Here is a 57,671-nt window from a genome sequence, read left to right on the forward strand (position 1 = left end):
GCATTTCTTTGATCAACCTTTCTCTTTCTGATTCAAGCTTATGCTTTTCTCCACCAAGACCCCATTGATTCATAATCTTTGCAGCACTACTTACATTACTTTTTTTATTTTGATAGTGAAGTTCTAATCGATTTGCCTGAGCAAACTTATCTAAATGACCGAGAATCGCCGCACGAAATGTTTGATAAACTTTAACTTCAAATGCAGGAGACAACCAGGCAGCATATCTTAATGCAATCAATTCATGAGCCCATGTTCCCTTCTCATTTCCACCATTAAATACAGTAAGTATTTGATTTTGTTCCAGAGTGTTTTTTAGCACTCTGGTCACTTCTTCAACAAATTCCTTAATTCCATCAGATTGTAAGAATTGACTCGGTACTTGCCATTTTTTGGCTAAACCACCTGCAATAGCTGCTTTGTGCAAATCATTAAGGTTATAAGTCCCATGCTCATTGCTGCGAACATGAATATTTTCGATATCAATAACCGAGTATTTCATATGATGCTAACCTTTCAAAAAAGAGACCTCAGCTCACACAGAACGCACAGACCCCGAACGCATCATGATTGACTGACGTTCTCTGAGGTCTATTTTGTGAATTGTCTCGGGTTTATTTAACCTGAGTTCGGGATAAGCATTATCAATTATACTTGAAGATACGTACCTGCAACAGGTATCTTTGGTTTAGATGGCATTAAACAATATGCAACCAGTCCGCCTAATAAATTCACTACAAAGTTAGCCGGAGAGCGATGTCGCGTATGCTCTATTTGACAAAGATTTTTTAACTCATCAAATACCGTTTCAATGACAGAACGATGACGCAAGATGGCTTTGTCGAAACAAGTCTGTTTAATAGGCTTCATTTTCTTCTTGATATTCGTTATAAGGCTAATTCCCATCGTTTTGAGTTGCTGTTTCAGTGAAGCCGATAAATACCCTTTATCTGCGTACAAACAACCAGAAAGATCCTTTGTCAGCTCAGGCAATGGTTTCCGATCATCGGTGTTTCCTGGTGTGAGTCGAAAACTGAGTATTTCCCCCAAATGATTGATAATTACATGAAGCTTGAAACCAAAGAACCAACCTGTTGAATTTTTTCCCCGTTCAGCTATCCCATTGAAGACTTTATGTCTGCGGATCCGTAAGTTATCACACACCGCTATCGGAGTAGAATCGGCAACCGATAGCCCCGTGCATTTTCCCTTAATTGACTCAAACAGTGCCGTTAACGCTAAGGCACTACGCGGAAGTAACTCTACACAGCGTGAATAGGATGGCAAGTTAGGAAATTCCTTCCGGAGATATAAGCGGACATAATAGAGATAAAATACCTTGAATTGCCTGAATCGGAGTTGATGAAACAACACAACCAGTGTCATCATTTCCGCCAACGAAAGCTGAGTAGACCGTCTACGACGCTTAGTACCGTTAGTCAGCAAATATTCATGCATTTTTGGCTCGAAGTCTTTGCAAAAATCATCCATCAGGCAATAAAGTTCAGTAAGATTTTCCATAATTGTTTAACAATGCTCTACTCTTTAACCAGACTGTTAGAGTATTTTAACAAAACAGGCTCATTCAACTATTTGAATATCAAGACTTTCTCTTTATTTCTTATCCCGAACTCAGGTTATTTAGATGCGCGGTGAGGGCGCGTTGAAATAAGAGGACGCCTTGTCGCTAAGGAGTCCCTAATAATTTAAAAAATTTGTTCAAGTATTAATCGCGGGACAAAATTGTCCTGCGGTGGTTGTCAATAATGCTGGATGTTCCCATGGTGTATGGGGCTAGAACTTGTTGCTATTCGTTAAGTCAGTTAACAAGCTATACAACAGAAATAAAAGTGAGCTTAGTCCTGAAATGACCCAGGTGGTCAGTTTGACCTCTTGTAATAAAAACAATGAGTTAAATGGTTTTATTGACACTGTATTTTGATGTATTGCTGTAAATACTCCGTCTGCTTTTCGTTCTCAACAATCATCGCTCTGAGACGGAAATAATCTTCTCGAGCTGATGCGCTAAGTTGTGAGGTGGCTTCATCATATCGGCTCTTGGGGGTAGTGGTTTTGGGTATTGGACACACGACGTTGACGCGCAACCACTTAGTGCCAGCACGCACAGCATCATTAAGCTTATCCAGTTCAGCTTTGGCATTATTTAATTTCTCAGTCTGTTGAATATCGAGCTGGTGCAAAGTATCGATCTTTTGCTGTTGCAATTTCACCGCTTCAATTTGCGCTTGATACTGTTGCTTTAACGTTTGGTAGTTTTGTTTGACGGTTTGATAACGGGAGCTGATAAAAACGAGCGATAATATCAATGCAGCAATCATCACTACGATAAATGTGACAGGTCGCCATAGCATATTATGCTCTCTATTTCCCTGCGAGTCATTAACCCTTTCTGTTTTATACCCTCATCGTATACCCAGCGTTTCATCTCATCACACGCCCCTTGTCTGTCACCTGCGTTGAGTTTTTTGAGCAACGTTGACCGCTTGAAATTACCAATGCCAACGTTATAGACAAACGAGTAAAGGGCGGCCTGTGTGAGCGTATTGATATTAACCTTAATCAGTGGGTCAACATAGCGCTTGACGGCTTTGAGGTCATCATTAAGCCACTTATCACATTCCACTTTGGTATACGTCCGATTACGCGCAATATCGTTACCGGTATGACCGTAGCAAACAGAAAGAATACCGCCCCCATCGAAATAGGGTTTAAATTTCAATCCCTCAAAATGCGTTATCATCGCTGAGGCTAAGAACAACGCACTACCGCCCGTTACCATCAGTATTTTTTTCGGTATCTTCATAGTGACGCTCTTTTAACTTGAGTTCCTTCCATTTGTAGTACCAGTTGACTAAGCAGGTCGCAACCGTACAGGTTATCCCTATCAGCGCCACCCATTGGTCAATACTAAAACCCATCAAAGTCGTTAGAATACCTGACAAATAAGCATTGAGGGTTGAGTGTTTTTCAAACATACGCATATACCCTCCCGCTGAGGGTTCCATTGCTTTGAATTAAAAAGGGAGACAGTCGCCTTACTCGTTTATGTTGCTGAATTTGTGAGTGCTGCGGTACGTAAACGAAAAAAGCCAGTGAAGTGACTGACAACACATCCCTTATTTGATATCGTTAAATCGCCATAATTAACAAACAAATAGAAGGAAAAAGCATGTCAGAATCAACATATATCGATCCATCATTATTACCTGCGCTTTCGATGGCTCTGCCTATTTTAGTTTCCTGTCTGGATGACGAAACAAAAAATAAGATTAGCGCCCACGTTGATAAACAGGAGCTCGATTTACTGGCGGCAACAGAGGATAATCAGCCTTTAAAAAAACAAATTGAGACACTAAGACGTTTACTGGGATGCCAAAAACGGTAACCTGGTTATCATTGATTAATGAGCCGTTGAATGTAATTAACGGCTCATGTAGTCCTTTACAATTAAATCAAGTCTTTTATGGGCAAGAAGATTTTCAGCCGGTGATAGACTTTTTGACGATTCCTTCGTACAAAATAGCTCAATCAGATGAATAAAGTCCTTACAGGCTACAAGTTCGTTGCCGTCTTTATCTTTAAAGCCATAACCATGAAAAAAAGATAATAAATCAACCGCTGATTTAGCTGAAAAATCATTCGGTGATTCAATAAAACCATTCATTTTCATTTTACAAACCTCATTTCAACAAAAAACCCCGCAAAAAGCGAAGTTCATAAATTAGCTGACGTTGCTGTCATCCTTATCACAATATCAGGATTTTTACGATCGTAAAGTATTTTTATGCTATTTTTGCACATCAGGATCCATCTCCAGTTTTATATTCAGCATCATCAACATACCTTCAATCACCCCTTCTGCTTTTTGTAATTTTTTTCCTATGTGTGTATCTGAGCAATGGTGTGCATAGGCTAATTGAATAAACGTTTTACCAAATACATAGTATTCAAAGAGTAAATCGTGAATATCACTATTTTTCTGATTTAGTTTAGCCATACAATTTGAAATAATCATGGCATCATCTTCGCAACACTGAGGTCTTGATTTTATTTTGAGCGGAATGAGCCCTTTAAATCCCGCTGCTACCGATGACCAATACACATCTTCTCTATTATCAGCTACCCATGCTCCCCAACGAGCCAATACCTGCTGAATATCGCGCATTAATTCCTCTCCGGCAATAAAAATGGGGGCATGGATGTTAACCATGATGCCCTGTGTTGAATGTTTATTGGTGGTTTAGTGTGTGTGCGCTATCTCTTCGCACATTCGAAAGGTAATGTCTGCCTGATACCAATCCGGTAAGAAAAACTCAATACGTCCTGTAAATCCATCAAGTCGCATGGCTTTCATTCGTTTTAGCTCACTTTTCATTTGACAGTAGATTTCGTCCATTTCACCCACCTTCAGCCTTACGGGGGTGTTCGCCAGCCTCGCTATTTCAGCAATAGTCATCTCGCCATAGGTAATTTCTGCATGCGCGGTAAATTCGTATGGGTCTTCACCTAACTTACGATGACAGCCTACGCAGTGCGAAAAACTATTTAAGGGGTGATAACGGGTGGCTTTGTGTCGTCTTGATTTGAAGTGTGAGCAGTGCAGCTTGGCGCGTTCATGCTGAAAATGTCGTCCGCAATAATCACATATCCAGTTTGTTCTTGCGCGGACTAATTCAGAGAACACGGCATCGTATTTATCTCTTTTTAGTGCCATTTAAGTTTCCTGCGCCTTTTTTAATTTCATATACTCCGAACTCTCCGGTATCGTCACATAACAACCGATGCCAATCGCCCAGCATTCCACTTTTTGCATAAATATATGCATTTCCCCCATATCAAGCTTTGATGTCCTCCTGAGCGTTTTGACGCGCTCTGGCTGCTGTGTGGTCACATTAATACGCTTTACAACTTCATAGCCGAGAAAAGTATGTTTCAACATTTCCTTCACTTGCTCTGCGGTATAGTTAGCGTTGTTAGCACACAGATATTTGCTTATCTCTCCTGTCCACAGGTGGAAAAGGGAATTTTGAGAAAGTGAACGGGTTTTACGGTAAGGTTTGATAATGAGTTGATGCGGTTGTTTTGTTGCAAGGACAGCTTTTAGTGTTTGCCAGACGGATTGTTTTGTTGATTCGTGGAAGAGTAGCTTGTCTTCCAAATGCGCCTCCTGTTATTTTTCATTTCAAGAATGCATGGTTAAACAAGACAAAAAATACATATACCATTGAGATAGCTAAAGATGTGACAGCCACCACGGCTAAAGACTTTAAAGAAATAATAAACCACGTACTGTTGTCGATTGTGATAGTTAACATTATCACCGACATCACAACACCTAAAAAGCAAAATAGATTCATGCTGATTCTGTAAATAAAGTTAATTATTTCATCCATCTTTAAAACTCCTCTGGCGGTGCTGGCAATGGCATCCAATATTTTATGATCCCATCATTTTCAATATAAATATTGCCAAAATACCAGCCGTCATATTCTTGTCGATAATATCCAACTAAAACATTACCTCTTTCAGTGCAGACAAGAACATCTTCTGTGTTTAAAGGCAACTCATCTTCACATTTAATCCAGTTCATCACCTAATCTCTCTCATCTCCACGCCTTTAGCGGTATAACCGGTTACCTGTTTCCCCGCTATCCGTTGACGCTTTTTCGTCAAAAAATGGATATGGTCTTCGTAAACATAACAGTATTCACCATCGACGAGGATGTGTTTAAAAGCTTTTACTGGTTGTTTTGCATACTGCACAAACGGATAATTATCTCTATATATCAAAGCATTAAGTGGGCATAACGATTGCCTAGCTATAACAGTTTGTTTTTTGTACTGCACAAATGGAGTTAACTTATTATTTTTAATGCTTTCTTTTGTGCGCAACTCTTTAAGTGCTTTTGGGTTTATTAATTGCATTTGTCGCCCCTAATCTGTTGGGATGGAGTCATTAAGGTTGCAAACATATCGATGCGCTTACTGACTTCTCGCACTGCTTGAGTAGGTGACATGCCTGATTCAATGGCTGACTGAAACGTTGCTTGCTCTATCTTCTGCATACAAAGAAGAATACCAAGCTTTTGGTCATTGGCTTTACTTCGCTCACCTGAACATAAACCCGCTAAACGGTTCTCAATGTTTGCCAGATTGATGTAGTGATGTTTCTCAGCACCTAAATCACGTAAAGCATCACGGGACTCATGGTAATGAGGTAAATACTCCCTTCTAATAGGTTCAGCAGCCCGTTTTTTAGCGAATGCTTTTGTGACATCCAGCTTAAATTGCGTCATTTTCTCGTAATCACGTCCACGGACAATGCGACACATAAAATCAAACTGGTTTTCATTGAGTAGAACATACTTATGTTCACGCGCACCCAGTTGAATAGTATTTAATCGCTCCGTTTGAAACGGAAGGATGCCAAACTCACGTAAGTTTTTTGAGTTCTTTCTAATTAATTCATAAAGATGTTTATGTTTAATACTTAGCCTTTTGGCAAACAGACGACTATCTATTCTGGGCTCCGTTCTATGTTGAATTAAAATACCGGAGTCCTCACTTTGGGCACAAAGAAGCCCTTCACGGTTATTCACCGTGTTTTGAATTTTCATATTTTTGCCTATTTAATATTTATTTGGTCGGGTTTAGCGGATTACAGGTGAAATTTTCTATTAACACTTTTGGCAATTTGCCACGCTTTCCAGCTTTGCCACTGCCAACAGTCCAGTAGTAACCTATCTCGCTAAATTGCATTTTGAACATGGACGGCTGGGATAACATTTTCAGGCAATCCTGTTCTGAGAGTTCCCTGTCACTATAGTGCCACCAATACACGGGTGCACCGCCATCCTTAACAATGGTTGCTTCGATTTGGTATTTCATTGAGGGTGTCCTGATTAGAATTTCTTATCGGAATAGCGCTTAGGTTCTTTTTGAGGTTGGCTTTTTGCTGCGGCTACATGCTGGTCAACAGGGAAAATACTTAGTCCTTTCTGGTCAACGTAAACCGTGCCTGTTTTACCATGTCGATTTAACCGTAATATGAGTTCTGTTAGCGTTTTATCTGCGTCAGGGTCATAAACCGATTCTCGATGAATCCCTAACCAATAATCGCAATCCTGCTCAATCTGACCCGTATCACGGCTGTCACTGGGCATAGGTCTTTTGTTGGTGCGCTGTTCTAAACTTCGGTTTAATTGTGTTAATAACACGACAACAGTATTAAGTTCTTTTGCCAAGACTTTTAACCCTTTGGTGATATTTCCGTAGGCTAAATCGTTTCTGTCAGCTTTCTCAGTCTGCATAAGCGTTAAATAATCAACACCAATAAACCCAATATCCCCTGTTTTACGTTTTATTTTTCGACATTCTGATTGTATGTGATGCAAAGTCATGGCGGGCGTATCATCAATCCAGATATTTGGGCACTGTTTGAGTCGGCCAATCGCATTACATAACTCATCCCATTCATGCTCTTCCAGCTTCCCATAAAACCGATTTGAATTAAGATTAGATTGTTGGCTTAATGTTCGCTCGGCTAACTGACAATCAGTCATTTCCATACTAAATAACAATACTGTTTTCCCTTGATTGGAAACGTTTTTCGCCATTTCAGTCAGCACTGTGGTTTTACCCATCTTTGGGCGTGCGCCAACCACGAACAACGAGCCATTAACGATTTGCTTAGGTTTCAGTAAGTCGTCAAAGTCCCTAAAGCCTGTTTTGAGTCCGCAGTGTTTCTCGGGGTTGTCTTGACGGTCACAAATATCTGTGAATACGCCATCCAGTATGTCATCAATCCGACGAAGTCCTGCCTTATTTCCAATCTTGCCAAACTTTGCAGCTTCATCAATTAGACGTTGCGCCATGTCGATTTTATCAGTAAATCCTAAAGCATTAGGCTGAATAAACAGTTTTTGTATCTCAATGGTTTTTTCAACAGTATAGCGCCCTGCCGCACACTCTTTGATGCTTTTTGCGTAACTGACGATGTTTGCGGCACTCGGGATATTTTTGGCTATCTCAGCAAGATAGGCAAACCCACCCGCTTTTTGCGCCATCCCTGATTTGGACAATGCTTCATCCACCGTGATAATATCGATTGCCTGACGTTTCACGCACATCGCGCGCATTTCTGCATAAATCAATCGGTGGTGAGTAGCATAAAAATCATCGGGGCTTAGCAGTGAAAAAACCCTCCAGGCATTATCGCTCATCGGGTCTATCAACAAACCACCAATAACACTTTGCTCAGCAGCGATGTTATTAGGTACTTGATTAATACTATATCTCATTGAGTCATTCCTTAAATCTAAAACTCGCCGTATCTCATTCTGAGCAGCGATAAAATTTTAGTGGTAAATAACGCCTTATAATGGATTACAGGGTGTTTAAAAGGGTGTCTGAATGGTAAATTGAGATTGAATTTTAAACCTGAAGAAAAATGCTAACTTTTAACTTCGGTCATTTGCTCTATCCTCCTTGACGAATACATAGCACTTGTCGGTGATTAAATAATCAATGTTTTTAGCTCTCCAGTAACCCCCTTTGCCATCCGGTCTATCTTCAGTCATCCAGCGACAATGATTGGCTATGTAGTTCAGATAACCTTTCCAGTTCTCAATCGTGAATGGTTCGTTATGGCTTTTCAGGTATTCACGATTACATCGTTGCCAAAATGTCCGCATCTTAGATTTACGACTATCTCGTAGAACTCCTACCCTCGACATTTCAGGTAAAATTTCGTGATAGGCATCAATCATCGCCTGGTAAGGAACCGCTTCTGATTTCTTCGATTGAGATTTATTGACTGAGGGTGATGGGTTGTTTTCGATAGGAAACTTACCAACTACATCTTTAGATGTAGTAATATTTTCTTTTTTCTTTAAGATATTTCTTTTGTGTGTCTCCAATCTAGAGACAACATCTGTCTCCAACTTAGAGACATTTTTTGTCTTCAAATTAGAGACAGTGTCTCTAGATTGATTAATCCAATCTGAAACCGTTTTATTTACGCCTATTTTATTGCCCTCAAGAATTAAATAGTGCATTGTAATCAATTCATTTTTTGCTTTATTCACATTCTGTCTTGATAAACAAGTGACTTCTGCAATTTGGGAATCAGAAATACGATCAACCTTTTTGCCAAAACCGTATGTTTTTCTTACAATTGCCAACATAACTTTTAGTTGTCTGGCTGTAAGATCTGAACTCGCCAAAGACTCCAGTAACTCATTCGCTACTCTGGTATACCCATTTTCAATCTCAGCCACGGTATTCTCCCTGACTTCGTTTTTAACTCTCACGAGTTTCGCACCAATAAAAAAACGCTCTATTTTTAAGTTTAATTCAGCATAATATGTAAATAGATAAAACCTTATAAATTAAATATAACTTATTGTAAATTAAGTAAATTTATGCATTTCAGTAACTTGCAGATTAATCATTACTTTTAAGCCATTTCTAGAATTTTATAGGCCTGTGCGAAACTCGTGTTTATGTTTTCCGATTTTATATCGTGGAGTTTTCTATTTATTTAGTAAATAGCATTATCAATTTCAGATTGATTCTTTGCATCATTATTCTGATGTCTGACGATGTGACGGAAGGAATTAAAAACAAGATGATGGAATATGAATATCATAATCACCAAGATAATCCATCAAATAATGAGAATCACAGCTATGACAAATCGACGTAGAAAATATTTTTCCATTATAATTAGTCTTGCCTCCCGTTGGTTGAAGTATCGATATTACTCTATTTTGGTAGCAGTGTGCACAAAGATAGTGAAGATTGACCTCATCATTAGCCGAAAGCTTAGACCGATATACTATCGACCCCGCCGGAGTTTTATGCATTTCATAATTAGCAGACTGGCTCGCAAACATCTCGATTTTAGCATTTTCATCTGTCAGCTTCATTGTGATTTGTTTCTCTGCATGATAAAGGCTTGCAAGTTCTGAGTTAAGCATCTGTAAATCCGTAATCTTTTCTCTGAGTTCTCCAACCGCTTGATTAATTATCACTGCATCACGATTGCCAATAATAACTTTCAAAAGGTCATAACACTGCTTGGTTAAAGTCACACCTGATAATATATCCATTTTATAATCTCTATCACTGTAGGGGTAAGATTATTTTAACCGATTTCTCTCTGTAGGGGTACAAGAGAAACCACCGAGCCTGATGTGGTAAAAAGACAGGCAATCAAATCAATTTAAGGATGTGTGAATGCGGCTATGCGCTCGTGGGACATTCAACACACTATAAATTATCTTTCAAAAATAGCTAAATATAGTTTGATTGCGTTTACCCGTCCGTGAAGACTGTAATCGGACACCGAGAGGCACTCGGCACACATCCTACCTTTTCAGTAAATGTTAACGAGGGATACACATCATGAGATTGGATAATCCACACATTGTAACGGCAAAACACCCAAATATGGGAAATCTGGTTGGGGTGACTAATGGTAGCCGTAATTTGAGCGATGCGAAATACTTAAGCAGCATTGATATATGGAATGACGACGACATGGAAACAAGAACTTTCAAAGAAATTATACAGTGCTTAACAAAAGAAAATAAGCGTCTTAAAAAAGAGAATGTAAGACTGATGAAGATACATCGTCAGATTGGAGGGCTGTGCAGGATTTGAAACTGCAACCGAGCAATTAGAAGAATTTAAGTATTGCCGTTGCAGCACTAATAGTCACAACGATTATACCACCAAGTTTTAAAAGTAGTCCAGTAGCAATAGTTTCAACGTCTTTACGAATCAAGGCTATCTGACCATCAGTTTTCTCGAAACGTAAATTCATCTCAGCAGATAAATCTTTGCGAACATCAGCAATCTCAGCAGATAAATCTTTGCGAACTTCTGCAATCTCAGCAGATAAATCTTTGCGAACTTCTGCAATATTGCGATTTACCTCAATAATATCAGCTTTAGTCGCAACATCCGCAACCTCATGCGATCTACGTACAACAAGTGAAATGGCTCTGGCTTGTTCTCTGGAAATGCCAGCATTTTCTAGTTCTTCTGATGCTTGTAATGTATCAAATGCAACCTGACCCATAGAGAATCCTCCTTTTGAGTAAGTATAACGGGTTTAGGGTTCGATCTGCAAAATCTTTCATCAATTAACTTTGAGGAATTTCTACATGCAAAATTTAATTAACATCGAAACAAAAAACATTAGTGGTCAATTAATACAAACGGTTAATGCTCGTGATTTACATGCGTTTTTGGAAATTGGTAAAGATTTTTCCAACTGGATAAAAGATAGAATTAAACAATATGGATTTGTAGAGGGCGATGATTTCATTATTGTTGAAAATTTGAGCTCGCCAAAACTGGCGAGTGCAAAATCTCGACAACAAATGCTTAAAGAATACGCAATCTCTCTCAATATGGCAAAAGAACTATCAATGGTTGAGCGTAACGAAAAAGGGAAACAGGCCAGACAGTATTTTATTGAATGTGAAAGACGGATTTTGCAACCTAAATTATCTAATGACCCAACAACTTTAGGCTTACCCAATTTCCTTGACCCTGCTGAATCCGCAATTGCATGGGCTGAGCAACATAAAAAAGTTCAACTGTTAGGTGTACAGGTTCAACAACTTGAAACCGAAATCGATAGCCTAAAAAACCTGTTCCAGGTTGGTATGACACCCGTCCAGTTTTGCAAACAACTTAATGGCGTAAACATGAACCAGGTCAACCTTTTTTTAGAATCGCGTCATTTTCTCTACGATGCAGAAAAGGATATCAGCAAGGCTCATGTCTGGCGTGTTCATTCTTATGCAAGAGATAAATATTTAACCGAATCACCCTTCATCATGACAAACGATTATGGGCAACGTCAGTGTTACAAAATCATTCTGCTAAAAAAGGGGGCTACATGGCTATATAACCAATACCTCAAAAGTAAGCTACCGATGAAGAAAGACTGGAACGGTGAATTTACTCACGATAAATATAGTCAGGTGGCCTAAGATGACGATGAATCAGGACGTTATTATCGCTCGTATCATTGCCGCATCCAAAGATATTTTTGCTTGCGAAAAAGCCATCGTAACGCTGAAAGATATTTATCATTCTGCCATACGCCAATATTTGCTCAAAAATGGTGACCCAAGAGCGCATTGTGGTTTACTTAGTCCAGAAAAACCAGAATACGAAGGGGTCATCGAGCATACAAAGCCCCACTATAGGGCGTTAATGAAGAAAAAGCGTGAACTCTATAACGCACGTCGTCGACACCGCAAAGCAACACAGGCGCTACTCAAATATCAATCAAAGAAAACGGACGAATAAAGACCGGATTCTACCAATCAATCACACCTGAATATCAATTGAGAGTTAACAATATGAACCAGCTTAAACAGCAGGAGCTACGCTACGTCTTAAATAGTGACAGCTTCGCCAGAAAAGACGCCATAAAAATTATCCCCACCGTGTTAATCATCGCGTTGGCAAGCCTCGTTTTACTGTTAGCAAGATAGGAGGTCACATGAGTCCTTACGCCATGCAAGATTACTGGTACGAACAACAGCAAGAAATTGCTTATTGGGAGGACAGGCTGGACGACGAAATCAGCGAACTAGTCCAGCCTGTTTATGACTGCCTACCTTCCTCAGTGATGAAAAAACTCAGTAATGAGGATTTTGACGATATCTGGAAGGCGCTGTTTGACCATTTCAAAAATGAGAATATCCATCAGTACAAAGCACTTCGAGCGCCCAAGAGGAAATATCTATGAGCGACATACAACATACTGAAAAAGAAAAAAGTTTTCAACAACAGGTTTGGGAAACGCTGTCGGCGATTAATGTTAACGATAAAGTTGAAAAGAAAAGCGGCCTTTCTTATCTCTCATGGGCGTGGGCATGGGGCGTATTAATGGCACATTACCCAGAATCCTACTATGTCATTGATGCCGTTAGCTATAACAATGATGGCAGTGCGATGGTGTCATTAACCCTCACCGTCAAACAGGGTAATAACGAATGTCCCCGCAAAATGTGGTTACCCGTTATGGATTACCGGAATCAGGCTATTTCCACTCCTAACGCCGTTGATATCAACAAAGCGCTGATGCGCTGCCTCACTAAAGCCATTTCGATGTTTGGATTAGGATTTTATATCTATGCGGGTGAAGATTTACCTGAGCAGGAAAAAGTTGTGATGCAGAAAGAAGAAGCGCAACAAAAGGCTCGTTACAATCAATTAATCAAGGAATTAGAAATAGCAGCAAAAGGCGGTGTTGAATCAATGAAATCCCATTGGCTGCAATTAAAACCAGAAGAGACGGATATCATTGGCGAAGAAAATAAAATGGCTATTTATCGCAACATTGCAATGAAAAATGAGGCTAATCATGAAGCAGAAAACGGACGAGTGGTTTCAGGCAAGGCTTGGGAAAGTCACCGCCAGCAATTTACACAAGGTGTTATCCAAAGGCAAGGGAACAACACAACGAAACTACCTCATGCAGTTAGTCTGTGAAACCCTTACCGGACGACGAGAAGAAATTAAAACTAATCAGGCTATTGAACGGGGGAATGCCCTTGAACCTAAAGCCAGAGCAGGATATTGCCTCAATGAGTTTGATGTCACGGTCACCGAAGTGGGCTTTATTCCCCACCCGACTATTGCGCTATTTGGCGCTAGTCCTGACGGCCTGGTTAATGATGATGGACTTATCGAAATAAAATGTCCTAACACTACTACTCACATTGAAACCATTGTCACAGGGAAACCCAAGTACGAATACCTGTTACAAATGCACGGCCAAATGATGTGCACAGGCAGAAACTGGTGCGATTTTGTCAGCTATGATGACAGACTTCCCCCTAACCTGGCCTACTACAAAATCCGAATTATCAAGGATGATGATTTAGTTAACGAAATTGAACAAGCCGTTCAAGCATTTATTGAAAAACTGAAAGCAGAACTCAGCAAAATTAATCAATATGTGGAGGCTCCATGGCAAACCAGAACCAGTGTCACTTTACCGGACGCATCGGCAAATTAGAAATCCGCTACACCCAGGATAAAAATCCCATATCCGTATTTTCTCTCGCTATCAGCAAATCAAGAAAAGACAACAGCGGTCAATGGATTGATGACACAACATGGATAAACTGCAAGGCATTTAAGCAAATAGCGGAATATATCAATAATTATGCACAAAAAGGTACTTTTGTTCGTATTACTGCTGCCTATCAGGAAAATAAATGGACAGACAAATCCGGTCAGCAAAGGATATCCCCCGAATTTTTAGTCAATGACGTTGAAATATTGGGCAACCGGAAAGAGAAGAAACCGCAGGAAAGCCAAGGTAGAACGGGTATACCAACCACTAACCCTATTCATCAAGCTGATTTTGAAGATGAAGATATACCTTTCTAGACGCTAATTATACCGGAGGTTAAGTTATGAAACTTAACATCATTAAATTATTAATCACGACATTATTGTTTATCAGCGCGGCATTTGCTTTCGAATTGATAGTTGGTCACATTGCGCACGCCGATGCCGTCATTGACCCACAAATCAGGTTTAAGCATGGTGAATTAGGCAATATTCATTTAGGCGGACAAGAGCTACTGGTTATTGGCATTATGATAGTCCCTGCACTCTTGATTTATATAGGAATATTCATCGATACCTTGAAGAAATAGTTACAAAGCAAGAAGTCATTACCCCACCTAACCTATTCCACTGAGTCAACATCTATATTCATTCATCAATTTTAACTATTGAGGAATTGCTATATGCAAAATTTAATTAACCTGAGTTCGGGATAAGCATTATCAATTATACTTGAAGATACGTACCTGCAACAGGTATCTTTGGTTTAGATGGCATTAAACAATATGCAACCAGTCCGCCTAATAAATTCACTACAAAGTTAGCCGGAGAGCGATGTCGCGTATGCTCTATTTGACAAAGATTTTTTAACTCATCAAATACCGTTTCAATGACAGAACGATGACGCAAGATGGCTTTGTCGAAACAAGTCTGTTTAATAGGCTTCATTTTCTTCTTGATATTCGTTATAAGGCTAATTCCCATCGTTTTGAGTTGCTGTTTCAGTGAAGCCGATAAATACCCTTTATCTGCGTACAAACAACCAGAAAGATCCTTTGTCAGCTCAGGCAATGGTTTCCGATCATCGGTGTTTCCTGGTGTGAGTCGAAAACTGAGTATTTCCCCCAAATGATTGATAATTACATGAAGCTTGAAACCAAAGAACCAACCTGTTGAATTTTTTCCCCGTTCAGCTATCCCATTGAAGACTTTATGTCTGCGGATCCGTAAGTTATCACACACCGCTATCGGAGTAGAATCGGCAACCGATAGCCCCGTGCATTTTCCCTTAATTGACTCAAACAGTGCCGTTAACGCTAAGGCACTACGCGGAAGTAACTCTACACAGCGTGAATAGGATGGCAAGTTAGGAAATTCCTTCCGGAGATATAAGCGGACATAATAGAGATAAAATACCTTGAATTGCCTGAATCGGAGTTGATGAAACAACACAACCAGTGTCATCATTTCCGCCAACGAAAGCTGAGTAGACCGTCTACGACGCTTAGTACCGTTAGTCAGCAAATATTCATGCATTTTTGGCTCGAAGTCTTTGCAAAAATCATCCATCAGGCAATAAAGTTCAGTAAGATTTTCCATAATTGTTTAACAATGCTCTACTCTTTAACCAGACTGTTAGAGTATTTTAACAAAACAGGCTCATTCAACTATTTGAATATCAAGACTTTCTCTTTATTTCTTATCCCGAACTCAGGTTAATTACTATCGATTCTAATCAATTACCCATTATCGAGTGGAAAAATGTTCGGGTTGTCACTACTGAAACCCTTGCTAAGGGGTATGGTGCCAGCATGAAAAACATTCAGGATAATCTAGCCAATCATAAAGCTCGTTTTGTTGAAGGTATCCATTATTTCAAGCTGGAAGGTAATGAATTACAACAGTTTAAGAGGGTACCCGATAATATCGGGTTGGTTAGTAAATATACAAGTCAGCAGATTTTATGGACAGAAAAAGGTGCAGCTCGTATGTCAAAAATTGTTGATACTGATGAAGCATGGTCTTTCTTTGAAAAAATGGAAAACGCCTATTTTCGTCCCGCTCCATCTCCAAAAGCATTACCTGGAAATTATATTCAAGCATTGGAAGCGCTAGTTGAATCAGAAACACGAGTTTCGCACAGGCATATAAAATTCTAGAAATGGCTTAAAATCAATGATCAATCTGCAAGTTACTAAAACACATGAATTTTCTTAAATTACAATAAGTTGTATTTGATTTATAAGGTTTTATCTATTTATATATTATGCTGAATTAAACTTAAAAATAGAGCGTTTTTTTATTGGTGCGAAACTCGTGAGAAAAAGAGAAACTGATTATTGCTGACGAACGTGATAAAGCTTTGCGTACAAAATCACAAATCAGCCGTACTCGTGAAGCTTCTGCAATGGGTAAACTTAGTGTGGCTACCCGTAAAAATAGGGAATTGACAGAGCGGTTGGGAGAAAGCGTGAAACATGCCACCATCACAGCAGTAAAGAATGCCACGGGAAAAGAGTATAAGTTTGCCCCTCTTCGCAAATGGTGTCGTGAGAATCAAGTGGAAGCAACCGAAGTACCTGATATTCGTTATGGTCAGGTTAAGTCATGGCCTGCTGAATCATGGCTACAGGTATACGGTATCAATCTCAAATCGTTATTTGCTAATAGCCAACGTATTCACTAGACACGAGTTTCGCACCAATAAAAAAACGCTCTATTTTTAAGTTTAATTCAGCATAATATATAAATAGATAAAAACTTATAAATTAAATTCAAGTTATTGTAATTTAATAAAATTTATGTGTTTTAGTAACTTGCAGATTAATCATTACTTTTAAGCCATTTCTAGAATTTTTATATGCCTGTGCGAAACTCGTGTAGAGATTGACCACTATTTGGTATTTCTGCATCACTCAAAAAAATGCCAGCTCAAGGCTGGCCAACACCAGGGAAAATGTTGCTGTTAACCAACACACAACGGCAACAATACTACCACAAACACTTCATAAATGACCATATTTAAATCAACATTTACATTCATTTAATAAATAAAATAAAGAGTTTTACACTATTTATTAAAAAATAACTAGAGGAACTGTATGAATAACACCCAGGAATACCGAACAACGTTACATCATGTAAAAGCAGGGGTGCAGGTTATTTATCATGGTGAAAGGATGAAAATAATTGGATTGAAGGAAAAAAAATTAACAAACAAAGGATTGATATATCAATTTGATACCGATGGAGAAAGCGGAATTTTAACCGGAAATGGCAGTAATAAAATCACTGTCTTAGAAAAAATAAACGACTTGCATAAAAGTAAAAGCTGGTATGTTTAGGAGATGAAGTGAAGTATGACCTGATACTCGCAGACCCACCCTGGCAATACCAAAACAAAGCATCAAAAGGCGCAGCAAATAACCCCTAATAATCTACCTGATTAAATCATATCCCTAACCTAACAAACACTGAATATAAACATTCGCACTTAGTCATTGGTTTCTGTGGGGCAATGAAGCGCCTGAAAATAGTGTGAGTTTGTATAATACAAGGAGATTAAAAAATGCTCATTAATAATAACAAATTAATGAAAGCTAGTTTATGGGGTTCTCGTGAATTTGAAGAAGGCTCAATACCTGATAATAGAACAATTAAACGATGGATTGAAGTAGGAAAACTCAAGGGTAAGATCGTTGATGGTTCTATATGGCACGAGTTTCGCACCAATAAAAAAACGCTCTATTTTTAAGTTTAATTCAGCATAATATGTAAATAGATAAAACCTTATAAATTAAATATAACTTATTGTAAATTAAGTGAATTTATGCATTTCAGTAACTTGCAGATTAATCATTACTTTTAAGCCATTTCTAGAATTTTATAGGCCTGTGCGAAACTCGTGTATGGGTTGTTTCATCTGAACGGTGGGGAACTGATTCTATTATCTCATCACATGTCAATGAATTAATACGAGATTCATAAAATGGCGGCTCGTCCAAGAAAGAGGGAGTATCGTAATCTCCCTGATTTTCTTTTCTTCGATAAATCAAAAAATATTTACAGATTGGTTTTAATAAATGGAAAAAAGAAAAATATCGGAAATGACAAAGCATTAGCTATTGCCATTGCTAGAGAATATAACAATATAATGCGCCCATTATTAGATATATCTATAAATTCTTTAATTCAAGAGTCTGGTGGTAAATTTGGCGAAGGACTAACATTTTCTGAACATGTTGAACATTTATTTAAGAGAATAGTAAAAGATGAAACCCCATCAATAACAACATTAGCTGATTGGAAGAATGATATAGAAAGAGTAAAAGAATTTTTTATTAATATTCTTTGCACAGAAATATCGCTTGAACATGTTAATGAATATATCAACAAATATCATGGGAACGCATCCGCTAACGTACAAAATAGAAAAGTTTCTTTTTTAAAAAAATTATTTAGCTACGCCATTGATGAATCTTTAATGCTAGATAATCCAGCAGAGCGAAAAAAACGCAGACGTACAGATAAAAAAGTTAGACACCGTTTATCTTTCGATGATTTCAAAAAAATTAGAAATGCCGCTGAACCATGGTTAAGAACTGCTATGGATCTTACGTTACAAACCACTCAAGCAAGGTTAGAAGTCTCTCGTATAAGATACAATATCAAATCACCACAAGAAGGTATTTGTGGATGTATATGGTATAAAGAACCTCAAAATAATATTTATGGAATGCTTTATATACATCGTCAAAAAGTTCAAGATAAAGAAGCATCACATATACACGAGTTTCGCACCAATAAAAAAACGCTCTATTTTTAAGTTTAATTCAGCATAATATATAAATAGATAAAACCTTATAAATCAAATACAACTTATTGTAATTTAAGAAAATTCATGTGTTTTAATAACTTGCAGATTGATCATTGCTTTTAAGCCATTTCTAGAATTTTATATGCCTGTGCGAAACTCGTGATATAGCTATACCTATTGGCGCTAAGCTAAAAGAAATAATTGATAATAGTCGTGACTCTATCGCAAGTCCGTATGTTGTCCATAGACTTCCAATAAAAAGACCAAGCAAAATAAGTAGTGAGATTCATCACCCTACTCAAATCGCGCCTGATTACTTGAGCAGAGCATTTTCTAACTTGAGAGATCAACTAGGGGTAACAGCACATTTAACACTAGCTGAAAGACCAACATTTCACGAAATTCGCGCATTAGCGGCACACTTGTTTAAAATTAATGGATTAGACCCTCAAGCAAGAATGGCACATAGTGACGCAAAGTCAACCAAAATATATACTCAGAACCATGTAGATTGGGTAGAAGTACCTCACGGAGAGATATCATTATGACGGGGAAAAACTCAACTTAAGTTATTGATGTATATAATGAATATATTGTAATTTATGCACTGTTTGTTTATACAGCTAAACTACTATTTATATATTAAATATCAATTAGTTACATGGTAATTAGTTGCCGTCATGGGGTGTCGGGGGTCGGAGGTTCAAATCCTCTCATGCCGACCAAGATTTACTAAGAAAACCAATCAGTTATGATTGGTTTTTTTGTGCCTGAAATTCACCGATGGTAAAATTGGAGTAAGATGATCGATAATTATTGGTGGTTTTCTGCTCTTTCATTGGTCTATCGCATCAAAGACTTCATATAAATCAATTTTCAAAATTTATAATTAAATAAAATAGCGTTTAAATTAATACTGCCTAATTTGAAAGTAAAATGAAAAAGATAACATTTTTCCTTATGGTAGCTTCTTTGTTTTCTTATTCAGCTAATCAAAAACTGATATAAGGGGAATTACCAAAGCTGACGGGACCACTAGTTATGTCCAAGTTACCTATTTTTCTTCAGTGCTCAATTAAATTGTTGATCCCTATTGTTCATTAGTAGTATCTGGCTTTCATTTATGGTAAACAATTTAGACACTGAACCTGAATAGCGGAAAGAACCGCTATCAATACAGCAAAGAAGAAAAGATTACATGCTATTACAACGGCTGAACCGAAAATTACTATAAAGAATTCTGTCTATAATATCTTCTCCCTTCATCGCTATTAATCCTTGCTTTTATTATCACTCTCTGAATTTTTTGATGTGGATAATTCATTTTGTTCTGTTGGCCTAACAACCATTGCAGGCATATACTTTTGCTCTGAAACACTTTCTGTCACAACTTTTTTATCAGTCATTGATAAATCTTTTTTATTTGGCGGTGGTAACTAAAAAACCACTTCAACTGATGTGGTTAAAAGCAGGCACTAATAACCGTGTGGAGTAATGCACAAAAATAAAGATGCTGTTTGTTAGTTAATTTTCTATGTCGTAGCACCCAGCGGTTATCTATTGTCACACTTGCCAAGGGCGTGATGATAATGCTGTTAGTTAACCGCTTTTTTATCTATAAAAAATAATTAAATAAAGTATCTTCGCCAACAAAATTTTAGTTGTCTTAGGACACAATTTTGGTGGAACTATTGCACAACGGCTAGCAGAAATAGAATCATCTCGTATAAAGCGTTTGATCTTCCATAATGCATTTGTTTTACGTGATGGAGAATTACTTTATGATATGTACCCACCTATTTTTCACGAAATATGGGAAAAAATAGCCATTGATAATAAAATAATGCTCCCTTTTGAGATTTTTAGAGAGTTATTTATTGGTGATGTTGAATTAGAAAAAGCAAAGGAAGTTTATGATAATTTTTGGTCCCCATGTTGTGCTGCAAGTCATTACGATAAAGTACCGCTAAAAACATTTGAATCACTATCAATTCCTCGTAGCATAATATATGCGTCAAGAGATAATGCTCTTCCTGTTGGTAAGTATGACTGGCACCCTAAATTTAGCAATCGTCTGAATATTTATCGTTTTACTGAATTACCAGGAAGCCATGAAGTATTATTCAGTAATCCTCAAAGACTTACTGAATGTATAATACACGCTAGTAGACCTTAATTTCTTTTTATTTTAATAAAATTATTTTAAACAAGCATGGTATATAACCTGTACAGAGGATTTATTCAGAGGTTGTAATCCTCTCATGCCGACCAATTTTTACTTAGAAAACCAATTAGTTATGATTGGTTTTTTGTGCCTGAAATTTACGTGGGGTAAAATTAGGATAAAATTGACAAAAAATTCACTTGCTAGTGAATGACCAATAATTTTGATTCAGACAATCCTGCTGAGTCGTTAATAACCAGCTGATTAGTCGTTTTAATTTATGGTCTATTTTATTTCATTGCCATAAATGAATTACCACTATTGCAGGACAGAAAGTAAAAAAAAGCCAGCTAAGCTGGCCAAAACACACAGGAAAAAATAATGATGTAAGACAAATATCTAAAATATAAAGTCATTCAATTGCAGCGAGAAACGAAACATAACACAAATTTGCTTAAATATTGATCTGAAAACTAATTAGTATGATATCCATCACAGCTTAATACTCTAAATTACAAAAATGTAATTGATCTGATCTAATGACAAACAATAAATAACAAATGAAAAATGGTATGGAAAATAATTTTCTGCCCTTTTCAGTAATTTGCTGGACCAGACCACTTACCTAATCGGCATAAGCAATTTATTCATTTAACCATTTGGCCAACCAAACCCTCATTTCATGATTAAACTACGCTAAAGCAATAAATTAACTACTAAAACATCGTCTCCCTACTAATAGCTAAATGAAAAATTATGACTGAAAAAGCTTTATAATAACGCCCTGCCAAATCTGATAGTTTTAACAACCTATTTTAATAAGCAAAACAATCCAACGTATTTTACTCAATTGCTGCTAGCTGTATCCTACTATGCAATCAGCAATAAAATTATATATGTTGTTTGCAGTATTTTATTTAATACACCAAATGATTATTAATGCGGTAGAAGTTAATAAGTTGCTATAAATTTAACCAGTCATGACTGGACGGTATACAAATTAACGGCAAAAAGTATATAATACTGTTTGATGCTTAAACCATCAAACAAGTAATAAATTAACTGATAAACAGTCTGTGTTCATAGGTGGTTATTATGTCAACATTACGGAATTGGATTACCAGATACTTTCCGAGTGATCATCAAAAAATGAGCAAAAGACAAAATGATAAAATTTCCGCATTTGTACGTGTTGACAAAAGCGGTGCCGCTTATATTCCCTCTAATGAAATTGCCGCATTACCCGAAGTAAAAGAAATGCAAAAGATGGCTAGCTTGATTGTAAAACAGAAAAAAACCAGTACAAGGAAATAGCTTGTTAGCATTACTACTTATTCCCATTTTAGTTAGCGGCTATATTATGATAGTCCTAAATCCCTATCACTACTTTAGATTACATAGGCACGATGGACAGCTTTTATACTTAAAAGTAGCTACTTATGGTATACTTTTTGCTTTTTTGCACTACGATAATTGGCGTATTAATTAAATTCTTGTTGCCAAGCTTTCATCTGATAGATTTGATTGCAAAAAATTTTACCCTTACTGGTGATAAAAAAATGATCATATCTATGCATTGTTAACATTATTATCAGTCACATCAATTTTATTTTCATGGATATACGTTTTTTTTGTTTGGGTAAAAAACTATATACTTGGCTATTTTTACAGTAAAAAACATTTAGCGACTTACAATAATATATGCCAAGCTAAAAATGCGAGAGTACTGAGAAAAACATTGTCGAATCGTACTATTGACTGCATGTTACTTGATGCCCTTGAGTCAACACCTAAGCGTCCAGTATTAATAAACCTCTCTTCAAAAAAGGTTTATATTGGCATTATCAGCGGATTATCCGATCCAAACGAAAAAGAAGAACCAAATAAATATATCTCTTTCTTTCCCGTTATGTCCGGTTATCGAGACAAGGATACGATGTTATTAGAATTTACAAATGTATATCCTAGCAAGATAAAAGATTTAAATATTGTTGTTTCTACTGACGAAATATCTCATATCTCTTGGTTTGATTTTAAACTCTATAATAGTGTCAATAATTCAGCAGCAAAAGAAGAAAAAAGAAACACCAAAATTAATTAAAAATATTAGGCTTGATGGTATCTATCTTGTCGGGTAAGCAGACTATTAAATTAATTATAAAATGAGTAGCAAAAATATAAAAAATAGTATGAATAGCTTACCTTAAGAGTAAAAATCAGTATCATAAGTTGTAATATTATAAAGAATTAACATAGGAAATACTATAAACCATCAGAATTAAAAAATAAATTAATTTTAAAAAAATTTTTTTAAAATTAATTTAAATAACCTAAAATATATTTTACATCTATTTTGACATTAACAAACATAAGAGTTTTTTAATTTTATTTTTAATATAATTTAAACCAACCAAATTAGAAATATACAATTGTTTAATTATATTAATATTTTGCCTTTATCGATAAAAATCCACATTCAATTTCTAAATTAAGCTACCGCTTCTAATACTATACTGTATATTACCATGAATTTATTTAATAATATTTACGCTGGCAATATCAACTACATTAAATATAAAACTTGATTAATCTCACTCTGTAACATATTTAAATTACAAGCAAATAATCAACGTAAACTATCTTATAGATAAGAGCAATACACGAGTTTCGCACCAATAAAAAAACGCTCTATTTTTAAGTTTAATTCAGCATAATATATAAATAGAAAAAATCTCATAAATTAAAAATAACTTATTGTAATTTAAGTAAATTTATACGTCTTAGCAAGTTACAGATTAATTATTGTTCTGAAGCCATTTCTAGAATTTTATATGCCCGTGCGAAACTCGTGCAATAAAATAATCTAAAATTAATCGATATGCATAATTTATTGTTGATAGAGATATTTTGTTTATTGTTAGGTTAAAAACAAAAGGAAAAAAATAAAAAATTGCGTGAAGATGTTATCCATTATTTGTCTTTCTCTTATTCAATCATATTCTTTTGCTAATGAGAGCACTAACGATAAAGTCGCGGATGAATATATATATAACCAAAATGGCCTGGTTACAGTATGTCATTATGATGACAAAATTAAAGAAAAATTATGCTTTGATGAAAATGGTATTGTCGATTATGGGTATATAAATATCAAAGCTACGCACTAAAACAAACCGTGAAATAACCACAATTAATCATAACAATATTACTTTTGAACATACCGCTATTGTGACAAGGTTAAAAATAAGAATTGTTTAATATGCTTCCTAAAATAAAATTAAAATATTAAAAATTTCATTTACATGATTTTAAGAGATTGAGCAGCTATTTTAGACAGCAAATACTATTTTTACTAATGTGGATTAAATTGAAATCAAACCAAACGTTTCACAGGTATGTCTGTTTACTCAATAGAACAGCGGCAATAAATAGAAACTTATGCTATAGAAGCACCCCAGAAATATCCCACTTACCTAAAAAGCACTGTGGGATAAACTGAGCAGCTTTTGACTTAATTGATACCCGCTACCGGAGTCGAACTGGTGACCTACTGATTACAAGTCAGTTGCTCTACCAACTGAGCTAAGCCGGCGAATTTGGCGGAGGGATAGAGATTCGAACTCTAGGATGGTTTCCCATCGGCGGTTTTCAAGACCGCTGCCTTCGACCGCTCGAGCATCCTTCCATGGCGCCGAATTATGGCGAAATGTGATGACCTTGTCTAGACCTTAATATAAAAAAATACTATTTTTTTCATCGTTTGCTCAAAGTTTGATCATTAAAATTATACTATCCGAAATTACCTGTTAAAATAATAAGACAGAATTGTTTAAATAGTAATCAACATACTAATTTTTTTCTTCATGTTTAATAAAAAGGCGCCTCTTCTACCAATGGATTATAAACAACCAACCTTACAACTTTCATCGCTAACCCGCTTTTTTATAATGTTTATCAGCTCGCTTGTATTATTATTATTTCTATTTGCCTACAATTACTTTCATAATTGGATCAATAATAGTCAAAATGCGCTCAGTAACATCACTAAACAACTTGAATATGAAATTGAAGATTACCGTTATTACGCAAATCAACTCTATTACATTGCAAACGATGGAGGGGATGAAACTAAGAGTGATACCCCCTTACCCATAAAATTGCGCCCTGATATTTTTTGGATCAATAACTACGAGCGTCATGTCGATGCCATTATTTTTGGCAGGCAAAATAATACTAATATTAATCTGGCCTATAAACTATCTAACTATATGGGCATAATCTGGGGAGCTAAAAATGAATACAGCTCGATGTACTATCTCAATGGTCCTGATAATACACTTTTGCTGGTAACTACCCATTCGATATTAAAACCAGAGATTCGCTATAAAGAGAGTTATTTAACTTTAACCGCAGAAGAAAAACGCTCTGAGATGTTGACATTATCATCGGCTATAGACAAACGAGAAAGCTTGTCAAATATTCATCGTACACGCCCTGATAATTCATACTATTATACTTACCGCACAATGTTCAACTCACCAGGCCAATTGACTACCATTATAACTTTTGAATTACCCATAAATTTATTACTCTCAAAAAATATTAATCCTGAATACTTATCAATTACCTTTTCAAATGACATAATACACAACAATGGAAACCTAGTTGATATTGAATTTAATGGTCTCTCACTACAATTTACCCAACCCATTCCTGGAACAACTTACCGGCTAGTATATCAATTACCAATTAAAGATATCTTGTGGGATCTTTTATATAATAATTTGTGGGCCATAATCGCCATTTGTTTTTTTACAACCATCTCTATTGTTGGCAGCTTGTATATCAGGACACGTTTTGTTGCCCCTAACCAAAATATGTTTCAGGAGATACAAATTACAAACACAATTAGCAACTATATTATTTCAAATATTCCTATTGGTTTTCTACTTTATAATTTCACAACCAATCGCAAAATTATGAGTAATGGAATAGCTGAATTACTTTTACCCCATATGGACTTGATACGTATTCGTGACATGGCAATCCAGCATCATGGGGCTATTCAAATTTCAATTGAAGATACTATTTATGAAATAAAATTACTTAATAATCAATTATTAGATAATACTTATATGTTTTTTATTCATGATCAAGATAAAGAAGCACTAACAAATAAAAAATTACTAATGGCTAAACATGAGCATGAAAAAAATATTCAAGTCCGACGCTCGATGTTGTCTAACATGTGTAAAGAGATCCATACTCCCATTATAGAAATTAATAGTCTTATTAACCAAATCAAACTAACCTCTGATGAGCACAACATAAAATATTTAATTAATGAATCATTAATTAGAACACATTATATTGTTAACTGGATAGATAATATCGCTTTACTTAATACCATTGAATCTGGTGAATGGAAATTAGAGCAACCAAATGAATTTAAACCTGTCTCAATCGCTGAGATGATGAATAAAATACTAAAAGAAAAAACATCACTGCTTATCAACAAAGGTCTTTCACTTTACTATCATAATAATTTAAATTATGAACAACACATCACCACAAATAATAACGCTTTATTTAAAATAATTTCACTTCTATTGAGTTATTCAATCAATACAACTAATTTTGGCAAAATTACTGTCATATTAAACTATGCAACTAAACGACTATCCCTCGAGATCATTGATAGCGGTATAGGACTTAATGCTATGGATCTGGCAAATATCCACATACCTTTTGCTAGTTCAACAAATAATGACGGAACCCTATCCAATTCAGGAATGACATTTTATCTATGTCATCAGCTATGTTACCGTATGAAAGGTGAATTTTTCATAAAAAGTAAAGTTGGAATCGGTTCTCATTATACAGTGACATTGCCCTTAGAATTAGAAAATGAACAAAGTTCCAAGTCATTACCACTTCTTGATGGTATTAATATACTTCTTGATATTAGAAATCCTGAAATTCATAAAATTATCCAGCAGCATTTAATGACTTATGGAGCTAATTATTCTGATATGATTAAAAATAATTGTCATTCATCCTATGATTTATTTATAACTGATCATAAAACAGAATATAATAAACCGACAATTTACCTTGTTGATAATATTATTAATTATAGAGTAGTAAAACAAAATTTGATAAAATGTAATTTCAATTTTAATGATGAACTTATTAATGCAATTTCTATCTTAAGCGAAGATAATTTGATTGCGGAGCAAGAATCAACCGATAAATCAATATTTACTATCATCAATCATAACAATAATTCAAACCTTATAATCCTTGAGGATTATAAAAAAGAGCTTTCTGATAGTGACTATCGTAATTTATTCCTTACTACAGTACCTATAGATATTAATAAGCTGTATACTAACCAAGAAAAAGGTAACTTAAAAAAACTAAAAGATATAGCACATAGACTAAAAGGTGTTTTTGCTATGCTGAACTTTGAGCTTCTTAAAAAAGCATGTGAGCAATTAGAACAGCACATAGCAGATAATAATGAATTTGAGATTTTAAATAGCATTAGAGATATTGATATCTTTATCAAAAAACTAATGCCAGAGGGCAACCAATAAAATGAATAACCTTAATGTCATTATCGCTGATGATCATCCTATTGTACTATTTGGTATACGAAAATCTCTTGAGCAAATCGAGGGAATTAATTTGGTTGATCAATTTGAAGATTCCACATCTCTTATCAATAATATAGCCAAACTTAAAGCAGATATTCTAATTACTGATCTTTCGATGCCCGGTGATAAATACGGTGATGGAATTACATTAATTAAATACATTAAACGCCACTATCCTAACCTATCAATAATAGTCCTTACCATGAATAATAATCCCGCAATACTCAGTGCTGTGTTAGATTTAGATATCGAAGGCATCGTATTGAAACAAGGCGCTCCTGCTGACTTACCAAAGGCATTATCAGCTTTACAAAAAGGAAAAAAATTCACTCCTGAAAATGTATCGAAATTATTGGAGAAAGTTAATGCGAATGGTTATGGCGATAAACGTTTATCGCCAAAAGAAAGTGAAGTGTTGCGCCTATTTGCGGAAGGTTTTTTAGTCACCGAAATTGCAAAAAAACTTAATCGAAGTATTAAAACAATTAGTAGCCAAAAAAAGTCGGCTATGTTAAAACTCGGTGTTGAAAATGATATAGCATTATTAAATTATCTTTCTTCAGTCACAATTGAGAAAGAAATTAACTAGTAATATGATACAAATAAAAAACTAATTGATCCTAATCTTATGGGCAATGAATAAGGTTAATCGGTGACCCTGTACACGATTCTGTGTAAATGCCTTTTCTCAGTAGTGACCGTCCAGGCGGTCACCGAACTCGATAATAAATCGGCTCATCGCCATACGCGAGTCCCTCAGCGGCATTGTCCATTTCTGTGACGCCGCCTGGATTGCCAGCCACACCACCTTTTTCACTGCGTCATCCGTCGGGAACACCTTACGCTTTTTGATGGCATGCCGGATCACGCTGTTCAGCGACTCTATGGCATTCGTTGTGTAGATCACCTTGCGGATGTCTGCCGGGTAAGCGAAGAACGTCGCCAGGGTGGCCCAGTTTGTCTGCCAGCTCCGGCTTATCTGCGGGGTAGCGGCTGTCCCATGCGCTGGCGATAGATGGCTTTCAGGTCGCGTGTGACGGCTTTGTAGTCCTTCCAGGAGACGAACCGCAGGCTGTTACGCACCATATGCACGATGCACAGCTGAATGCGGGCTTCCGGATACACGGTGTTGATGGCGTCCGGAAAGCCTTTCAGACCGTCGACACAGGCGATGAGGATATCGTTCAGACCACGGTTTTTTAGTTCTGTCAGCACACTGAGCCAGAACTTCGCGCCCTCGTTTTCGGCCAGCCACATACCCAACAGTTCTTTCTGACCTTCGATGTTGATACCCAGGGCCAGAAACACGGATTTATTGATGACGCGACTGTCCTGCCGGACCTTCAGGACGATACAGTCAAGATAAACAATAGGATAGACTGCATCCAGTGGGCGATTTTGCCATTCGGTAACCTGCTCCATCACGGAATCGGTGACCTTCGAGACCAGCGCCGGTGAGACATCCGCGTCATACAGTTCTTTGAACGCAGCCGCTATCTCGCGGGTGGTCATCCCTTTGGCGTACAACGATAAAATCTGGTTATCCATCCCGGTGATCCGGGTCTGGTTTTTCTTCACCAGTTGCGGTTCGAAAGAACCGTCACGATCGCGCGGAGGGCGTAGTTCCAGAGGACCATCGCCGGTGGTAACGGTTTTTGTGGAATAGCCGTTGCGGGAGTTGGCACCCGGTTTGGGCTGATTTTTATCGTAGCCCAGATGGTGGGACATTTCGGCGTTGAGAGCCGCCTCAACGCTGATTTTCTTCAGCAGACGATCGAACTGGCTGAGATCGTCAGGGGTTTTGAGATTTTTGGCCAATTCATTAGCCAGAGCCTGCAATTGTTTTTCGTCCATAAATTAACCTTCATTTGATGCTGGATTGAACATATCAAAATCAGGCAATTACACAAATTTATGTACAGGCTCTAATCGGTTTTCCATCCTGTTTTTATAAATTAATAATCATTTGAATATTAAAATAGTATTTAATCATTATTTTCTTGTGTTGCTAATATACTAACATCGCAACACTTCAATAGCGATTGCTTTAATTTTTTTAATGTAACCGGTTTGGATAGACAGTCATCCATTCCTACACTTAAGCAACGCTGCTTTTCTTCTGCCATGGCATTAGCCGTTAAAGCAACAATCGGTATCGCATAACCTTCTTCTCTAATTAACTTTGTCAAACCATAGCCATCGAGATTAGGCATATTTACATCTGTCAAAACGATATCTATATTATTTTGTCGAACATAATCCAAAGCGATTAGCCCATCTTCAGCAAGTACTATATTAAAGCCTATTGATTTCAGCTGATCAGCCAGTAAACTCCGATTAATTGGATGATCATCAACAATCAATACCGTTAGAAAACATAATTTTTTATCTGGTAGCGACATTATTGAAGATGGATTAACAACCTCTTGCTCACCATTTTCCATCACTAATTGATCAATAAAACCATCTAATTTATCAAGTTGGTAAGTATTATAAAACCAATCATTTTTCGCATTTTCCTGGGGTTCACCGATAAAAGTTGAAAATAGCCTAAGTGTAAATTTGCTTTCAGCCACCAAGCCTTCATAATCAGTAATAATCAAATCATATATTTTATCTTTATGGTGTTCATTGCAAACTGTCGTTATCTTAAAGCCATTGTAGTCTAAATAAGTTTGTAGATAATCTCGCAGGTAATGATTAAAAAAATACAGACCGATACGAAAATTTTGCCGATATTCTGGGTGGAGACAAACCACATATTCACTATCAAACAAAGGTAGCCTAACGGTAAAACTACTACCTATACCAACCTGGCTGTTAACTTCAATATCGCCATCCATTAAGTTAATTAATTTTTCACAAATAGGTAACCCCAAACCAGTGCCCTGGGAAAAACTCTCATTATTAACTTTAATCTGAAAGAAAGGATCAAAAAGTTGCATTAATATATTATCAGGCATACCAATCCCCGTATCCCTAATTTCAATATAAATATAAAAATCTCTTATGAAAATATTTAACAGAATAAAACCAGTTTTTGTAAATTTAATCGCATTACTGAGAATATTAGAAACAATTTGCTGTACTCGAACCGAATCGGCATTAATAATATCGGGCACATTAGGATCAATATAGTAATAAATCGAAAGACCCTTTTTACCTATCAGCGGAATATAATTAGAAATAATAAATGAGAAAACCTCACGACAATTAAACGGTGCTGGATCAATATTAAGTTGCTTAGATTCAATTTTTGAAAAATCTAAAATATCATTAATTATTTTTAATAATAATGATGAAGAGTGCTCCATTGTCGTCAAAAGGCGATCAGCTTGAATGGGCAATTCATAAGATTGCAATAACTCTAAATTACCAATGATGCCATAAAGTGGTGTTCGTAATTCATGGCTAACGGTTGCTAAAAACATAGATTTGGCTTGGTTGGCCTGCTCTGATGCCTGCGCCATATTATGTAAAGATTTTTCCATCTGAACACGGGCACTAATATCAACCAAAACACAAATGGCCACTTCCTTATTTTGATAACGCGAAATAACATAACTTATTTGTAAATGGGTATGACTGGTAGTAACAACATCAATATAACTACTAGATTTATCTTGAATAATTGATAGGATGCGGGTTTTATCATCATGGCTTAATAATCGAAAATAATCATAGGCCAGTTCATTACTCAATATATTAACACCATCAACAAGACGTAAAATAATGATACCAACCGGCGCCGACGCCACTATTTTATGATTAAATTGCTCATGTTCTTCTAAACGAATGGCATTATCTTCTGCTGGTAATAACATCTTCCTTTCTAATAGCCAGATCAAAAAAGTAATTAAAATAAATGAGATTATATTTAACAGAATGCCGTTTATAATTGACAGCTTAAATTCATTAAGAATATCACTAATAGGTACAGAAAAAACAACACTTAATAACGAAGGTAGTAAGCGGTTTTTATAAATTAATCGACTAAAATCATTATCATAGCCAAAATGAAAGTTTTCTAACTGATAAACATAATCATCAGATCTTAAATTACTATCATACGGGAAATGTAATACTAATCTATTATTTGCATTTAAAACGAAGGTACTAATTGGCCTTTCATAGCGTAAATTAAAGTGCTCCAAGCGTATTGAACGTTCTAAACCAATTAGACCAATCAAAGTCCCTTTATCATAAATAGGCGCTAATATGTAGAAAGAGCCATTATCAGTTCCCGACGCTGGTGTGATCCAATAAATATTTTGCTCTCTGCCTTGTGCCCTCAAGCTCATATAAGTCCGCATATTTTCATGGATTATTTTTTTAAACAATTGAAGACTGGTAGTACTGTTTCGGATAGCCAAATCAATCATGCAGTTACTTTCTGGGCCAACAATAAAAACCGTTTTTAAACCTTGTGGTGGCACAATATTATTTCGCCAAAAAGAGAATAATTGATTAAATGCAACTAAGTAACTCTTTGATGTTTCATGCAATTTGCTACAATCAGCATCTGCCGTTAGGGGTAAGTAGGTGAAATTAAGTTGTTTTGGCAAGACAGGCGTATAATTAGGATCTTGCGCTAATTTTTCGATATGGCTATCTACCATATATTGGATTGATCGCAGGGTTTTATCCGTATAATGCACATATTCAACCATACTGTCATAAGTAGATGAATACTGTTGATGTATATCAGATTTAACTTCATTAAAGATATTAAATAGATAAAAAAGTGTGATTACAGCTCCCATTGCCCACAGCATAACGCCGAGAGTACGGAACAAATAGCGAGAAATTTTCAATGACGTTCTAAATGAAGATAGATATCTCAAACACTGTCCTAACTATAAAAGAAGTGTATCAATGGTAAAGCATATACGATAAGCGGAATAATAAAAAGTTATCACTAATAATGAATTGACATAAAGTGTAAAAAAGGGCACCTACTGTGCCCGCTCAGACAAAACTAATTTATCACTCATTAAGCGAAAGATTTTCTACGTTATTGATATCAGGCTCTACTTTTACGCTGATTGTATCTTCTGTTAACGTTTGGTTATCATCTTCCTCTTCTTCAGGATCAACAACGCGTTGTAAACCAACTACTTTTTCATCTTCAGCAGTACGAATCAAAGTGACACCCTGAGTATTTCTACCGACAATGCTAACCTCTGCAACTCGGGTACGCACCAAGGTACCAGCATCCGTGATCATCATGATTTGATCTGTTTTTTCTACCTGAATTGCTCCGACCACATTACCATTACGTTCACTAACCTTAATGGAAATAACACCTTGAGTAGCTCGAGATTTTGTTGGGTATTCACTCTGCTCGGTTCGTTTTCCATAACCATTTTCTGTAACGGTTAAAATATCACCTTCACCACGGGGTACAATCAGCGAAACGACCTTATCGCCAGCTTGTAGCTTAATACCTCGAACACCCGTTGCTGTACGTCCCATAGGACGAACCGCATTTTCCGCAAAACGAACAACTTTACCACCAGCAGAGAAAAGCATTACCTCATTTTTACCAGCAGTCAAATCAACGCCAATCAGCTCATCGCCATCATTAAGATTAACTGCAATAATGCCGGCGCTTCTGGGACGACTAAAATCTTTTAGTGATGTCTTTTTAACTGTACCACTCGCGGTTGCCATAAATACATAATGACCATCATCAAATTCACGTACCGGCAAAATTGCGGTAATACGTTCATTCTGTTCTAACGGTAATAAATTGACTATTGGTCGTCCACGTGCGCCACGGCTAGCTTCGGGTAATTGGTAAACTTTCATCCAATAGAGACGGCCACGGCTAGAGAAGCATAGAATTGTGTCATGGGTATTGGCAACTAACAAACGCTCAATAAAATCTTCTTCTTTAATACGCGCAGCCGACTTACCTTTACCCCCACGTCGCTGTGCTTCGTAATCAGATAGTGGCTGATATTTAACATACCCCTGATGTGATAAGGTGACGACCACATCTTCCTGGGTAATTAAATCTTCGATATTAATATCCGCGCTATTTTCAGTAATTTCGGTGCGACGGACATCACGATACTGATCTTTAACAGCTTCCAGCTCTTCACGGATAACTTCCATTAACCGTTCTGGGCTGGTTAATATATATAGCAATGCGGCAATCAGTTTTAGCAGCTCACTATATTCATCCAATATTTTGTCATGTTCTAAGCTAGTTAATTTTTGCAAACGCAAATCAAGAATTGCCTGAGCTTGCGGTTCAGTCAAATAATATTGACCATCGCGCACACCGTATTCGGGTTCAAGCCATTCAGGGCGAGCAGCGTTATCACCTGCATTGGCTAACATGGCAGAAACATTACCTAATTGCCAAGGACGAGCAATCAAAGCCAATTTCGCTTCGTGAGGCGTTGATGCTTGGCGGATAAGTTCAATTATTGGATCAATATTTGCTAATGCGACGGCGAGAGCTTCCAAAATATGAGCCCGTTCACGCGCTTTACGCAATTCAAAAATAGTCCGTCGAGTGACCACTTCTCTACGATGGCGAACAAAAGCTTCAAGAATTTCTTTTAAGTTTAAAAGTCTAGGCTGGCCATCACATAAGGCAACCATATTAATGCCAAATGAGACTTGAAGTTGAGTGAGGGAATACAAATTATTCAGTACCACTTCCGCCACTGCATCTCGTTTTACTTCAATAACAATACGCATGCCATCTTTATCAGATTCATCACGTAATGCACTAATCCCCTCAACACGCTTATCTTTAACCAATTCTGCAATTTTTTCAATTAAACGAGCTTTATTAACCTGATAAGGGATCTCATTGACAATAATTGTTTCACGACCACTTTTATCATCAACTTCAACGTTAGCTCGTGCACGGATATAGACTTTACCACGTCCCGTCCGATATGCGTCGATGATACCGCGGCGACCATTAATAATCGCAGCGGTTGGAAAATCAGGACCTGGAATATACTCCAGTAATCCTTCAATACTAATATTTTCATCATTGATATAAGCCAGACAGCCATCAATGACTTCACTAAGGTTATGAGGTGGAATATTGGTAGCCATACCAACAGCGATACCTGAAGAGCCGTTAACCAGCAAGTTTGGCACCCGCGTTGGCATAACATCAGGGATCTGCTCTGTACCATCATAGTTAGGAATAAAATCAACGGTTTCTTTATCTAAATCTGCCAACAATTCATGGGCAATTTTTGCCATGCGTACTTCGGTATAACGCATAGCTGCAGCAGAGTCGCCATCAACAGAGCCAAAATTACCTTGCCCATCAACTAGCATATAACGCATTGAAAAAGGTTGTGCCAGACGTACTATCGCATCATAAACAGCGCTATCGCCATGAGGATGGTATTTACCAATGACGTCACCGACTACACGGGCTGATTTTTTGTACGGTTTATTCCAATCATTGCCCAATACATTCATCGCATATAATACGCGACGGTGAACAGGCTTTAATCCATCTCGTACATCTGGAAGGGCGCGTCCAACAATTACAGACATCGCATAATCCAAATAAGAGCTTTTCAGCTCCTCTTCGATATTGACCGGGGTAATTTCTCTTGCTATGTCACTCATGGAGCCACTGTCCCTCATACTCCTTATTCATTAAGGAGTAAAATTATACCACAAAATCGCCATTTTATAAAAACAGGAAACGCATAATGATCAAGTAAAACATGTATAATGACCTAATGCCATTATACAGTCTATGTTAATAAAAAAATTAAGGAGTAAATTTTCTGATGAATAACAAGAATTCGCTCAGCGAGGCAAATGTTGATCTAGCTGAAATCGACAAATTTAGCTCTGTTGCGACTCGTTGGTGGGATGAAACGAGTGAATTCCAACCTCTTCATCGGATTAATCCATTACGTTTAAACTATATCCTGCAACAGGCTAATGGTCTGTTTGGTAAAAAAGTACTCGATATTGGCTGCGGCGGCGGAATTTTATCAGAAAGTATGGCTAAAGAAGGCGCCCTGGTGACAGGAATTGATATGGCCGCAGAGCCGCTGGAAGTCTCAAAGCTCCATGCATTAGAAAGCAATATGCAGATCAACTATCTACAGGAAACAGCTGAGAGTCATGCCGAAAAATACCCTAAAACTTATGATATCGTTACCTGTATGGAAATGTTGGAACATGTGCCCGATCCCGAGTCTGTCGTTCAATCATGCGCAAAATTAGTCAAACCGGGCGGTCATGTATTTTTTTCTACTATTAATCGTAATAAAAAAGCCTGGTTATTGGCAATTATTGCCGCTGAGCATATTTTAAAAATAGTTCCCAAAGGTACTCATGATGTAAAAAAATTTATTCGACCTTCAGAGCTACTCAGTTGGATAGATAAAACCTCTTTACAAGAACAGCATATGATCGGATTACATTATAATCCGATCAGCGACAAATTTTCGTTAGGCTCGAATGTTGATGTTAATTATATGTTGCACTTGTCAAATACAAATAATTGTTAACATTTGCTGAAGAAAGCAGCAGTCAGTAGGTCATTATTAAATTTATTTTTCACCATTGCCGGTAACATAAATTATAATATTCTTCTATTATCACACATAGTTATCGGCCAATTAACAAAATTTAGCGCTCGATTATTGCTAAAAACCCCATTTTTTATAGACTTGATAAAAGTAGCAAATACCATTATCTTGTTAGTATAAACGCAATCAAACACTATATATTGTGTTTACTGTTCTCCATTTTAGTTCAAAATACAAACATAATATGCTATTAACAGCCCACCGTTTTGTATTTTATTATTAACCATTGAGTGCAGTGATCGATAAATATTTAGCTAATTAACTTTAGGTGTATCTACCCATGAACCAAAGTCTGTTAGTCACTAAACGTGATGGACATAAAGAGCGCATTGATCTTGATAAAATCCATAAAGTCATTACCTGGGCGGCTGAAGGTCTAAAAGATGTATCCGTTTCACAAGTAGAGCTACGTTCTCAGATCCAGTTTTATGATGGTATTAAAACGTCCGATATTCACGAAACCATGATCAAAGCGGCGGCAGATCTTATTTCAGCTGATACACCCGATTACCAATATCTTGCAGCTCGATTAGCTATTTTCCATCTACGCAAAAAAGCATATGGCCAATTTGAACCACCAGCACTATATCAGCATGTTTTGCATATGGTTAAAATAGGTAAATATGATAAGCATCTGCTGACAGATTATACAGCTGAAGAATTCGAGCAGATGGATAGTTTTCTGGATCACTGGCGTGACATGAATTTTTCCTATGCGGCAGTTAAGCAATTAGAAGGCAAATACTTAGTACAAAACCGGGTAAGCGGTGAAATTTATGAAAGTGCCCAGTTTCTCTATATCCTTGTTGCAGCTTGCCTTTTTTCACGCTATCCAAAAGAGACGCGGTTAAACTATATTCATCGTTTTTATGATGCAATCTCAACTTTCAAAATTTCACTACCTACCCCGATTATGGCGGGGGTACGCACCCCAACCCGCCAATTTAGTTCTTGCGTATTAATTGAATGTGGCGATAGCCTTGATTCAATTAATGCCACTTCTAGCGCGATTGTAAAATATGTTTCTCAGCGTGCCGGTATTGGTATTAATGCCGGCCATATTCGCGCACTAGGTAGTCCAATTCGGGGAGGTGAAGCGTTTCATACAGGCTGTATCCCGTTCTATAAACATTTCCAGACTGCGGTAAAATCTTGTTCTCAAGGTGGCGTACGTGGTGGTGCCGCTACGCTATTTTATCCGCTCTGGCATTTAGAGGTTGAAAGCCTATTAGTATTAAAAAATAACCGTGGCGTTGAAGGTAATCGTGTTCGTCACCTGGACTATGGCGTACAAATTAACAAACTGATGTATGAACGCCTTATCAAAGGTAAAGAAATTACCCTCTTTAGCCCTTCTGATGTGCCCAGCTTATATGAAACATTTTTTGCTGATCAAAACGAATTTGAACGTTTATATTTAAAATATGAGCAAGACGCAAACATACGCCAAAAACGCGTTAAAGCGCTCGATCTATTTTCACTTATGATGCAAGAGCGAGCGTCAACCGGACGTATTTATATTCAAAATGTCGATCACTGTAACACCCATAGTCCATTTGATGCTAAAGTTGCGCCAATTCGTCAATCAAACCTCTGTCTGGAAATCGCCTTGCCAACCAGGCCCTTAAATGATGTTAACGACGAAAATGGTGAAATTGCTCTCTGTACTCTTTCCGCCTTTAATTTGGGTGCCATTACCTCATTGGATGAATTGGAAGAGTTGGCGGTATTAGCGGTGCGTGCATTAGATTCACTGCTCGATTATCAAAACTATCCGATTGTTGCAGCGCAAAAAGGCTCTATGGGTCGTCGTACTTTAGGTATTGGCGTCATAAATTATGCTTATTATTTAGCTAAACATGGCGTTCACTACTCCGATGGTAGTGCCAATAATCTGACCCACAAAACCTTTGAAGCGATCCAATATTATTTATTGAAAGCATCCAATGAACTGGCAAAAGAGCAAGGTGCTTGCCCATGGTTTAACGAAACTACTTATGCAAAAGGTATTTTACCGATTGATAGTTATAAAAAATCATTAGATGCACTAACATCTGAACCGCTACATTATGATTGGCAAACTTTACGCAAAGATATCAAGCAATATGGTTTGCGTAACTCAACGCTTTCCGCCTTGATGCCATCAGAAACTTCTTCGCAAATATCCAATGCTACCAATGGCATTGAACCACCGCGAGGCTATGTCAGTATTAAAGCATCCAAAGATGGTATTTTGCGTCAAGTAGTACTTGAATACGAACGCCTGAAAGATGATTATGAACTGTTATGGCAAATGCCCAACAATGACGGTTATTTACAGTTGGTTGGTATTATGCAAAAATTTATTGATCAATCAATTTCTGCTAATACGAATTATGATCCAAGCCGCTTCCCAAATAATAAAGTTCCAATGAATCAATTACTGAAAGATTTGTTACTCGCTTATAAATATGGGTTAAAAACGCTTTATTACCATAATACCCGAGATGGTGCAGAGGATAGCCAAGCCGATCTTGAAGAGGTGATTGAATCAGCTGACAGCGATTGTGATGACGGCGCTTGTAAGATTTAACGTGAGGACGTATGGAATACCAATATACAACATTTTCGCAAACCAAAAACGATCAATTGCAAGAACCGATGTTCTTTGGACAGCCTGTCAACGTTGCCCGTTATGATCAGCAAAAATATCCTATTTTCGAGCAGCTAATTGAAAAACAACTCTCTTTTTTCTGGCGCCCAGAAGAAATTGATGTTTCTCGTGATCGTATTGATTATCAAGCGCTACCTGAACATGAAAAACACATTTTTATCAGTAATTTAAAATATCAAACACTATTAGATTCTATTCAAGGACGTAGCCCTAACGTGGCACTACTGCCCCTTATTTCAATTCCTGAACTTGAAACCTGGATAGAAACCTGGTCATTTTCAGAAACTATTCATTCGCGCTCTTATACTCATATTATTCGTAATATTGTTAATGACCCATCAATTACTTTTGACGATATCGTAACTAATGACGAAATTTTAAAGCGGGCAAAAGATATTTCTACTTATTATGACGATTTAATTGAGATGACCAGCTATTACCATATGTTAGGTGAGGGCAATCATACAATTAATGGCAAAAATGTCATTATTTCTTTACACGATTTGAAAAAGCAGCTCTATTTATGTTTGATGAGCGTTAATGCATTAGAAGCGATTCGTTTTTATGTCAGCTTCGCTTGTTCATTTGCCTTTGCTGAACGTGAATTGATGGAAGGAAACGCTAAAATTATTAAATTGATTGCCCGTGATGAAGCTTTGCATCTCACCGGCACCCAACATATGTTAAACCTGATGTGTTCTGGTCAAGATGATCCTGAAATGGCCATCATTGCCAAAGAGTGTGAAGAAGCGTGTTACAAATTGTTTGTACAAGCCGCCGAACAGGAAAAGGAGTGGGCAGAATATCTCTTCTCAAATGGTTCTATGATCGGTCTTAATAAAGATATTCTATGTCAATACATCGAATATATTACCAATATTCGCATGCAAGCGGTTGGATTAAAATTACCCTTCGAAACGCGTTCTAATCCAATCCCATGGATCAACGCCTGGCTAGTTTCTGATAACGTTCAGGTTGCCCCACAAGAAGTAGAAGTGAGTTCTTACTTGGTAGGGCAAATTGATGCTCAGGTCGATACCGATGAATTGGGCAACTTTGAGTTATAACCGTTATGGCAAGCTATAAAATTACCCTGCGCAACGCGCAGGGTATACTGATCCCTTTTCATTCCGAACAACATACTAGTCTACTTGATGCTCTGGAACAAAGTAAAATTCAAATTGAATTTCAATGTCGGGAAGGCTTTTGTGGTGCCTGCCGGGTTCGTCTGCGAAAAGGAGAAGTGGCATATCGTCATAAACCAATAGCTTTCATTGATAAAGATGAGATATTAGCCTGTAGTTGCCGGCCTATCACCGATATTGATATTGATATCAATCAATAACACCAGCGGGCGCTAACATTAAGACTGTTTACGCTTTTTCAGCAACCACCAGTAACATCATCGGACGTCGTAGCATCTCTCATGCCATCAATTTTATCTAGCAAATAATCAGCCGGCTGAGGCTCAATGAGTCGCGCAATAGAAAATCCAGCTGTTAATAAACTGGTTAAATAAGTTGTTAAGGTTTTATGATACTTAGTCACTTTGTGACCGAGAAATTCTGCCTGACACGCACTTTCGTTAAAATAGTTATCAACTGGCGAATGGAGCTTAGAGCCTGAACTATTATAACACCAATCTTGTGAACCATGAGCAGTAAAAACTGGGTGCTCGATTGAAAATATAAACTGGCCTTTCTCAGTTAAACAAGAGTAGATTTTATGGCATACTTGAGCAAAATCAGCGACATAATGTAATGCTAGCGAACTGACAACCAGATCAAAGCTAGCATTAGCAAACTGAATATCCTCTATCGCTTGTTGCCGATATTCAATGATATCAGGAAAGCGATTTTTTTCTTTTGCTACCTTTAACATTTTCTGCGAAATATCTGTACCAATCACTTTTCTCGCGCCATGCTCTGCTGCATATAAACAATGCCAACCGTAACCACAGCCCAAATCTAATACTGATTTACCTTGAAAATTAGGTAATAAACTTTGTAATGCTGGCCATTCACCAGCGGCATTTAATCCATCAACAGAACGAGGAAACTGGCTATAGGCAATAAAAAAATCATCCTGATCGTAAATATTCTCTTTCATAACTAAATTCCAATGATTGGTATATAACTAGCTTAACTATCACTCTCTAATCAAATTTTTATATTATGCCTGATCATCATTCAATTAACTACTGTTCAGACTGATAATGTAAACATAAAATTCCATAAAATGTAATATTAATTTGACACATAATAATCAATCATTTACTCTGCCCCCATATTAAATTTAGCGCTATAAGGCTCAGGATCACTTGTGAAAAATCTCACACTGGGTAGTATTTTAATTGTTGCTGGCACAACAATCGGTGCCGGTATGTTGGCAATGCCGCTTGCCGCATCATGCGTTGGTTTTCCCATGATTGCACTTATGCTAATTGGGTTATGGGCTTTAATGAGTTATACCGCGTTATTATTAGTCGAAGTATATCAATACAACCCCGCACATTTAGGTTTAGGCTCTATTGCCAAACGTTATCTTGGTTTACCTGGAAGAGTGATAACCAGTTTAAGCATGCTACTACTGATGTATGCATTAGCGACCGCTTATATCGGTGGCGCAGGAGTTTTGATCGCTAATAGCCTTTCATCTTGGACAGGTATAAATATTAGCATCAATTCTGCAATTATTTTATTCACCATTATTGGCGGTACGATTGTCTGTATTGGCACTCATTCAGTCGATTTGATAAATCGCATTTTGTTTATCGCAAAAATTATTTTTCTGCTCATCATTCTAATCGTCATGATGCCCCACGTAGAAAATATTAATCTTACCGCTATGCCAGTAGAAAAAGGATTAGTCTTATCAGCGATCCCAGTCATTTTTACTTCATTTGGCTTTCACGGTAGTATTCCGAGCCTGGTAAGCTATATGGATGGTAATATCAATAAATCACGTAAAATTTTTATTATTGGTAGTGCTATCCCACTATTCGCTTATATTTTATGGCAGATAGCCACCTTAGGAGCTATCCCACAAACCAACTTTATCGGTATATTAGCCAACCAGTCGGGTTTAAACGGATTACTGAGTGCAATTAATGATATCGTCGCCACTTCACAAGTAAATATTGCTGTTAACCTATTCATGGATCTGGCGTTGGCTACCTCTTTTTTAGGTGTTACGCTGGGTTTGTTTGACTATTTGGCCGATATGTTTAAACCTAAAAATACGCCATTTGGTCGCTTGCAGAGTGGATTATTAACCTTCCTGCCACCACTGGTTTGCGCGCTATTTTTCAGCAGTTTTGTTCAAGCCTTAACCTATGCAGCCGTTGCTTTATCGATTTTAGCACTCATTCTGCCAACTTTGATGGTGATGCGCGTCAGAAAAATCGAAGGAAATAAAACTAATCGTTATCGGGTTAAAGGTGGAACGCCCGCATTACTAATAGTGCTAACTTGTGGTGTTGCCGTGATTTTAATTCAGATTGGTATTGTTAGTGGTATGTTACCTGCTGTTGGATAACACTTTTGACATAAAGAAAAAGTAAAGCACCATAATTCATATGGTGCGAACAATTAAGCAGCTAGAAACTGACGCCTGCACCAAGATAAAAACCATCTGCAATGGTATTGTTAGGATGCTGACTCTTGCCTTGCAGTTTAATAAAACGATAACCAAAATTAATCGCTAATGGTTTAATCACTTCATATTTAATGCCCACATCCGCTTCCTGATAAGCATAATTGCCCGAAGTGAAATCACGCGGTGAGCCATAAACTTCCCCATATAAAGCCAACGATGGCATAATTTGCCAATTGGCACCAACACCAGCCGCAAAGGCAAAACCGTTATTATCATCTTGTGGTGATAAATAATACGCTTTTCCACCAATATAAGCGCTAAACGGCCCTAAAGGTAAGCCAAAAGTTGCCCCTAAGCTAACTACCTGACCGTCATGATCGCTACGTGCCCAATTGCCATTTATGCCTAACCCTGCCCCTTGTATCTTGAAATTTGGTTATAATAATAGCGATTAGATTTGGCAAGGTGTATGTAATCCGATTGTCCCTTGTATCTTGAAATTTGGTTATAATAATAGCGATTAGATTTGGCAAGGTGTATGTAATCCGATTGTCCCTGGGGTTTATAGCCCGTAGCAAAGCGAATGATGCATACACTTAGCCACTCATCTGAAACCCGAACAGTTGTCCGTAATTCATAACGTATTTGCAAGGATGGGTAATATGAGTCAGCTAAATCCAATTTGTGTAGGAATTGATGTTTCTAAAGCTTCATTGGATATTGCAGGCACCAATAACATTGAGCAGTTCAGAGTCAGCAATAACCCTGACGGGTTCGATACCATCATTTATCAACTGAAAAAGAACAACATAGCCTTGATTCTGATGGAAGCTACAGGTGGTCTCGAGGCAGCGATTGCATGCGCTCTTCAGGCTGAAGGTTTTGATGTTGCCGTTATCAATCCCAGGCAAGCCAGAGACTTTGCTCGATCCATGGGCTATCTGGCAAAGACTGATAGAATAGATGCCAGAGTTTTAGCTCAGATGGCTGATGTCATTAACCGCCATCCTGAGCGGTCACGTTTTATCCAGGCTATTCCTGATGCAGAGCGTCAGATTCTTGCTGCTATGGTGGTGCGCAGACGGCAGCTGATTGCAATGCTTGTAGCTGAAAGAAACCGGATGCATCCATCTCACCCGCAAAACAGAAAAAGCATCAGTAACATCATCAATGCACTAGAAAATGAACTTAAACGGATTGACGAGGATATGCATAAGCATATTACGGATCATTTCAACGAGCTTGCAGAGCGGCTAAGTACTATCAAAGGCATTGGTATGATGACTGCTGCTACATTGCTGGCAGAAGTCCCTGAGTTAGGGAAACTCTCGCGCAGGGAGATCAGTGCACTGGTTGGGGTAGCTCCTGTTAATAGAGACTCGGGAACCATGCGTGGCCGACGAACCATTTTTGGCGGTCGGGCCGGAGTTCGAACCTCTTTGTACATGGCTGCACTGGTTGCAACTCGTTTCAATCCGGTGATAAAAGCATTTTACACACGGCTGGTTGCAGCAGGAAAAGCCAAAAAAGTGGCGCTGGTTGCCTGTATGCGCAAACTGCTGACTATCCTGAATGCGATTCTCAGAAAGAACCAAGAATGGGATGAGTCGTATCATAACGTTGCTCCATAAATATACTGTTCAAGACAGTTGCTTTGCTGCCAATGCCAGCAGCTAGTTCAGTAAAATCTTTTCCTACTTGTGCACTGACAGAAGCGGCATTAGAATGACCTGAGAATAAAAAACATCCAACTGTTACCGGTAATAAAAATTTTTTCATTAAAATAGTTATCCTAAGCTACTAATTATTCTGGTTACTAAAATATCAACAATATATTTCATTTTCTTTCGAATTATTATTATTATTTTGTAAAAAACATTTTTTGCTCTGATATATCGCAGCAATAGGTATTTTTGATTGGCTATATACTTTATTAGCTTAGATAATCTATTTGATATGACTTTAATAAGATTAATAAAAATTATGTAACACCTGCTAATTGTTTTTAACTACATTTTCTATCTATTTCAACTAAAACTGGAGATGAGTAATGGAGAAAAAAGAAGGTCTTACTACCGCTGCAGGCTCACCCATCGTTGATAATAATAATGTTATCACCGCAGGCCATAGAGGCCCGATGTTATTACAAGATGTTTGGTTTTTAGAAAAATTGGCTCACTTTGATCGTGAAGTTATTCCTGAACGCCGTATGCATGCCAAGGGCTCTGGGGCATTTGGTACTTTTTACCGTTACCCATGATATTAGCCAATATACACGGGCAAAAATCTTCTCTGAAATAGGTAAGGAAACCAAATTATTTATCCGTTTTTCTACCGTGGCCGGCGAACGGGGAGCTGCTGATGCAGAGCGAGATATTCGTGGCTTTGCCTTAAAGTTTTACACTGAAGAAGGTAATTGGGATTTAGTGGGTAACAATACACCAGTTTTTTATTTACGTGATCCATTAAAATTTCCTGATCTTAATCATGTGGTAAAACGTGATCCGCACACTAATTTACGTAACCCTGCTTATAAATGGGATTTTTTCTCGCATTTGCCTGAATCTCTTCATCAATTAACTACTGATATGAGTGACCGAGGTATACCTAAATCCTACCGTCATATGCACGGTTTCGGTAGTCATACCTATAGTTTTATTAATGAAAAAAATCAGCGATTCTGGGTTAAATTTCATTTTCGTTGCCAACAAGGTATTGAAAATTTGATGGATGACGAAGCGGAACAAATTATCGCTAAAGATCGTGAAAGTTCACAACGTGATCTGTTTAATGCCATTAACAGCCAAAATTATCCACGTTGGAAATTGCAAATCCAAGTGATGCCTAAAGCCGATGCCGCTAAACTGCCTTACAACCCATTTGATTTGACCAAAGTATGGCGACATAAAGATTGCCCATTAATAGATGTTGGTGAGTTTGAATTAAATCGCAATCCTGATAATTATTTTGCTGATGTGGAACAAGCCGCCCTTAGCCCAGCGAATATCGTGCCAGGTATTAGTTTTTCGCCGGATAAAATGTTACAAGGCCGGTTATTCTCTTATGGCGACGCGCATCGTTATCGGTTAGGCGTCAATAATTTTCAGATCCCAGTAAATAAACCACAGGCTAACTGTCCATTTCATAACTACCACCGTGATGGTGCCATGAGAGTGGATGGTAATAGTGGCAATGGGGTTACTTACGAACCAAATAGTGCGGGCCGATTTCAAGAACAACCTCAATTCAAAGAACCACCATTGACACTATGTGGAACAGTCGATCACTGGAATCATCGGGAAGATGAAGATTATTACAGTCAGCCAAGAGCACTTTATAAATTGCTCAGTAAACACGAACATAAACGTATGTTTGACAGAATTGCCAGTGAATTAGTTGAAGCTTCAATTGAAACCCAGCAGCGGCAGGTTGCGCTATTTAGCAAGGTACACCCTAAATATGGTGAAGGGGTTGAAAAAGCATTAGAAAAATGGCGAAAAAAACAGCATAAATAAAATTGCTTGCTAGCAAACGGAGAGAGTAAAACCTCTCCGGATCATTTTTACGCTGATGCAGTCTAAAAATTGTATTTAGCCAAGGATATACATTACTATCTATTATCGCCTTAAAGCCAGCACCAGATTATCTTAATCCACTTGATTATCATTATGATGCTGCAAAAGCCATTGCTTTATATTGCGGCGTGAAAGCTTAATGCCGGCATTATCGATTAACATACTAGACAATAAATAATAAGCAATAGGTCGTTGAAAGGCCGCTAACCGATGATTTAACCACTGACTTAAGCTGGTTACCAGTTGTTGATTATCAGACTCAATGACCGCAACTGGACGGTGACCAAATTCTTTATCAGCTATTGGAATGACAAAACTCTGTTTAATATCAGGATGACTATTCAATATCGATTCGATATCTTCGGGTTGAATACCTTCCCCGCCACTAAAAAATTGATTATCCAATCGACCTAAGATCCGCCATTCTCCACCCGAAAAAGTACCTTTATCATGGCTAACAAACCAACCATTAACTAATGCTAAGGGTAAGATTTTACCCTGCCACCAATAGCCTAATGCCAAACTATCAGCCTGAATATGAATTTCATTATTCACTAAGCGAAGACACGAGTTTCGCACAGGCATATAAAATTCTAAAAATGGCTTAAAAGCAATGATCAACCTGCAAGTTACTAAAACACATGAATTTTCTTAAATTACAATAAGTTGCATTTGATTTATAAGGCTTTATCTATTTATATATTATGCTGAATTAAACTTAAAAATAGAGCGTTTTTTTATTGGTGCGAAACTCGTGGAAGAGACTTGCCGATTAAAGGTAAACCGACGCCTAGAGTACTATCTGCTTGTTTCGCGCAAACCGTGGAGGCTGTTTCTGTCATACCATAGCCGAGCCAACAACGGATGCCATGCTGCTTAGCCGTAGTGACTAACTCATGCGGGATCATCGCACCGCCTAATAACACATTTTGTAAACTGAATTTTTGCTCAACCCCTTTTATCTTCAATAAACGCCATAATTGAGTGGGTACTAAAGAAGCGTGGCTGCATTGCTGTAATGCATGTGGTAATGAAATGGTTGCTTTTATTGCTAATCTTGCTCCTCGATATAACCACCGCCAAACAATCCCCTGACCTGAGACGTGAAAAAGCGGTAAAGAAAGTAACCAACAATCCTCACGTGTTCAAACGGTAATAACGAAAGCACACCTTTAGCACTATTGAGATGAGCAGTAATATTATGCACCACCGCTTTCGCCATTCCGGTTGAAGCCGAAGTTAATATTAATGTTGCCGGCAGCGATGGCATAAAAGGTAGCGGGCCAGTAACACCATGTTGAAGATTAACCGATTTTGCTATTACTGCGCGATAGTCTAACAATTTTACCTTCGGCAAAAACAACGGTTGTTCAGTAAAATCAATCATATAATCAACCGACAAACCGGTAATTAATTCTACTACTGTGCTCTCTGGCAGTTGTGGATTGAGGGGCAAAATACGCGCCCCCAACTGCAGTAATGCCAGCTGACATAACAGCATAGAAAAACTATTTTTTCCTCTTAGCATGACGATCATCGACTCGGGAGCAAGCAACTGACGGTGGAGATTGTCGGCAACGCAATTAATTTTTGCTACCAATTGCCGCCAACTATATGTCTATGCTCAGTTATCAGTGCAATGTCAGCAGGCGATTTTTCTGCCCAATAGATCCAAGGCCATTGATTAAATATCATTTATTCTGCCATATTAGTTCTAATTCATTTAATCCGATTAATGGCAATGAACTTTCAGGCCATTGACGAACCAGTTGAGTCTGGAACAAAGACAAGGTATCTAATCCGGGAACGGTTTCTGGTGTTAACCAGCTTGCTATTCTAGCTAATTGTGTTAGACCAAAACTACTTTCAAGACTTGAACTAATTACACTATTTAATCCCAAAGCCCTGGCGTCATCAATAAGTTGCTTACAGTGATTTAAGCTACCCAGTAAGGTAGGTTTAATAACAATGGCGCTAACACCTGGCTGTTTTTCAAGTTTAAAATTAGGTTCGCGCATACTTTCATCCCAAGCAATAGCGATCCCCGTTTGTTGAGCAAACGCTAATGAGTCAAGCATGGTTTTACAAGGCTCTTCAATAAAATCAATTCTACTGCGATTGGCTGGCTTAATATACTTGGCAAACGCGGCGGCTTGTGATTGGTTCCAGCTTCGATTAGCATCCAACCGTAAACGCAATAAAGGAACCGCATCAAGTAGCAAATTAACCACCATCCCATCCCGCACCGACTCATAAAGGCCAACCTTAACCTTAGCCACTTTTTCACTGCTAGCACCATTTAATTGTAAAATAAACGCATCCAGATCACCGGTGCAAAGGGTTGCTTTTGGATAATGGGTTATTTCAGGTAATTCAGCCTTTAATTCAGCCAGCGCACAACTGAGCCCAAAAGCCACTGATGGAATATGGCACGTTTTAACTGTTGCACCCTGGCACCAGTTATGTAAGCCTGTTTGCAATGATTGCCTGGCCATTTCCAGTGTTTCAACACTAAACTCGGGTAAAGGTGAAATTTCACCCCAACCTTGGGAGTCATTTAATCGCTGCTGCCTTAATACGATCCCTGCTTCCATAGGTAGACTAAATTGATATATTGCCGCCTTACGCATTATGGATTACGCTCAAAGCTTGAAAAATCAGGTTGCCGTTTTTCATTGAAAGCATTTCTCCCTTCCTGCCCTTCTTCGGTCATGTAAAATAACATGGTTGCATTACCGGCTAACTCTTGTAAACCGGCCTGGCCGTCACAATCCGCATTAAGCGCTGCTTTCAGACAGCGTAGTGCCATTGGGCTATTTTTTAATATCTCACGACACCAGCCTACCGTTTCACGCTCCAATTCAGCATAAGGCACAACCTGATTTACCAATCCCATCTCTAGTGCTGACCGTGCATCATATTGACGGCATAAGAACCAAATTTCGCGTGCTTTTTTTTGTCCAACGATGCGTGCCATATAGGACGCTCCCCAACCACCATCAAATGAGCCAACCTTAGGCCCCGTTTGACCAAATATGGCATTGTCAGCAGCAATGGTTAAATCACACATCATATGTAATACATGCCCACCGCCAATCGCATAACCGGCAACCATAGCAACAATCGGCTTTGGACAGGTCCTAATTTGCCGTTGAAAATCTAAAATATTTAAGTGGTGAACACCATTATCATCTCGATAACCACCATAATCACCACGAATTTTCTGATCACCACCGGCACAAAAGGCTTTCTCACCCTGGCCGGTTAAAATGATGCAACCTATCGCATTATCGTAACGGGCGTCGGATAACGCCTGGATCATCTCTTTGACGGTTTGTGGCCGAAATGCATTACGAACATGTGGACGATTGATTGTAATTTTAGCAATTCCATCTTTGCTTTTATGATAAAGAATATCTTCAAATTGGGCTGAATAATCATGCCATTGAGCAACAGCATAAAGTTGTTCTTCATTCAGACATTGCATATTCAATTCCTTCCCTCAGAAAATGTTAAAAAACGCTCCACTGCTGTAGCATAAGCGACTGGATTACTACGATGGGCATTATACCCAGCTCCAGGTATCCGGATAAGTGGTAACGAAAATTGTTATGAGATAGAGCAAAATTTTTCGTCATACTCACCACAGAGGTAGCTGAACGGGTAGTTTCGCTGTAATAATTTATTGACTAAAAAAAGTTGTTTACCTAGTGAAGTCGTTTCCAATAAATGAGCTACATATTCACCACGGTTATTGCTGCGTTCAGTAATCAATTGTTACCGTTGCTGGGCAGATAAATCATCAAAAACGGCTTGCTGATACCAGTCAGATAAGACACTATCCATTGGCTCACATCGAAAGCGTTTTGCCCAAGACTGATCATACTTTATACGTAGCAGGCGATCCGTTGGCTGTGTTAAACCAACATTAGCCCCCTCAACAATCAAGCCTTTTAATTTAGTGGGTTGAAACTGACAGGTGTAATACATAGCAATTCTGCCACCCAACGAATAGCCGATTAGATAGTAACTATCAATTTGATTAGCCCCAATAGCCTGCTCAATTAGCCGATTTACGTGAGAAAAATCGGTTAATTGAATGTGAGGTGAGCGCCCATGTCCCGGTAAGTCAATTGTAAGTGACGGACGATTAACGCATTTTTCTATAATAGGTAGCCATTCACTGCCGTTGCCAAGTAGACCATGTAACCAAACTAACCATGTTCCAGCACATTTTTCATGATATCTTCGCGTATATAGCATTATAATTCCATCATCTGGTTAACAAGCTGATTGAGTGTTCTCGCGCCTTCATCACCGGCTACTAACAATTCGATCATCAACGCCCTGCTGCCAATAATTGTTGATGGTATCTTTCAACTGAAGCCAATTTGATGGTGAGGCGTAAGATAGTCCAAACATAGCGGCCGCATGCTTAAATTGCAGATGATGAGGCAGGCAATAAAAACGTTCTCTTTCCATCTCAGGAGTAGGTAACATAGAGAATATTTGGCCACCATTATTATTCACCACAATCAACACCATGGGCGCCACGCAAGCACGTAATAAATTTAGACTATTTAAGTCATAAAGCGCCGAAATATCGCCGATAATCCCCAATGTGGGTTTTGCATTGGCAGCTTGCACACCGGCTAGCGTAGCAATCAAACCATCAATACCACTTGCTCCACGATTGCTATAAATTGGATAACTAGTCGGTAATTGGCCTAGAGCATCAATTAATCTGACAATCAAACTATTACCAACAAAAAGTTGCCCATCTGTCGGTAACAAATGTGCAAGTTGATGAGCAATAGCGGCCTCTGAAAATTGTTGAGCAAACGGTTTACTAACCGTGCTATGAACGTTATTGACAATTTCTGTCAATACATGCGCCCAAGGCAAACAGCTAATTGGCGGATGCGCAATTAACCAGTCAGATACGGTACTAACCAACCGCCTAGCACGATGATGAGTCGGATCCAAACGACCGGGAATGCTATCAATAATCCAATATTCCTCTGGTTGGCATTGTGCTTGCCACTCTAATAAACGTTTACTGGTTAAACTTGAGCCAAACTGGACGACTAGCTCTACATTTTGCAGAATGTTTTTTGCCTCTGTTACGGATAGCCAGAGATCAGCGCATGGTAAAGGTTGCCCAGTTTGTGATAAAACATCACTAATAACTGGCCAGCCTAGCATTTCTGCCCACTGGACAACTTTTTTTCCCTCATCAGGCCGCATTCTGCCCGCAATCACGAGACCTTTTTTTTGTCGCCAAATATGCCAATCAACAACTAATGCTAGTGAGCTGGATCTGGAACCTATCAACCAGGGTGTCGAAGATTGCCACCAACTAGCCAGTGAATTTTGCTAGTCAATTTGTGCTGAGCTGTCACCATATAAAGGTTCAGCAAATGGGCAATTGATATGCAAAGTGCCGTGAGAAAGATTATTCATCGCATTGTCAATAGTGCTCACCAACCATTGTGCATTGATAGCTTGTGTTGGGTTAGGCAATGCTAATGTTTGTGCTGGATGATCAGCAAAAATAGCCGTTTGTCGTATAGCCTGATTAGCACCAGAATCAATTAATTCAGCAGGTCTATCGGCGGTTAAAAAAATGATATTTTCACCAGTCAAGCCGGCTTCTATTAAAGCAGGATATAAGTTAGCTACTGCGGTACCAGAAGTAACAATAACCGCCACCGGTTTACTAATAACTTTAGCTAAGCCTAAAGCAAAATAGCCCAACCCTCGCTCATCATAGTGAGTATGGCAAACTAATTTACTATGTGCCACAGCTGCCAATGTCAATGGCGTAGGGCGAGAACCTGGCGCAATACAAACATGACTTAAACCATGTCTGCTTAATGCTTCCAAAATGACTTCCGCCCATTGACGGTTAAAAACACTATGCGACATATATTACTCAAAGCAGAAATAAGAAATAAAATAATAGCAATTTTAAGTAAAATTACGTGATTTTCCTTATTCCAGTTCAATAAAATGACGCTAAAAAATTATTTTTGTTGTTAATATCAACTTTCACAACAAAATATTTCTCTATTTAGCAATGTTTGTAAACCTGCGGCCTTATTTTCGACTTCAAGCCATTCTTGCTGCGGATCTGAATCCTTAAAAATACCGGCGCCGGCATAAAGCCGAAGATGATAATAATTGATATGTGCACAACGCAAAGAAACCACAAATTCACTTTGATTTAGTGATAAATAACCGGCACTACCTGCGTACCAACCGCGGCAAATAGGCTCATTTTGCTGTAAAAAATTCTTGGCTATTTTCCTCGGTACACCGGCAACCGCAGCGGTTGGCTGTAAACGGTATAGACAGTCGCTATCGCTAGCATGATGTAACGTGACATGAATAAGACGACGCAAATGCTGAATTTTACGTAATAAAATAATATCAGGTGGGGAAACATCAATTTTTTCACTATTATCGTGCAATCTTTGGCAAATATCCTCCACCACCAGTAAATTTTCATGTTGACACGAGTTTCGCACACGAGTTTCGCACGGGCATATAAAATTCTAGAAATGGCTTCAGAACAATAATTAATCTGTAACTTGCTAAGACGTATAAATTTACTTAAATTACAATAAGTTATTTTTAATTTATGAGATTTTTTCTATTTATATATTATGCTAAATTAAACTTAAAAATAGCGCGTTTTTTTATTGGTGCGAAACTCGTGTCGCAATCTCCAAAAAAGAAGTATAAATTTAAAAACAAGAAAAAATCAGGGTGTTCATATTTTGTCGGGTTATCCATGTATTAAAGATATCTATAAAACATTCTTACAAGTAATATAGCGCGGCAAATCATTTGATACCGAAAGGCAAAATATTTGATACGCTCAAAAAACACACAAAGGAAAGTTATTTGATACTAACTGCGGTATCGAGGTAAATATTTTAACCTGAGTTCGGGATAAGAAATAAAGAGAAAGTCTTGATATTCAAATAGTTGAATGAGCCTGTTTTGTTAAAATACTCTAACAGTCTGGTTAAAGAGTAGAGCATTGTTAAACAATTATGGAAAATCTTACTGAACTTTATTGCCTGATGGATGATTTTTGCAAAGACTTCGAGCCAAAAATGCATGAATATTTGCTGACTAACGGTACTAAGCGTCGTAGACGGTCTACTCAGCTTTCGTTGGCGGAAATGATGACACTGGTTGTGTTGTTTCATCAACTCCGATTCAGGCAATTCAAGGTATTTTATCTCTATTATGTCCGCTTATATCTCCGGAAGGAATTTCCTAACTTGCCATCCTATTCACGCTGTGTAGAGTTACTTCCGCGTAGTGCCTTAGCGTTAACGGCACTGTTTGAGTCAATTAAGGGAAAATGCACGGGGCTATCGGTTGCCGATTCTACTCCGATAGCAGTGTGTGATAACTTACGGATCCGCAGGCATAAAGTCTTCAATGGGATAGCTCAACGGGGAAAAAATTCAACAGGTTGGTTCTTTGGTTTCAAGCTTCATATAATTATCAATCATTTGGGGGAAATACTCAGTTTTCGACTCACACCAGGAAACACCGATGATCGGAAACCATTGCCTGAGCTGACAAAGGATCTTTCTGGTTGTTTGTACGCAGATAAAGGGTATTTATCGGCTTCACTGAAACAGCAACTCAAAACGATGGGAATTAACCTTATAACGAATATCAAGAAGAAAATGAAGCCTATTAAACAGACTTGTTTCGACAAAGCCATCTTGCGTCATCGTTCTGTCATTGAAAACGGTATTTGATGAGTTAAAAAATCTTTGTCAAATAGAGCATACGCGACATCGCTCTCCGGCTAATTTTGTAGTGAATTTATTAGGCGGACTGGTTGCATATTGTTTAATGCCATCTAAACCAAAGATACCTGTTGCAGGTACGTATCTTCAAGCATAATTGATTATGCTTATCCCGAACTCAGGTTAAGTATTGTGAATGTAGTTAAGCCACTGTAATTGATCTGTTTTGACGATCGATAACACTTTATTGATCGTCTATATCGCTGATGTTTTATGTTATCCGACAAGAGTTCAGTAGTGAGATTTTGCTGTACATAAAACACCCCAAAATGGATTAAAATTTAATCAAAACCTCGATTTTAGCCCTAAATCGGCATTTTGGCTAAAATTTGAACGGTAAATACAGTGTTTTTTGCCGTGCATTTTCCTCATCAAGCCATCATTTAGGCTTATTTTGTCAGGAAACAGGCGAAATCCTTTTTTACAAAAAACCTTGGTTTATTGGAAACGATAAATCTGGCTAAAAATGCAACACCCAATCAGCGTAAAATTAACGGCAAAACCCTGACTCAGGATGTGCAGTTAACCGCTACAGATGTTAAAGCCGTTACGCCTGAAATGTTACGTACCGAAATCCCAGTCGGTGTTCCTCTGCCTTGGCCGACTGAAAAAAGCGCCAACGGGTTGGTTTATCTGCAAACGGTGAGCCATTCGATAAGAAAAAATACCCGCTCTTGGCACTCGCCTATCCATCAGGCAAACTCCCTGATTTACGGGGCGAGTTTATCCGTGGCTGGGATGCAGGACGAAAAGTGGATAACGGACGCAAAATATTAAGCGTACAAGGTGATACCCTTCAAAATTTCACTGGAAACATAACCGGCATTCAGTTTGTCGGTCAATCACCAGCCAGTGGGGATTTTCAAAATGGGTAGTCGAACAGGCGGCAGCAGTATTGGTTCTGGAACCAGCGGCGTATTCGCTGTTGATTGCTCAGCCAGTTTTCAGTCTGGTTTGAGAACCGCTTCAGAAACAAGGCCGCGAAATGTCGCGTTTAACTACATTGTCAGGGCAGCATAAAGTTTTTATCTTTTCGGCGCTTTCGGCCACGCAATATCGAGCGTTTTGCTGATATCGACACGGTTTAGCAGCACGCGGTATTTCTTCCACGCAACAAGCTGCCCCCCTTTCTGCCTCGGTGGCCATATCGAGGTCTACCACATCCTGTAGCGGTGCTATAATTTTTGCTGCCTGCTCAAGCAGATAGTCTCGTTTATGGGTCGCTTGCTCTCTGAGTTCATCTGCTGTATAAACACGTGGAACAACCTTACCAATCGATAAAACACCATTTTCGGTTAGGGGCTGCCTCCTGAGGCCATGCTGATACTTCTGCTATGCTGCACCCATCGGGACAAAAGCCACTGATATCATAGCCCATTGAGCGGATTACACCGTCGGCTTCAATACTCGACTTTCATTGTATCGGGCTGAAAGCTTTTCTGGCACTCATACCAGTCTTGACCGTCTTCTGATATCAGGAAAATCGCCCCAACAGCGTGTTCTAGCCATTTTTTATCAACAGAGTCAGGATGATAGCGTTTGAAATTTTTAATATTTTTCATCACATAAACCACACATTTATCCATTCACCGTTAACGTTTTTTTGTAAGATACGGCGCTGAACATAATCCACATAGGCATCAACGTTTCCGTTATACACGCCGTTATTACATAATGAGGTTCATCACGATAAGCTGTGCCTCGCCATATCTGAATCTCCTGCACATGCCCCAGTCGAATATCTTTTACGAACGTAGTATTGACATAATCCCAAGTGGCACGGCCATTCGCTACATGATCGGCATGTTGCCAGGCATTGCTTTGTGCCTCATTTGCACGGGCGGTAATCCAGCCACTCAACGCCCCACCCCAAGCTGGGCCAGTAATATCCCCATTTTCATGATAAGTGGCGGTTCTGCCGCCCCATGAGATGGTTAAATTTTGCCCTAATGTGACACCGCCATTGACCGTTCCGCCAGTACGTTTATCCAGTGCATTTTTTGCACAATCTAACCGTTTCCGTTAAACCAAGGTTTTTTATAAATTGATTTTTGTCCGGGATGTCGGCCCCATTCTCATTTTTTGCCAGTTTTTGACTCAAAATTTGCATGACGTTTTCAGCAAATTTGGGGTTATTGCTGATCGCTTTCGCCAGCTTGTTCAGCGTATCTAAATCAGACGGCGCTTTGTCAACAACCGCATTCACCCGGTCATTGACCGCTTTAGGCGTCGCGGCGGTAGTTTCGTCCGCGCTGCGAGGGGAACTGTTTAACTGCACTATCCCTTTGCGGTGAAGCGTCGCCTCCTGAATGCCGTCCTGGGTCGCCAGCTTGCCCAGGCCCAGATGCGTACGGGCCTTTTTCTGTGCCCCTTTGCCCGCTGCGGCAATTTCCGCCAATGCCTGGGTTTTCAGTAACGCCTCCTGACCGATAATCGCCCGGATAGCCAACGTCAGCTGGTTTAGCTTGCCCTTATCCGGGCGGATGCCCGCAGCTTCCAGCAAGGCCAGTTGTTCGGCTTGCTGGATATTGAACCAGTCCTCCCCCGGCCAGCTGATGCCCTTGTGGCCGTCACCCTCGGTAAACCATAACGGCGTAGTGCTCTGGGTTTCTTTCAGCGGCGGCATGGTGGCTATGCCGCTGTTGTTATCTAAAAAATACATTAGCCTTTCTCCTTTTTGTCAGCATACACATAGCGAAAGTCCTGATGCGCCGGCTTATAGCGGTTTAACAGGCATTCGAGTATCCCGGCGTAATAAATACGCAGCGGCGTGGTGATCGGGTCAAGCACATGCATCGGGCGATAGTCCACGTGGGTCTCAATCGTCACCATCGTGACCCACTGATTATCCGGCAAGGTGCTCAGGCTCACCGTAAAGCCATAAGACCGCGCCAGGTCAATGTAAAACTGCCGGTTGAGGCTCGGTTTCATCCGCAGCTTGTTGGCCGCATAGCGCTGGCGCTCATCGATACCGGCATCGTCGCCGATATCACAGTCCGGTAGCCCTAAAAAACGCTCCCAGTCAGCCAGCAACCGTGTGGCGGTCAGCGGAAAACGCTCGGCCAACAATTGCTCGGCGCGTTCGGTGACGCGTGCTGTGCTGCGGGCCAGGCCGTCGGCCAGCGACGCCAGCAGCGTATCCGGCGCTTTGTCCCAGGCCAGGCCATTAGGCAGCAATTGCAGCAGTGCGCGTTGGTGTGCTTTTAAAGCCATGTGATATCCCCCATCACCAGTAGCTCGGTTTTTCCGCTACTGACCGGCGTCAGCGGGGTTTTCAGGGCGTAATCATCCAGTCCGCCTATCCCGGACAGCACGCGCCAGAATGCCGAGGGCAACAGGGTTTCGCCCGGTTTGGCCGCGGTGTAAAACAGTTGCCTGAGCGCCTCGCGGATACGGGCCTGGTTATCCGGGGTATTGGGGGCGATACGCAGCGTGATATCGACCTTTTTTGCCCCCGGCGCAAACACCGTCACCGTCGGCCCCTCCGGTTGGCCGACCCACTCGCCGGTGGCCGGGTCCCGGTGGCGCGCGAGATAGTCGGTCACCCGCGCAATATCGGCCGGGCCGGGGAAGATATCCGGGTGATGGTCCATCACGAAGGTCACGCCCACCGTGCCCGCCCCGTTCCAGGTGGGCAGACACCAG

The 57,671-nt window shown here is 38.6% G+C and carries 62 protein-coding genes, 2 tRNA genes and 10 pseudogenes (2 of these 74 only partly in view); 31 read left to right on the forward strand and 43 right to left on the reverse strand.

What is annotated here, in order from left to right:
- From V3224_RS01970 to V3224_RS01990, 5 genes are all read right to left on the reverse strand, one after another.
- On the reverse strand, positions 1-502 hold the 5' portion of the coding sequence (locus V3224_RS01970) for a KilA-N domain-containing protein (RefSeq protein ID WP_334468206.1). Its footprint begins 32 nt before the window's first position; only the first 502 of its 534 coding nucleotides appear in the window; its start codon is at positions 500-502; the stop codon falls past the left edge of the window.
- A 146-nt stretch (positions 503-648) separates the two neighbouring features.
- Positions 649-1,521: an IS982 family transposase gene (locus tag V3224_RS01975; RefSeq protein WP_334467716.1), complete on the reverse strand. Its 873-nt coding sequence runs from the start codon at positions 1,519-1,521 to the stop codon at positions 649-651.
- A 401-nt stretch (positions 1,522-1,922) separates the two neighbouring features.
- Positions 1,923-2,372, reverse strand: a complete 450-nt coding sequence (locus V3224_RS01980; protein WP_334468208.1) for a lysis protein — start codon at positions 2,370-2,372, stop codon at positions 1,923-1,925.
- The gene (locus V3224_RS01985; RefSeq protein WP_334468209.1) at positions 2,342-2,824 is read right to left on the reverse strand and encodes a lysozyme; all 483 of its coding nucleotides are present in this window, start codon (positions 2,822-2,824) and stop codon (positions 2,342-2,344) included. Before V3224_RS01985 ends, V3224_RS01980 begins: the two co-directional genes overlap by 31 nt.
- Positions 2,784-3,002: a phage holin family protein gene (locus V3224_RS01990; RefSeq protein ID WP_334468210.1), complete on the reverse strand. Its 219-nt coding sequence runs from the start codon at positions 3,000-3,002 to the stop codon at positions 2,784-2,786. The genes V3224_RS01985 and V3224_RS01990 overlap by 41 nt, the downstream gene beginning before the upstream one ends.
- A 188-nt stretch (positions 3,003-3,190) precedes the next feature.
- On the opposite strand from V3224_RS01990, the gene V3224_RS01995 reads away from it, so the two are divergent.
- Positions 3,191-3,406 carry a hypothetical protein gene (locus tag V3224_RS01995; protein ID WP_334468212.1) on the forward strand — a complete coding sequence of 72 codons (216 nt, stop codon included), beginning with the start codon at positions 3,191-3,193 and terminating at the stop codon, positions 3,404-3,406.
- A gap of 36 nt (positions 3,407-3,442) precedes the next feature.
- Here V3224_RS01995 and V3224_RS02000 read toward each other — a convergent pair whose 3' ends face one another.
- The 12 genes from V3224_RS02000 to V3224_RS02055 form a co-directional block, all read right to left on the reverse strand.
- The gene (locus tag V3224_RS02000; protein WP_334468214.1) at positions 3,443-3,685 is read right to left on the reverse strand and encodes a hypothetical protein; all 243 of its coding nucleotides are present in this window, start codon (positions 3,683-3,685) and stop codon (positions 3,443-3,445) included.
- A gap of 123 nt (positions 3,686-3,808) precedes the next feature.
- The gene (locus tag V3224_RS02005; RefSeq protein ID WP_334468291.1) at positions 3,809-4,186 is read right to left on the reverse strand and encodes an antiterminator Q family protein; all 378 of its coding nucleotides are present in this window, start codon (positions 4,184-4,186) and stop codon (positions 3,809-3,811) included.
- 75 nt (positions 4,187-4,261) lie between these two features.
- Positions 4,262-4,735 (reverse strand): hypothetical protein, encoded by a 474-nt coding sequence (locus V3224_RS02010; protein WP_334468215.1) that lies wholly within the window; start codon positions 4,733-4,735, stop codon positions 4,262-4,264.
- Positions 4,736-5,179, reverse strand: a complete 444-nt coding sequence (locus V3224_RS02015) for a recombination protein NinB (protein WP_334468217.1) — start codon at positions 5,177-5,179, stop codon at positions 4,736-4,738.
- Between the two features lie 19 nt (positions 5,180-5,198).
- Entirely contained in the window at positions 5,199-5,453 is a 255-nt protein-coding gene (locus tag V3224_RS02020; protein WP_334468219.1) for a hypothetical protein, read from the reverse strand.
- On the reverse strand, positions 5,417-5,611 hold the full coding sequence (locus V3224_RS02025) for a DUF551 domain-containing protein (protein ID WP_334468293.1): 195 nt from the start codon (positions 5,609-5,611) through the stop codon (positions 5,417-5,419). The genes V3224_RS02020 and V3224_RS02025 overlap by 37 nt, the downstream gene beginning before the upstream one ends.
- Positions 5,611-5,946: a hypothetical protein gene (locus tag V3224_RS02030; RefSeq protein WP_334468221.1), complete on the reverse strand. Its 336-nt coding sequence runs from the start codon at positions 5,944-5,946 to the stop codon at positions 5,611-5,613. The genes V3224_RS02025 and V3224_RS02030 overlap by 1 nt, the downstream gene beginning before the upstream one ends.
- Positions 5,937-6,638, reverse strand: coding sequence for a Rha family transcriptional regulator (locus tag V3224_RS02035; RefSeq protein WP_334468223.1), 702 nt, complete (start codon positions 6,636-6,638; stop codon positions 5,937-5,939). Before V3224_RS02035 ends, V3224_RS02030 begins: the two co-directional genes overlap by 10 nt.
- A 19-nt stretch (positions 6,639-6,657) precedes the next feature.
- Entirely contained in the window at positions 6,658-6,909 is a 252-nt protein-coding gene (locus V3224_RS02040) for a DUF1187 family protein (RefSeq protein ID WP_334468225.1), read from the reverse strand.
- Between the two features lie 14 nt (positions 6,910-6,923).
- Complete coding sequence (locus V3224_RS02045) at positions 6,924-8,321, reverse strand: replicative DNA helicase (RefSeq protein ID WP_334468226.1); 1,398 nt, start codon at positions 8,319-8,321, stop codon at positions 6,924-6,926.
- A 159-nt stretch (positions 8,322-8,480) separates the two neighbouring features.
- On the reverse strand, positions 8,481-9,299 hold the full coding sequence (locus V3224_RS02050; RefSeq protein WP_334468228.1) for a replication protein: 819 nt from the start codon (positions 9,297-9,299) through the stop codon (positions 8,481-8,483).
- 339 nt (positions 9,300-9,638) lie between these two features.
- A complete protein-coding gene (locus V3224_RS02055; RefSeq protein WP_334468230.1) occupies positions 9,639-10,133 on the reverse strand; it encodes a hypothetical protein in 495 nt (164 codons plus the stop codon).
- Positions 10,134-10,434: 301 nt separating this feature from the next.
- Between V3224_RS02055 and V3224_RS02060 the strand changes: the two genes are divergently transcribed.
- Positions 10,435-10,686 carry a hypothetical protein gene (locus V3224_RS02060; protein WP_334468232.1) on the forward strand — a complete coding sequence of 84 codons (252 nt, stop codon included), beginning with the start codon at positions 10,435-10,437 and terminating at the stop codon, positions 10,684-10,686.
- Positions 10,687-10,702: 16 nt separating this feature from the next.
- On the opposite strand, the gene V3224_RS02065 is transcribed toward V3224_RS02060, so the two are convergent.
- Positions 10,703-11,107 carry a hypothetical protein gene (locus V3224_RS02065; protein ID WP_334468234.1) on the reverse strand — a complete coding sequence of 135 codons (405 nt, stop codon included), beginning with the start codon at positions 11,105-11,107 and terminating at the stop codon, positions 10,703-10,705.
- A gap of 85 nt (positions 11,108-11,192) precedes the next feature.
- Here V3224_RS02065 and V3224_RS02070 point away from each other — a divergent pair, with 85 nt between their 5' ends.
- The 7 genes and pseudogenes from V3224_RS02070 (at position 11,193) to V3224_RS02100 (ending at position 14,720) form a co-directional block, all read left to right on the forward strand.
- A complete protein-coding gene (locus V3224_RS02070) occupies positions 11,193-12,029 on the forward strand; it encodes an antA/AntB antirepressor family protein (RefSeq protein WP_334468236.1) in 837 nt (278 codons plus the stop codon).
- 1 nt (position 12,030) lies between these two features.
- On the forward strand, positions 12,031-12,351 hold the full coding sequence (locus V3224_RS02075; RefSeq protein ID WP_334468238.1) for a hypothetical protein: 321 nt from the start codon (positions 12,031-12,033) through the stop codon (positions 12,349-12,351).
- A gap of 196 nt (positions 12,352-12,547) precedes the next feature.
- Positions 12,548-12,796 (forward strand): hypothetical protein, encoded by a 249-nt coding sequence (locus V3224_RS02080; RefSeq protein ID WP_334468240.1) that lies wholly within the window; start codon positions 12,548-12,550, stop codon positions 12,794-12,796.
- Positions 12,793-13,251 (forward strand): annotated as a pseudogene (locus V3224_RS02085) (Sak single strand annealing protein); the annotation flags it as partial. The gene V3224_RS02080 and the pseudogene V3224_RS02085, both read left to right, overlap by 4 nt.
- Before the next feature lie 163 nt (positions 13,252-13,414).
- A complete protein-coding gene (locus V3224_RS02090; protein WP_334468242.1) occupies positions 13,415-14,071 on the forward strand; it encodes a lambda exonuclease family protein in 657 nt (218 codons plus the stop codon).
- Complete coding sequence (locus tag V3224_RS02095; protein ID WP_334468244.1) at positions 14,023-14,448, forward strand: single-stranded DNA-binding protein; 426 nt, start codon at positions 14,023-14,025, stop codon at positions 14,446-14,448. Before V3224_RS02090 ends, V3224_RS02095 begins: the two co-directional genes overlap by 49 nt.
- 26 nt (positions 14,449-14,474) lie before the next feature.
- The gene (locus tag V3224_RS02100) at positions 14,475-14,720 is read left to right on the forward strand and encodes a hypothetical protein (protein WP_334468246.1); all 246 of its coding nucleotides are present in this window, start codon (positions 14,475-14,477) and stop codon (positions 14,718-14,720) included.
- A 136-nt stretch (positions 14,721-14,856) separates the two neighbouring features.
- Here the strand turns inward: V3224_RS02100 and V3224_RS02105 are convergent, their stop codons facing one another.
- Complete coding sequence (locus V3224_RS02105; protein ID WP_334467716.1) at positions 14,857-15,729, reverse strand: IS982 family transposase; 873 nt, start codon at positions 15,727-15,729, stop codon at positions 14,857-14,859.
- Between the two features lie 149 nt (positions 15,730-15,878).
- Between V3224_RS02105 and V3224_RS02110 the strand changes: the two genes are divergently transcribed.
- From V3224_RS02110 to V3224_RS02135, 6 genes and pseudogenes are all read left to right on the forward strand, one after another.
- Positions 15,879-16,289 (forward strand): ORF6N domain-containing protein, encoded by a 411-nt coding sequence (locus V3224_RS02110; protein WP_334468295.1) that lies wholly within the window; start codon positions 15,879-15,881, stop codon positions 16,287-16,289.
- Positions 16,290-16,492: 203 nt separating this feature from the next.
- Positions 16,493-16,816 carry a hypothetical protein gene (locus tag V3224_RS02115; RefSeq protein WP_334468248.1) on the forward strand — a complete coding sequence of 108 codons (324 nt, stop codon included), beginning with the start codon at positions 16,493-16,495 and terminating at the stop codon, positions 16,814-16,816.
- A gap of 415 nt (positions 16,817-17,231) precedes the next feature.
- Positions 17,232-17,474, forward strand: coding sequence for a hypothetical protein (locus tag V3224_RS02120; protein WP_334468250.1), 243 nt, complete (start codon positions 17,232-17,234; stop codon positions 17,472-17,474).
- A 224-nt stretch (positions 17,475-17,698) separates the two neighbouring features.
- Positions 17,699-17,884, forward strand: coding sequence for a hypothetical protein (locus tag V3224_RS02125; protein ID WP_334468252.1), 186 nt, complete (start codon positions 17,699-17,701; stop codon positions 17,882-17,884).
- Between the two features lie 234 nt (positions 17,885-18,118).
- Positions 18,119-18,913 (forward strand): annotated as a pseudogene (locus V3224_RS02130) (site-specific integrase); the annotation flags it as partial.
- Positions 18,914-19,110: 197 nt separating this feature from the next.
- Positions 19,111-19,494 (forward strand): annotated as a pseudogene (locus V3224_RS02135) (recombinase); the annotation flags it as partial.
- A 723-nt stretch (positions 19,495-20,217) separates the two neighbouring features.
- Here V3224_RS02135 and V3224_RS02140 read toward each other — a convergent pair.
- Positions 20,218-20,352: a hypothetical protein gene (locus tag V3224_RS02140; protein ID WP_256379489.1), complete on the reverse strand. Its 135-nt coding sequence runs from the start codon at positions 20,350-20,352 to the stop codon at positions 20,218-20,220.
- A gap of 380 nt (positions 20,353-20,732) precedes the next feature.
- Between V3224_RS02140 and V3224_RS02145 the strand changes: the two genes are divergently transcribed.
- From V3224_RS02145 to V3224_RS02155, 3 genes are all read left to right on the forward strand, one after another.
- On the forward strand, positions 20,733-21,122 hold the full coding sequence (locus V3224_RS02145) for a hypothetical protein (RefSeq protein ID WP_334468254.1): 390 nt from the start codon (positions 20,733-20,735) through the stop codon (positions 21,120-21,122).
- Between the two features lie 1,083 nt (positions 21,123-22,205).
- Complete coding sequence (locus tag V3224_RS02150; RefSeq protein WP_032114649.1) at positions 22,206-22,424, forward strand: hypothetical protein; 219 nt, start codon at positions 22,206-22,208, stop codon at positions 22,422-22,424.
- A 424-nt stretch (positions 22,425-22,848) separates the two neighbouring features.
- A complete protein-coding gene (locus V3224_RS02155; RefSeq protein WP_334468256.1) occupies positions 22,849-23,211 on the forward strand; it encodes a hypothetical protein in 363 nt (120 codons plus the stop codon).
- Between the two features lie 1,418 nt (positions 23,212-24,629).
- Here V3224_RS02155 and V3224_RS02160 read toward each other — a convergent pair.
- Positions 24,630-24,702: transfer RNA gene (locus tag V3224_RS02160), tRNA-Thr, on the reverse strand.
- A 5-nt stretch (positions 24,703-24,707) separates the two neighbouring features.
- A tRNA-Ser gene (locus V3224_RS02165) sits at positions 24,708-24,795 on the reverse strand.
- A gap of 208 nt (positions 24,796-25,003) precedes the next feature.
- On the opposite strand from V3224_RS02165, the gene rcsD reads away from it, so the two are divergent.
- Together rcsD and rcsB are read left to right on the forward strand one after the other, a co-directional pair.
- The gene (gene rcsD, locus V3224_RS02170; RefSeq protein WP_334468258.1) at positions 25,004-27,709 is read left to right on the forward strand and encodes a phosphotransferase RcsD; all 2,706 of its coding nucleotides are present in this window, start codon (positions 25,004-25,006) and stop codon (positions 27,707-27,709) included.
- A gap of 1 nt (position 27,710) precedes the next feature.
- On the forward strand, positions 27,711-28,358 hold the full coding sequence (gene rcsB, locus V3224_RS02175) for a response regulator transcription factor RcsB (protein WP_334468259.1): 648 nt from the start codon (positions 27,711-27,713) through the stop codon (positions 28,356-28,358).
- 99 nt (positions 28,359-28,457) lie between these two features.
- Here the strand turns inward: rcsB and V3224_RS02180 are convergent.
- The 3 genes and pseudogenes from V3224_RS02180 to gyrA form a co-directional block, all read right to left on the reverse strand.
- A pseudogene (locus V3224_RS02180) lies at positions 28,458-29,623 on the reverse strand (IS256 family transposase).
- A 131-nt stretch (positions 29,624-29,754) separates the two neighbouring features.
- The gene (rcsC, locus tag V3224_RS02185) at positions 29,755-32,613 is read right to left on the reverse strand and encodes a two-component system sensor histidine kinase RcsC (RefSeq protein WP_334468260.1); all 2,859 of its coding nucleotides are present in this window, start codon (positions 32,611-32,613) and stop codon (positions 29,755-29,757) included.
- 142 nt (positions 32,614-32,755) lie between these two features.
- Positions 32,756-35,383 carry a DNA topoisomerase (ATP-hydrolyzing) subunit A gene (gene gyrA / locus V3224_RS02190; protein ID WP_334468262.1) on the reverse strand — a complete coding sequence of 876 codons (2,628 nt, stop codon included), beginning with the start codon at positions 35,381-35,383 and terminating at the stop codon, positions 32,756-32,758.
- 167 nt (positions 35,384-35,550) lie between these two features.
- Between gyrA and ubiG the strand changes: the two genes are divergently transcribed.
- The 4 genes from ubiG (at position 35,551) to yfaE (ending at position 40,361) form a co-directional block, all read left to right on the forward strand.
- The gene (gene ubiG, locus V3224_RS02195) at positions 35,551-36,282 is read left to right on the forward strand and encodes a bifunctional 2-polyprenyl-6-hydroxyphenol methylase/3-demethylubiquinol 3-O-methyltransferase UbiG (RefSeq protein ID WP_334468264.1); all 732 of its coding nucleotides are present in this window, start codon (positions 35,551-35,553) and stop codon (positions 36,280-36,282) included.
- Between the two features lie 361 nt (positions 36,283-36,643).
- Complete coding sequence (gene nrdA, locus V3224_RS02200; protein WP_334468265.1) at positions 36,644-38,935, forward strand: class 1a ribonucleoside-diphosphate reductase subunit alpha; 2,292 nt, start codon at positions 36,644-36,646, stop codon at positions 38,933-38,935.
- A gap of 11 nt (positions 38,936-38,946) precedes the next feature.
- Positions 38,947-40,083: a class Ia ribonucleoside-diphosphate reductase subunit beta gene (gene nrdB / locus V3224_RS02205; RefSeq protein ID WP_334468266.1), complete on the forward strand. Its 1,137-nt coding sequence runs from the start codon at positions 38,947-38,949 to the stop codon at positions 40,081-40,083.
- A gap of 5 nt (positions 40,084-40,088) precedes the next feature.
- The gene (yfaE, locus tag V3224_RS02210; protein WP_334468268.1) at positions 40,089-40,361 is read left to right on the forward strand and encodes a class I ribonucleotide reductase maintenance protein YfaE; all 273 of its coding nucleotides are present in this window, start codon (positions 40,089-40,091) and stop codon (positions 40,359-40,361) included.
- A gap of 38 nt (positions 40,362-40,399) precedes the next feature.
- Here yfaE and V3224_RS02215 read toward each other — a convergent pair whose 3' ends face one another.
- On the reverse strand, positions 40,400-41,125 hold the full coding sequence (locus V3224_RS02215; RefSeq protein WP_442889716.1) for a class I SAM-dependent methyltransferase: 726 nt from the start codon (positions 41,123-41,125) through the stop codon (positions 40,400-40,402).
- 273 nt (positions 41,126-41,398) lie between these two features.
- On the opposite strand from V3224_RS02215, the gene tyrP reads away from it, so the two are divergent.
- On the forward strand, positions 41,399-42,553 hold the full coding sequence (gene tyrP / locus V3224_RS02220) for a tyrosine transporter TyrP (protein WP_442889718.1): 1,155 nt from the start codon (positions 41,399-41,401) through the stop codon (positions 42,551-42,553).
- Between the two features lie 61 nt (positions 42,554-42,614).
- On the opposite strand, the gene V3224_RS02225 is transcribed toward tyrP, so the two are convergent.
- Positions 42,615-43,037, reverse strand: a complete 423-nt coding sequence (locus tag V3224_RS02225) for a YfaZ family outer membrane protein (RefSeq protein ID WP_334468297.1) — start codon at positions 43,035-43,037, stop codon at positions 42,615-42,617.
- A gap of 238 nt (positions 43,038-43,275) precedes the next feature.
- Between V3224_RS02225 and V3224_RS02230 the strand changes: the two genes are divergently transcribed.
- Entirely contained in the window at positions 43,276-44,244 is a 969-nt protein-coding gene (locus V3224_RS02230; RefSeq protein WP_032115191.1) for an IS110 family transposase, read from the forward strand.
- Here V3224_RS02230 and V3224_RS02235 read toward each other — a convergent pair.
- Complete coding sequence (locus V3224_RS02235) at positions 44,195-44,392, reverse strand: hypothetical protein (RefSeq protein WP_334468271.1); 198 nt, start codon at positions 44,390-44,392, stop codon at positions 44,195-44,197. The two genes, V3224_RS02230 and V3224_RS02235, sit on opposite strands and share 50 nt — an antisense overlap.
- A gap of 271 nt (positions 44,393-44,663) precedes the next feature.
- Between V3224_RS02235 and V3224_RS02240 the strand changes: the two are divergent.
- Positions 44,664-46,128: pseudogene (locus tag V3224_RS02240) on the forward strand (catalase).
- 132 nt (positions 46,129-46,260) lie between these two features.
- On the opposite strand, the gene V3224_RS02245 reads toward V3224_RS02240, so the two are convergent.
- From V3224_RS02245 to V3224_RS02280, 8 genes and pseudogenes are all read right to left on the reverse strand, one after another.
- On the reverse strand, positions 46,261-46,767 hold the full coding sequence (locus V3224_RS02245; RefSeq protein ID WP_334468273.1) for an AMP-binding enzyme: 507 nt from the start codon (positions 46,765-46,767) through the stop codon (positions 46,261-46,263).
- 158 nt (positions 46,768-46,925) lie between these two features.
- Positions 46,926-47,276: an AMP-binding protein gene (locus V3224_RS02250; RefSeq protein WP_334468299.1), complete on the reverse strand. Its 351-nt coding sequence runs from the start codon at positions 47,274-47,276 to the stop codon at positions 46,926-46,928.
- A complete protein-coding gene (locus V3224_RS02255; RefSeq protein ID WP_442889720.1) occupies positions 47,240-47,788 on the reverse strand; it encodes an AMP-binding protein in 549 nt (182 codons plus the stop codon). Before V3224_RS02255 ends, V3224_RS02250 begins: the two co-directional genes overlap by 37 nt.
- Before the next feature lie 91 nt (positions 47,789-47,879).
- On the reverse strand, positions 47,880-48,818 hold the full coding sequence (menC, locus tag V3224_RS02260; protein WP_334468275.1) for an o-succinylbenzoate synthase: 939 nt from the start codon (positions 48,816-48,818) through the stop codon (positions 47,880-47,882).
- Entirely contained in the window at positions 48,818-49,675 is an 858-nt protein-coding gene (menB, locus tag V3224_RS02265) for a 1,4-dihydroxy-2-naphthoyl-CoA synthase (protein ID WP_032114665.1), read from the reverse strand. The genes menC and menB overlap by 1 nt, the downstream gene beginning before the upstream one ends.
- 2 nt (positions 49,676-49,677) lie before the next feature.
- Positions 49,678-50,451, reverse strand: a pseudogene (gene menH / locus V3224_RS02270) (2-succinyl-6-hydroxy-2,4-cyclohexadiene-1-carboxylate synthase).
- Positions 50,451-52,116: pseudogene (gene menD, locus V3224_RS02275) on the reverse strand (2-succinyl-5-enolpyruvyl-6-hydroxy-3-cyclohexene-1-carboxylic-acid synthase). The pseudogenes menH and menD overlap by 1 nt, the downstream one beginning before the upstream one ends.
- A 116-nt stretch (positions 52,117-52,232) precedes the next feature.
- Positions 52,233-52,703 (reverse strand): annotated as a pseudogene (locus V3224_RS02280) (chorismate-binding protein); the annotation flags it as partial.
- A 192-nt stretch (positions 52,704-52,895) separates the two neighbouring features.
- Here V3224_RS02280 and V3224_RS02285 point away from each other — a divergent pair.
- From V3224_RS02285 to V3224_RS02300, 4 genes and pseudogenes are all read left to right on the forward strand, one after another.
- The gene (locus V3224_RS02285; protein ID WP_334468278.1) at positions 52,896-53,027 is read left to right on the forward strand and encodes a hypothetical protein; all 132 of its coding nucleotides are present in this window, start codon (positions 52,896-52,898) and stop codon (positions 53,025-53,027) included.
- Between the two features lie 222 nt (positions 53,028-53,249).
- Positions 53,250-54,123, forward strand: a pseudogene (locus V3224_RS02290) (IS982 family transposase).
- 344 nt (positions 54,124-54,467) lie between these two features.
- Positions 54,468-54,803 (forward strand): hypothetical protein, encoded by a 336-nt coding sequence (locus V3224_RS02295; protein ID WP_334468280.1) that lies wholly within the window; start codon positions 54,468-54,470, stop codon positions 54,801-54,803.
- Positions 54,804-54,893: 90 nt separating this feature from the next.
- Positions 54,894-55,046 carry a hypothetical protein gene (locus V3224_RS02300; RefSeq protein ID WP_334468282.1) on the forward strand — a complete coding sequence of 51 codons (153 nt, stop codon included), beginning with the start codon at positions 54,894-54,896 and terminating at the stop codon, positions 55,044-55,046.
- A 5-nt stretch (positions 55,047-55,051) separates the two neighbouring features.
- On the opposite strand, the gene V3224_RS29675 is transcribed toward V3224_RS02300, so the two are convergent.
- The 7 genes and pseudogenes from V3224_RS29675 to V3224_RS02325 form a co-directional block, all read right to left on the reverse strand.
- Complete coding sequence (locus tag V3224_RS29675; protein ID WP_442889732.1) at positions 55,052-55,120, reverse strand: tail fiber assembly protein; 69 nt, start codon at positions 55,118-55,120, stop codon at positions 55,052-55,054.
- A gap of 91 nt (positions 55,121-55,211) precedes the next feature.
- A pseudogene (locus tag V3224_RS29680) lies at positions 55,212-55,301 on the reverse strand (tail fiber assembly protein); the annotation flags it as partial.
- A 125-nt stretch (positions 55,302-55,426) separates the two neighbouring features.
- Positions 55,427-55,591: a hypothetical protein gene (locus tag V3224_RS29685; RefSeq protein WP_442889724.1), complete on the reverse strand. Its 165-nt coding sequence runs from the start codon at positions 55,589-55,591 to the stop codon at positions 55,427-55,429.
- 13 nt (positions 55,592-55,604) lie between these two features.
- Entirely contained in the window at positions 55,605-55,886 is a 282-nt protein-coding gene (locus tag V3224_RS02310; RefSeq protein WP_334468284.1) for a hypothetical protein, read from the reverse strand.
- Positions 55,887-56,010: 124 nt separating this feature from the next.
- On the reverse strand, positions 56,011-56,688 hold the full coding sequence (locus V3224_RS02315) for a phage tail protein (protein WP_334468285.1): 678 nt from the start codon (positions 56,686-56,688) through the stop codon (positions 56,011-56,013).
- The gene (locus tag V3224_RS02320; RefSeq protein ID WP_334467934.1) at positions 56,688-57,239 is read right to left on the reverse strand and encodes a YmfQ family protein; all 552 of its coding nucleotides are present in this window, start codon (positions 57,237-57,239) and stop codon (positions 56,688-56,690) included. The genes V3224_RS02315 and V3224_RS02320 overlap by 1 nt, the downstream gene beginning before the upstream one ends.
- Positions 57,230-57,671 carry the 3' portion of a baseplate J/gp47 family protein gene (locus tag V3224_RS02325; protein ID WP_334467932.1) on the reverse strand. The gene runs 638 nt beyond the window's last position, so the window shows 442 of its 1,080 coding nt (coding positions 639-1,080); its start codon lies beyond the right edge, outside the window; the stop codon is at positions 57,230-57,232. Before V3224_RS02325 ends, V3224_RS02320 begins: the two co-directional genes overlap by 10 nt.

It is taken from the genome of Arsenophonus sp. PmNCSU2021_1 (genome assembly GCF_036919435.1).
GTDB classification, from domain to species: Bacteria; Pseudomonadota; Gammaproteobacteria; order Enterobacterales; family Enterobacteriaceae; genus Arsenophonus; species Arsenophonus nilaparvatae.

Coding starts and splice junctions, on each gene's coding strand:
- V3224_RS01975 (WP_334467716.1), bottom strand. CDS start 1,521: ATGGAAAATCTTACTGAACTTTATTGCCTGATGGATGATTTTTGCAAA.
- V3224_RS01980 (WP_334468208.1), bottom strand. CDS start 2,372: ATGCTATGGCGACCTGTCACATTTATCGTAGTGATGATTGCTGCATTG.
- V3224_RS01985 (WP_334468209.1), bottom strand. CDS start 2,824: ATGAAGATACCGAAAAAAATACTGATGGTAACGGGCGGTAGTGCGTTG.
- V3224_RS01990 (WP_334468210.1), bottom strand. CDS start 3,002: ATGCGTATGTTTGAAAAACACTCAACCCTCAATGCTTATTTGTCAGGT.
- V3224_RS01995 (WP_334468212.1), top strand. CDS start 3,191: ATGTCAGAATCAACATATATCGATCCATCATTATTACCTGCGCTTTCG.
- V3224_RS02000 (WP_334468214.1), bottom strand. CDS start 3,685: ATGAATGGTTTTATTGAATCACCGAATGATTTTTCAGCTAAATCAGCG.
- V3224_RS02005 (WP_334468291.1), bottom strand. CDS start 4,186: ATGCGCGATATTCAGCAGGTATTGGCTCGTTGGGGAGCATGGGTAGCT.
- V3224_RS02010 (WP_334468215.1), bottom strand. CDS start 4,735: ATGGCACTAAAAAGAGATAAATACGATGCCGTGTTCTCTGAATTAGTC.
- V3224_RS02025 (WP_334468293.1), bottom strand. CDS start 5,611: ATGAACTGGATTAAATGTGAAGATGAGTTGCCTTTAAACACAGAAGAT.
- V3224_RS02030 (WP_334468221.1), bottom strand. CDS start 5,946: ATGCAATTAATAAACCCAAAAGCACTTAAAGAGTTGCGCACAAAAGAA.
- V3224_RS02035 (WP_334468223.1), bottom strand. CDS start 6,638: ATGAAAATTCAAAACACGGTGAATAACCGTGAAGGGCTTCTTTGTGCC.
- V3224_RS02040 (WP_334468225.1), bottom strand. CDS start 6,909: ATGAAATACCAAATCGAAGCAACCATTGTTAAGGATGGCGGTGCACCC.
- V3224_RS02045 (WP_334468226.1), bottom strand. CDS start 8,321: ATGAGATATAGTATTAATCAAGTACCTAATAACATCGCTGCTGAGCAA.
- V3224_RS02055 (WP_334468230.1), bottom strand. CDS start 10,133: ATGGATATATTATCAGGTGTGACTTTAACCAAGCAGTGTTATGACCTT.
- V3224_RS02065 (WP_334468234.1), bottom strand. CDS start 11,107: ATGGGTCAGGTTGCATTTGATACATTACAAGCATCAGAAGAACTAGAA.
- V3224_RS02070 (WP_334468236.1), top strand. CDS start 11,193: ATGCAAAATTTAATTAACATCGAAACAAAAAACATTAGTGGTCAATTA.
- V3224_RS02075 (WP_334468238.1), top strand. CDS start 12,031: ATGACGATGAATCAGGACGTTATTATCGCTCGTATCATTGCCGCATCC.
- V3224_RS02080 (WP_334468240.1), top strand. CDS start 12,548: ATGAGTCCTTACGCCATGCAAGATTACTGGTACGAACAACAGCAAGAA.
- V3224_RS02090 (WP_334468242.1), top strand. CDS start 13,415: ATGAAGCAGAAAACGGACGAGTGGTTTCAGGCAAGGCTTGGGAAAGTC.
- V3224_RS02095 (WP_334468244.1), top strand. CDS start 14,023: ATGGCAAACCAGAACCAGTGTCACTTTACCGGACGCATCGGCAAATTA.
- V3224_RS02100 (WP_334468246.1), top strand. CDS start 14,475: ATGAAACTTAACATCATTAAATTATTAATCACGACATTATTGTTTATC.
- V3224_RS02105 (WP_334467716.1), bottom strand. CDS start 15,729: ATGGAAAATCTTACTGAACTTTATTGCCTGATGGATGATTTTTGCAAA.
- V3224_RS02120 (WP_334468250.1), top strand. CDS start 17,232: ATGAATAACACCCAGGAATACCGAACAACGTTACATCATGTAAAAGCA.
- V3224_RS02125 (WP_334468252.1), top strand. CDS start 17,699: ATGCTCATTAATAATAACAAATTAATGAAAGCTAGTTTATGGGGTTCT.
- V3224_RS02140 (WP_256379489.1), bottom strand. CDS start 20,352: ATGACTGATAAAAAAGTTGTGACAGAAAGTGTTTCAGAGCAAAAGTAT.
- V3224_RS02145 (WP_334468254.1), top strand. CDS start 20,733: ATGTACCCACCTATTTTTCACGAAATATGGGAAAAAATAGCCATTGAT.
- V3224_RS02150 (WP_032114649.1), top strand. CDS start 22,206: ATGTCAACATTACGGAATTGGATTACCAGATACTTTCCGAGTGATCAT.
- rcsD (WP_334468258.1), top strand. CDS start 25,004: ATGGATTATAAACAACCAACCTTACAACTTTCATCGCTAACCCGCTTT.
- rcsB (WP_334468259.1), top strand. CDS start 27,711: ATGAATAACCTTAATGTCATTATCGCTGATGATCATCCTATTGTACTA.
- gyrA (WP_334468262.1), bottom strand. CDS start 35,383: ATGAGTGACATAGCAAGAGAAATTACCCCGGTCAATATCGAAGAGGAG.
- ubiG (WP_334468264.1), top strand. CDS start 35,551: ATGAATAACAAGAATTCGCTCAGCGAGGCAAATGTTGATCTAGCTGAA.
- nrdA (WP_334468265.1), top strand. CDS start 36,644: ATGAACCAAAGTCTGTTAGTCACTAAACGTGATGGACATAAAGAGCGC.
- nrdB (WP_334468266.1), top strand. CDS start 38,947: ATGGAATACCAATATACAACATTTTCGCAAACCAAAAACGATCAATTG.
- yfaE (WP_334468268.1), top strand. CDS start 40,089: ATGGCAAGCTATAAAATTACCCTGCGCAACGCGCAGGGTATACTGATC.
- V3224_RS02215 (WP_442889716.1), bottom strand. CDS start 41,125: ATGAAAGAGAATATTTACGATCAGGATGATTTTTTTATTGCCTATAGC.
- tyrP (WP_442889718.1), top strand. CDS start 41,399: ATGTTGGCAATGCCGCTTGCCGCATCATGCGTTGGTTTTCCCATGATT.
- V3224_RS02230 (WP_032115191.1), top strand. CDS start 43,276: ATGAGTCAGCTAAATCCAATTTGTGTAGGAATTGATGTTTCTAAAGCT.
- V3224_RS02235 (WP_334468271.1), bottom strand. CDS start 44,392: ATGAAAAAATTTTTATTACCGGTAACAGTTGGATGTTTTTTATTCTCA.
- menC (WP_334468275.1), bottom strand. CDS start 48,818: ATGCGTAAGGCGGCAATATATCAATTTAGTCTACCTATGGAAGCAGGG.
- menB (WP_032114665.1), bottom strand. CDS start 49,675: ATGCAATGTCTGAATGAAGAACAACTTTATGCTGTTGCTCAATGGCAT.
- V3224_RS02300 (WP_334468282.1), top strand. CDS start 54,894: ATGGGTAGTCGAACAGGCGGCAGCAGTATTGGTTCTGGAACCAGCGGC.
- V3224_RS02315 (WP_334468285.1), bottom strand. CDS start 56,688: ATGTATTTTTTAGATAACAACAGCGGCATAGCCACCATGCCGCCGCTG.
- V3224_RS02320 (WP_334467934.1), bottom strand. CDS start 57,239: ATGGCTTTAAAAGCACACCAACGCGCACTGCTGCAATTGCTGCCTAAT.